62 protein-coding genes (2 of these 62 cut by a window edge) are annotated in these 56,477 nt (G+C 33.9%); 19 read left to right on the top strand and 43 right to left on the bottom strand.

The window, feature by feature from the left end; translation table 11 throughout:
- Positions 1 to 1,069, top strand: partial view of an aminotransferase class V-fold PLP-dependent enzyme gene (locus ABD745_RS20025; protein ID WP_344834374.1) — the 3' portion only. It extends 110 nt beyond the left edge of the window; 1,069 of the gene's 1,179 nt are visible here — the last part of the coding sequence; its start codon lies beyond the left edge, outside the window; it ends in the stop codon at positions 1,067 to 1,069.
- Between the two features lie 124 nt (positions 1,070 to 1,193).
- Here the strand turns inward: ABD745_RS20025 and ABD745_RS20020 are convergent, their stop codons facing one another.
- Positions 1,194 to 1,847, bottom strand: coding sequence for a metal-dependent transcriptional regulator (locus ABD745_RS20020; protein ID WP_344834371.1), 654 nt, complete (start codon positions 1,845 to 1,847; stop codon positions 1,194 to 1,196).
- Positions 1,848 to 1,932: 85 nt separating this feature from the next.
- On the opposite strand from ABD745_RS20020, the gene ABD745_RS20015 reads away from it, so the two are divergent.
- Positions 1,933 to 2,964: a threonine aldolase family protein gene (locus tag ABD745_RS20015; RefSeq protein WP_344834368.1), complete on the top strand. Its 1,032-nt coding sequence runs from the start codon at positions 1,933 to 1,935 to the stop codon at positions 2,962 to 2,964.
- Between the two features lie 79 nt (positions 2,965 to 3,043).
- Here ABD745_RS20015 and ABD745_RS20010 read toward each other — a convergent pair whose 3' ends face one another.
- The 11 genes from ABD745_RS20010 to ABD745_RS19960 all read right to left on the bottom strand — a co-directional run bounded on the left by ABD745_RS20010 (position 3,044) and on the right by ABD745_RS19960 (position 10,202).
- A complete protein-coding gene (locus ABD745_RS20010; protein WP_344834365.1) occupies positions 3,044 to 3,547 on the bottom strand; it encodes a hypothetical protein in 504 nt (167 codons plus the stop codon).
- A gap of 218 nt (positions 3,548 to 3,765) precedes the next feature.
- Positions 3,766 to 4,323: a DUF4256 domain-containing protein gene (locus ABD745_RS20005; RefSeq protein WP_344834362.1), complete on the bottom strand. Its 558-nt coding sequence runs from the start codon at positions 4,321 to 4,323 to the stop codon at positions 3,766 to 3,768.
- Between the two features lie 19 nt (positions 4,324 to 4,342).
- The gene (locus ABD745_RS20000) at positions 4,343 to 4,738 is read right to left on the bottom strand and encodes a DoxX family protein (RefSeq protein ID WP_344834359.1); all 396 of its coding nucleotides are present in this window, start codon (positions 4,736 to 4,738) and stop codon (positions 4,343 to 4,345) included.
- Positions 4,739 to 4,756: 18 nt separating this feature from the next.
- The gene (locus tag ABD745_RS19995; protein WP_344834356.1) at positions 4,757 to 5,335 is read right to left on the bottom strand and encodes a YdeI/OmpD-associated family protein; all 579 of its coding nucleotides are present in this window, start codon (positions 5,333 to 5,335) and stop codon (positions 4,757 to 4,759) included.
- Positions 5,336 to 5,385: 50 nt separating this feature from the next.
- Complete coding sequence (locus tag ABD745_RS19990) at positions 5,386 to 5,862, bottom strand: SRPBCC family protein (RefSeq protein WP_344834354.1); 477 nt, start codon at positions 5,860 to 5,862, stop codon at positions 5,386 to 5,388.
- A 6-nt stretch (positions 5,863 to 5,868) separates the two neighbouring features.
- The gene (locus tag ABD745_RS19985; protein ID WP_344834350.1) at positions 5,869 to 6,192 is read right to left on the bottom strand and encodes an ArsR/SmtB family transcription factor; all 324 of its coding nucleotides are present in this window, start codon (positions 6,190 to 6,192) and stop codon (positions 5,869 to 5,871) included.
- 430 nt (positions 6,193 to 6,622) lie between these two features.
- Complete coding sequence (locus ABD745_RS19980) at positions 6,623 to 6,829, bottom strand: bacteriocin-like protein (RefSeq protein ID WP_344834348.1); 207 nt, start codon at positions 6,827 to 6,829, stop codon at positions 6,623 to 6,625.
- A gap of 80 nt (positions 6,830 to 6,909) precedes the next feature.
- Positions 6,910 to 7,197 (bottom strand): bacteriocin-like protein, encoded by a 288-nt coding sequence (locus ABD745_RS19975; protein ID WP_344834346.1) that lies wholly within the window; start codon positions 7,195 to 7,197, stop codon positions 6,910 to 6,912.
- Positions 7,198 to 7,645: 448 nt separating this feature from the next.
- Positions 7,646 to 8,107 (bottom strand): PA2169 family four-helix-bundle protein, encoded by a 462-nt coding sequence (locus tag ABD745_RS19970; RefSeq protein WP_344834345.1) that lies wholly within the window; start codon positions 8,105 to 8,107, stop codon positions 7,646 to 7,648.
- A gap of 76 nt (positions 8,108 to 8,183) precedes the next feature.
- Positions 8,184 to 9,326 carry an FAD-dependent oxidoreductase gene (locus ABD745_RS19965; protein WP_344834342.1) on the bottom strand — a complete coding sequence of 381 codons (1,143 nt, stop codon included), beginning with the start codon at positions 9,324 to 9,326 and terminating at the stop codon, positions 8,184 to 8,186.
- Positions 9,327 to 9,371: 45 nt separating this feature from the next.
- On the bottom strand, positions 9,372 to 10,202 hold the full coding sequence (locus ABD745_RS19960) for a helix-turn-helix domain-containing protein (RefSeq protein ID WP_344834339.1): 831 nt from the start codon (positions 10,200 to 10,202) through the stop codon (positions 9,372 to 9,374).
- 113 nt (positions 10,203 to 10,315) lie between these two features.
- On the opposite strand from ABD745_RS19960, the gene ABD745_RS19955 reads away from it, so the two are divergent.
- Positions 10,316 to 11,125 (top strand): Cof-type HAD-IIB family hydrolase, encoded by an 810-nt coding sequence (locus ABD745_RS19955; RefSeq protein ID WP_344834337.1) that lies wholly within the window; start codon positions 10,316 to 10,318, stop codon positions 11,123 to 11,125.
- 127 nt (positions 11,126 to 11,252) lie between these two features.
- Positions 11,253 to 11,423 (top strand): lmo0937 family membrane protein, encoded by a 171-nt coding sequence (locus ABD745_RS19950; RefSeq protein WP_156062621.1) that lies wholly within the window; start codon positions 11,253 to 11,255, stop codon positions 11,421 to 11,423.
- Between the two features lie 138 nt (positions 11,424 to 11,561).
- On the opposite strand, the gene ABD745_RS19945 is transcribed toward ABD745_RS19950, so the two are convergent.
- The 6 genes from ABD745_RS19945 to ABD745_RS19920 form a co-directional block, all read right to left on the bottom strand.
- Positions 11,562 to 12,452, bottom strand: coding sequence for a helix-turn-helix domain-containing protein (locus ABD745_RS19945; protein ID WP_344834331.1), 891 nt, complete (start codon positions 12,450 to 12,452; stop codon positions 11,562 to 11,564).
- 86 nt (positions 12,453 to 12,538) lie between these two features.
- Positions 12,539 to 13,363, bottom strand: coding sequence for an oxidoreductase (locus ABD745_RS19940; RefSeq protein ID WP_047401966.1), 825 nt, complete (start codon positions 13,361 to 13,363; stop codon positions 12,539 to 12,541).
- A 191-nt stretch (positions 13,364 to 13,554) separates the two neighbouring features.
- Positions 13,555 to 14,112 (bottom strand): OmpH family outer membrane protein, encoded by a 558-nt coding sequence (locus tag ABD745_RS19935; protein WP_047401967.1) that lies wholly within the window; start codon positions 14,110 to 14,112, stop codon positions 13,555 to 13,557.
- Positions 14,113 to 14,280: 168 nt separating this feature from the next.
- On the bottom strand, positions 14,281 to 17,466 hold the full coding sequence (locus ABD745_RS19930) for a TonB-dependent receptor (RefSeq protein ID WP_344834326.1): 3,186 nt from the start codon (positions 17,464 to 17,466) through the stop codon (positions 14,281 to 14,283).
- A 295-nt stretch (positions 17,467 to 17,761) separates the two neighbouring features.
- Positions 17,762 to 18,229: an aldo/keto reductase gene (locus ABD745_RS19925; protein WP_344834324.1), complete on the bottom strand. Its 468-nt coding sequence runs from the start codon at positions 18,227 to 18,229 to the stop codon at positions 17,762 to 17,764.
- A complete protein-coding gene (locus ABD745_RS19920) occupies positions 18,211 to 18,750 on the bottom strand; it encodes an aldo/keto reductase (protein WP_344834321.1) in 540 nt (179 codons plus the stop codon). The genes ABD745_RS19925 and ABD745_RS19920 overlap by 19 nt, the downstream gene beginning before the upstream one ends.
- On the opposite strand from ABD745_RS19920, the gene ABD745_RS21640 reads away from it, so the two are divergent.
- The 3 genes from ABD745_RS21640 (at position 18,695) to ABD745_RS19910 (ending at position 22,330) form a co-directional block, all read left to right on the top strand.
- On the top strand, positions 18,695 to 18,913 hold the full coding sequence (locus ABD745_RS21640) for a phospholipid carrier-dependent glycosyltransferase (RefSeq protein ID WP_425549814.1): 219 nt from the start codon (positions 18,695 to 18,697) through the stop codon (positions 18,911 to 18,913). The genes ABD745_RS19920 and ABD745_RS21640 overlap by 56 nt on opposite strands.
- Positions 18,910 to 20,166, top strand: coding sequence for an NAD(P)/FAD-dependent oxidoreductase (locus ABD745_RS19915; protein WP_344834317.1), 1,257 nt, complete (start codon positions 18,910 to 18,912; stop codon positions 20,164 to 20,166). The genes ABD745_RS21640 and ABD745_RS19915 overlap by 4 nt, the downstream gene beginning before the upstream one ends.
- A 319-nt stretch (positions 20,167 to 20,485) precedes the next feature.
- The gene (locus tag ABD745_RS19910) at positions 20,486 to 22,330 is read left to right on the top strand and encodes a chloride channel protein (RefSeq protein WP_344834314.1); all 1,845 of its coding nucleotides are present in this window, start codon (positions 20,486 to 20,488) and stop codon (positions 22,328 to 22,330) included.
- A gap of 74 nt (positions 22,331 to 22,404) precedes the next feature.
- Here ABD745_RS19910 and ABD745_RS19905 read toward each other — a convergent pair whose 3' ends face one another.
- From ABD745_RS19905 to ABD745_RS19895, 3 genes are all read right to left on the bottom strand, one after another.
- Positions 22,405 to 23,349, bottom strand: coding sequence for an aldo/keto reductase (locus ABD745_RS19905; protein ID WP_344834312.1), 945 nt, complete (start codon positions 23,347 to 23,349; stop codon positions 22,405 to 22,407).
- A gap of 158 nt (positions 23,350 to 23,507) precedes the next feature.
- Positions 23,508 to 24,317, bottom strand: a complete 810-nt coding sequence (locus tag ABD745_RS19900) for an anti-sigma factor (RefSeq protein WP_344834310.1) — start codon at positions 24,315 to 24,317, stop codon at positions 23,508 to 23,510.
- A 1-nt stretch (position 24,318) separates the two neighbouring features.
- Positions 24,319 to 24,795 carry an RNA polymerase sigma factor gene (locus ABD745_RS19895; protein ID WP_344834308.1) on the bottom strand — a complete coding sequence of 159 codons (477 nt, stop codon included), beginning with the start codon at positions 24,793 to 24,795 and terminating at the stop codon, positions 24,319 to 24,321.
- 339 nt (positions 24,796 to 25,134) lie between these two features.
- Between ABD745_RS19895 and ABD745_RS19890 the strand changes: the two genes are divergently transcribed.
- The 3 genes from ABD745_RS19890 (at position 25,135) to ABD745_RS19880 (ending at position 27,354) form a co-directional block, all read left to right on the top strand.
- Complete coding sequence (locus ABD745_RS19890; RefSeq protein ID WP_344834306.1) at positions 25,135 to 25,704, top strand: fasciclin domain-containing protein; 570 nt, start codon at positions 25,135 to 25,137, stop codon at positions 25,702 to 25,704.
- A 98-nt stretch (positions 25,705 to 25,802) separates the two neighbouring features.
- The gene (locus tag ABD745_RS19885; protein ID WP_047401976.1) at positions 25,803 to 26,513 is read left to right on the top strand and encodes a ferritin-like domain-containing protein; all 711 of its coding nucleotides are present in this window, start codon (positions 25,803 to 25,805) and stop codon (positions 26,511 to 26,513) included.
- 25 nt (positions 26,514 to 26,538) lie between these two features.
- A complete protein-coding gene (locus ABD745_RS19880; protein WP_344834303.1) occupies positions 26,539 to 27,354 on the top strand; it encodes a ferritin-like domain-containing protein in 816 nt (271 codons plus the stop codon).
- Between the two features lie 123 nt (positions 27,355 to 27,477).
- On the opposite strand, the gene ABD745_RS19875 is transcribed toward ABD745_RS19880, so the two are convergent.
- Complete coding sequence (locus ABD745_RS19875; RefSeq protein ID WP_344834301.1) at positions 27,478 to 28,401, bottom strand: DUF3078 domain-containing protein; 924 nt, start codon at positions 28,399 to 28,401, stop codon at positions 27,478 to 27,480.
- A 377-nt stretch (positions 28,402 to 28,778) separates the two neighbouring features.
- Between ABD745_RS19875 and ABD745_RS19870 the strand changes: the two genes are divergently transcribed.
- A complete protein-coding gene (locus tag ABD745_RS19870; RefSeq protein WP_344834298.1) occupies positions 28,779 to 28,955 on the top strand; it encodes a hypothetical protein in 177 nt (58 codons plus the stop codon).
- Between the two features lie 143 nt (positions 28,956 to 29,098).
- Here ABD745_RS19870 and ABD745_RS19865 read toward each other — a convergent pair whose 3' ends face one another.
- The 7 genes from ABD745_RS19865 to ABD745_RS19835 form a co-directional block, all read right to left on the bottom strand.
- Complete coding sequence (locus ABD745_RS19865) at positions 29,099 to 29,806, bottom strand: YetF domain-containing protein (protein ID WP_344834294.1); 708 nt, start codon at positions 29,804 to 29,806, stop codon at positions 29,099 to 29,101.
- 113 nt (positions 29,807 to 29,919) lie between these two features.
- Positions 29,920 to 30,642 (bottom strand): SDR family oxidoreductase, encoded by a 723-nt coding sequence (locus ABD745_RS19860; protein ID WP_344834292.1) that lies wholly within the window; start codon positions 30,640 to 30,642, stop codon positions 29,920 to 29,922.
- Positions 30,643 to 30,684: 42 nt separating this feature from the next.
- Positions 30,685 to 31,440, bottom strand: coding sequence for an SDR family oxidoreductase (locus ABD745_RS19855; protein ID WP_344834290.1), 756 nt, complete (start codon positions 31,438 to 31,440; stop codon positions 30,685 to 30,687).
- A gap of 102 nt (positions 31,441 to 31,542) precedes the next feature.
- Entirely contained in the window at positions 31,543 to 32,283 is a 741-nt protein-coding gene (locus ABD745_RS19850) for an SDR family oxidoreductase (protein WP_344834287.1), read from the bottom strand.
- Positions 32,284 to 32,396: 113 nt separating this feature from the next.
- The gene (locus ABD745_RS19845; RefSeq protein ID WP_344834285.1) at positions 32,397 to 33,326 is read right to left on the bottom strand and encodes a helix-turn-helix domain-containing protein; all 930 of its coding nucleotides are present in this window, start codon (positions 33,324 to 33,326) and stop codon (positions 32,397 to 32,399) included.
- 95 nt (positions 33,327 to 33,421) lie between these two features.
- Entirely contained in the window at positions 33,422 to 33,997 is a 576-nt protein-coding gene (locus ABD745_RS19840) for an NAD(P)H-binding protein (RefSeq protein WP_344834283.1), read from the bottom strand.
- A gap of 9 nt (positions 33,998 to 34,006) precedes the next feature.
- Positions 34,007 to 34,990: an aldo/keto reductase gene (locus ABD745_RS19835; RefSeq protein WP_344834280.1), complete on the bottom strand. Its 984-nt coding sequence runs from the start codon at positions 34,988 to 34,990 to the stop codon at positions 34,007 to 34,009.
- 402 nt (positions 34,991 to 35,392) lie between these two features.
- On the opposite strand from ABD745_RS19835, the gene ABD745_RS19830 reads away from it, so the two are divergent.
- Positions 35,393 to 36,289, top strand: a complete 897-nt coding sequence (locus tag ABD745_RS19830) for a helix-turn-helix domain-containing protein (protein WP_344834278.1) — start codon at positions 35,393 to 35,395, stop codon at positions 36,287 to 36,289.
- 36 nt (positions 36,290 to 36,325) lie between these two features.
- Here the strand turns inward: ABD745_RS19830 and ABD745_RS19825 are convergent, their stop codons facing one another.
- The 6 genes from ABD745_RS19825 to ABD745_RS19800 form a co-directional block, all read right to left on the bottom strand.
- Positions 36,326 to 36,862 (bottom strand): GNAT family N-acetyltransferase, encoded by a 537-nt coding sequence (locus ABD745_RS19825; protein WP_344834276.1) that lies wholly within the window; start codon positions 36,860 to 36,862, stop codon positions 36,326 to 36,328.
- Between the two features lie 39 nt (positions 36,863 to 36,901).
- Positions 36,902 to 38,167, bottom strand: coding sequence for an adenosylmethionine--8-amino-7-oxononanoate transaminase (gene bioA / locus ABD745_RS19820; RefSeq protein WP_344834274.1), 1,266 nt, complete (start codon positions 38,165 to 38,167; stop codon positions 36,902 to 36,904).
- Between the two features lie 16 nt (positions 38,168 to 38,183).
- Positions 38,184 to 39,197: a biotin synthase BioB gene (gene bioB, locus ABD745_RS19815; RefSeq protein ID WP_344834271.1), complete on the bottom strand. Its 1,014-nt coding sequence runs from the start codon at positions 39,195 to 39,197 to the stop codon at positions 38,184 to 38,186.
- A complete protein-coding gene (gene bioD, locus ABD745_RS19810) occupies positions 39,197 to 39,844 on the bottom strand; it encodes a dethiobiotin synthase (protein ID WP_344834268.1) in 648 nt (215 codons plus the stop codon). Before bioD ends, bioB begins: the two co-directional genes overlap by 1 nt.
- Before the next feature lie 107 nt (positions 39,845 to 39,951).
- On the bottom strand, positions 39,952 to 41,061 hold the full coding sequence (locus ABD745_RS19805; protein WP_344834265.1) for an aminotransferase class I/II-fold pyridoxal phosphate-dependent enzyme: 1,110 nt from the start codon (positions 41,059 to 41,061) through the stop codon (positions 39,952 to 39,954).
- The gene (locus ABD745_RS19800; RefSeq protein ID WP_344834262.1) at positions 41,054 to 41,677 is read right to left on the bottom strand and encodes a hypothetical protein; all 624 of its coding nucleotides are present in this window, start codon (positions 41,675 to 41,677) and stop codon (positions 41,054 to 41,056) included. The genes ABD745_RS19805 and ABD745_RS19800 overlap by 8 nt, the downstream gene beginning before the upstream one ends.
- 66 nt (positions 41,678 to 41,743) lie before the next feature.
- Between ABD745_RS19800 and ABD745_RS19795 the strand changes: the two genes are divergently transcribed.
- The 5 genes from ABD745_RS19795 to pdeM are packed head-to-tail and all read left to right on the top strand — an operon-like array spanning position 41,744 to position 49,072.
- Positions 41,744 to 43,225, top strand: a complete 1,482-nt coding sequence (locus ABD745_RS19795) for an aminotransferase-like domain-containing protein (protein WP_344834259.1) — start codon at positions 41,744 to 41,746, stop codon at positions 43,223 to 43,225.
- 51 nt (positions 43,226 to 43,276) lie between these two features.
- On the top strand, positions 43,277 to 44,293 hold the full coding sequence (locus ABD745_RS19790; protein WP_344834257.1) for a ligase-associated DNA damage response exonuclease: 1,017 nt from the start codon (positions 43,277 to 43,279) through the stop codon (positions 44,291 to 44,293).
- 58 nt (positions 44,294 to 44,351) lie between these two features.
- Positions 44,352 to 45,932 (top strand): ATP-dependent DNA ligase, encoded by a 1,581-nt coding sequence (locus ABD745_RS19785; protein ID WP_344834255.1) that lies wholly within the window; start codon positions 44,352 to 44,354, stop codon positions 45,930 to 45,932.
- Between the two features lie 24 nt (positions 45,933 to 45,956).
- Positions 45,957 to 48,410 (top strand): ligase-associated DNA damage response DEXH box helicase, encoded by a 2,454-nt coding sequence (locus ABD745_RS19780; RefSeq protein ID WP_344834253.1) that lies wholly within the window; start codon positions 45,957 to 45,959, stop codon positions 48,408 to 48,410.
- Positions 48,411 to 48,427: 17 nt separating this feature from the next.
- Entirely contained in the window at positions 48,428 to 49,072 is a 645-nt protein-coding gene (pdeM, locus tag ABD745_RS19775; RefSeq protein WP_344834251.1) for a ligase-associated DNA damage response endonuclease PdeM, read from the top strand.
- Here pdeM and ABD745_RS19770 read toward each other — a convergent pair.
- From ABD745_RS19770 to ABD745_RS19750, 5 genes are all read right to left on the bottom strand, one after another.
- Complete coding sequence (locus ABD745_RS19770; RefSeq protein ID WP_344834248.1) at positions 49,069 to 49,590, bottom strand: GNAT family N-acetyltransferase; 522 nt, start codon at positions 49,588 to 49,590, stop codon at positions 49,069 to 49,071. The genes pdeM and ABD745_RS19770 overlap by 4 nt on opposite strands.
- A gap of 10 nt (positions 49,591 to 49,600) precedes the next feature.
- Positions 49,601 to 50,608 (bottom strand): S41 family peptidase, encoded by a 1,008-nt coding sequence (locus ABD745_RS19765; RefSeq protein WP_344834246.1) that lies wholly within the window; start codon positions 50,606 to 50,608, stop codon positions 49,601 to 49,603.
- A gap of 66 nt (positions 50,609 to 50,674) precedes the next feature.
- Positions 50,675 to 51,469 (bottom strand): helix-turn-helix domain-containing protein, encoded by a 795-nt coding sequence (locus ABD745_RS19760; RefSeq protein WP_344834243.1) that lies wholly within the window; start codon positions 51,467 to 51,469, stop codon positions 50,675 to 50,677.
- Between the two features lie 82 nt (positions 51,470 to 51,551).
- The gene (locus ABD745_RS19755; protein WP_344834240.1) at positions 51,552 to 52,139 is read right to left on the bottom strand and encodes a 5'-methylthioadenosine/S-adenosylhomocysteine nucleosidase family protein; all 588 of its coding nucleotides are present in this window, start codon (positions 52,137 to 52,139) and stop codon (positions 51,552 to 51,554) included.
- A 132-nt stretch (positions 52,140 to 52,271) separates the two neighbouring features.
- Positions 52,272 to 52,970 (bottom strand): DsbA family oxidoreductase, encoded by a 699-nt coding sequence (locus tag ABD745_RS19750; protein WP_344834237.1) that lies wholly within the window; start codon positions 52,968 to 52,970, stop codon positions 52,272 to 52,274.
- A gap of 158 nt (positions 52,971 to 53,128) precedes the next feature.
- On the opposite strand from ABD745_RS19750, the gene ABD745_RS19745 reads away from it, so the two are divergent.
- A complete protein-coding gene (locus tag ABD745_RS19745) occupies positions 53,129 to 53,860 on the top strand; it encodes an MBL fold metallo-hydrolase (RefSeq protein ID WP_344834233.1) in 732 nt (243 codons plus the stop codon).
- 15 nt (positions 53,861 to 53,875) lie between these two features.
- Here the strand turns inward: ABD745_RS19745 and ABD745_RS19740 are convergent, their stop codons facing one another.
- The 3 genes from ABD745_RS19740 to ABD745_RS19730 form a co-directional block, all read right to left on the bottom strand.
- Complete coding sequence (locus ABD745_RS19740; protein ID WP_185100063.1) at positions 53,876 to 54,217, bottom strand: LuxR C-terminal-related transcriptional regulator; 342 nt, start codon at positions 54,215 to 54,217, stop codon at positions 53,876 to 53,878.
- Between the two features lie 514 nt (positions 54,218 to 54,731).
- A complete protein-coding gene (locus ABD745_RS19735) occupies positions 54,732 to 55,358 on the bottom strand; it encodes a CatA-like O-acetyltransferase (RefSeq protein ID WP_344834229.1) in 627 nt (208 codons plus the stop codon).
- 65 nt (positions 55,359 to 55,423) lie between these two features.
- Positions 55,424 to 56,263, bottom strand: coding sequence for an AraC family transcriptional regulator (locus ABD745_RS19730; protein WP_344834227.1), 840 nt, complete (start codon positions 56,261 to 56,263; stop codon positions 55,424 to 55,426).
- Between the two features lie 143 nt (positions 56,264 to 56,406).
- On the opposite strand from ABD745_RS19730, the gene ABD745_RS19725 reads away from it, so the two are divergent.
- Positions 56,407 to 56,477, top strand: partial view of an aldo/keto reductase gene (locus ABD745_RS19725; protein WP_344834225.1) — the 5' portion only. The gene runs 913 nt beyond the window's last position; the window shows 71 of its 984 coding nt (coding positions 1-71); the start codon lies at positions 56,407 to 56,409; the stop codon falls past the right edge of the window.

Genomic DNA, 56,477 nt, shown 5'->3' with positions numbered 1-56,477 from the left:
TGATTATTTACATCAGGAAGAACAATTTGGAGGATATGAAGTTGCCAACAGAAATGCAGAATTATTAGAGCAATTTTATGACGAAACCGCAAAGTTAATTAACTGTAAACCATCCAATATTGCTTTTGCGACAAGTGCAACTGAGGCATTTGCAAAGGCTTTGTCAAGTATTATCTTCAAGGAAGGAGATGTAATTATTACAAGTGTTGATGATTATATTTCTAATCAGATTACATTTATTTCATTGCAGAAAAAATTAAATGTAAAAATCGTCAGGACGAAAAATCTTTCAGATAATGAACTGGATTTGGAAAATTTAGAAAGCTTAATTAAACAACATAGTCCAAAATTAGTTGCCGTAACCCATATTCCTACAAATTCCGGATTGATTCAAAATGTAGAAGGCGTTGGAAAAATTTGTAAGCAATACAACGTTTTGTATTTGGTTGATGCTTGTCAGTCAGTTGGTCAAATGGTAGTCGATGTCGAAAAAATCGGCTGTGATTTTCTGACAGCAACAGGAAGAAAATTTATGCGAGGACCAAGAGGAACAGGATTTTTATATGTTTCGGAGAGAGTTTTAGAACAGAATTATGCCCCTTTATTGTTAGATATGAGAGGAGCAAACTGGACGGAATATAATGATTATGAATTATTTAAAACAGCCAAAAGATTTGAGCATTGGGAAATTTCTTACGCTTCTTTGCTTGGTTTTACTGAAGCTTTAAAATATGCAAATGATATTGGTTTAGATAATATTGAAAATTATAACAGAAAATTATCAGAAAAATTAAGAGAAAATCTTAAAAATAACGGTTTCAACATTTGGGATTTAGGAAATAATCTGAGCAGTATTATTACTTTTTCAGGTCCTGACGGAGATCTTGAAAATATTCAAAAAGTTCTGAAAAAAAATAATGTATTTTTCTCTGCAACTTATAAAAATTCAGCTTTAATTGATTTTACGAATAAAAACATTAATGGAATTGTAAGATTATCACCACATTATTTTAATACGGTGGAAGAAATTGAAAAAGTTTCTGGAATTTTAAAAAATAGCTTACAATAATTCAAAAATTCAGATGCTTCGACAGGCTCAGCATGACATTCCTAATACTAACCGTCATTTTGTAGCGGTGTCACGCTGAGCCTGTCGAAGCATTTAAATAAACTTACTATTTAATGGTTAGAAATTATTTTTTAACCAATATTTTCTCAGTTGCTTTTCTACTCAAAACCTCCTGTTTTCCAGCTACTTCAACTGTTACAGATTTATCAAAATTTTCAATTTTTATGATCCTGATTTTGGTATTTAAAAGTAATTTTCTTTCCGTTAAATAATTCAGAAAAGCATCATCAGAAAGTGTTACAGAAGCAAAAATAACAGTTTCACCAACCTCACAATTGCTTAATCGCTGTAAATCCTGGGCAATAATGTTTCCTTCTTTATCAGGAATCGGTTCTCCGTGTGGATCGAATTTCGGATGATCAAGAATTTCATCCATTTTATCGAAGAAAATAGTAGAGTGGACGTGCTCCAGCTGCTCTGCGATTTCGTGTACATTTTCCCAGCCGAAATTCATTTTTTTAACTAAAAACATTTCGGTAAGCCTGTGTTTTCTTACAACTAATGCAGCTTCTTGTCTTCCTTTTTCTGTGACAATCAGAGGTTTATAGGTTTCGTAAATCACCCAGCTTTTATCTGCAAATTTCTTCATCATATTGTTAACGCTCGGCATTTTTACATTTAAAAATTTGCTCAATTCGTTAATCGTTACTTTTCCTTCATTGTCAACTAGATGAAACAAAGCCTTCAGATAATTTTCTTCTGTTAATGTTGTTCTCAAAATGTTAGATGATTTTCATTACAAATCTAACAAAATATTATTAATTATTTGTGCTTGTTAGGTGAACTTTTTTTAATTTTACTCTATGAAATTTTCATTTAAAAACGACTATTCAGAAGGTTGTCATCCCAATATTTTACAAGCACTTTTACAGCATAATCTTGATCAGCAGGCAGGTTATGGAGAAGATGAATATTCTTTACAGGCTAAAGAATTGATTAAGGAAAAGATTAAAAATCCCAATTCGGAAGTTTATCTTGTCTCAGGAGGAACACAGGCAAATCTTATCGTAATTTCTTCAATTTTAAGACCTTATCAATGTACGGTTTCTGCTTCAACAGGACATATCTTAAATAATGAAACCGGTGCCATCGAAGCAACAGGACACAAGATTTTAGGCATAGAAAAAGAAGACGGAAAACTTACACCTGAAGATATTGCTCCTGTTTTGGAAAGCCATAGAAATATTCCGCATCAGGTAATGCCGAAACTGGTTTATATCTCGAATTCTACGGAGTTGGGAACGATTTATACCTTAAAAGAATTAGAAGAACTTTCAAATTTTTGTAAAGAAAATAATCTCTACCTTTTCATGGATGGAGCAAGAATGGGACATGGTCTGACTTCTGAAATTAGTGATCTGACACTAGAAAAAGTTGCCGAACTGACGGATATTTTTTATCTCGGCGGAACTAAAAACGGAGCTTTGATTGGTGAAGCAATTGTCATTAATAATCAGGAACTTCAGCAGGATTTTGCTTTTAATATTAAACAAAAAGGTGCATTGTTGGCAAAAGGAAGATTGTTGGGAATCCAGTTTTTGGAACTGATGAAAAATGATCTGTATTTTGATTTGGCAAAACACGCCAATCAACAGGCAATGAAAATCAAAAATGCCATGAAAGAAAAGGGAGTACTGTTTCTTTCTGACACGTATACCAACCAGATTTTTCCGATTTTAAGCAATGATTTAATAGGAAAATTATCAGAAAAGTTTGAATTTTATGTCTGGAAGAAAATTAATGAAAATTTTTCCGCGATTCGTTTGATCACTTCATGGAATACAGGTGAAGAACCAGTAAATGATTTTATTGAAATTATTAAAAAAGAATTATAAATAAAAAGAAAACAGCCTGATTATAGGCTGTTTTTTATTTTGGAAAATAAATCTAAAATTAGTGATTTATTTAAATTTCTTATTTTAGAGCATTTGAAACCGTATTACAATCCGCTAGTTTCAGATTTCTTCCTCCTGCGTATTTAATTTTCTTTTCGTTAGCGTATTTTGTTCCGGTTTCAGTATCTCTGTCGCCGATTCCTTCATTTAAACCATCTTTTGTCTGAAGGAAATAAATATCATTTTTATTTCCTGAAACTCCTTCCGCTGAAAATTCATAAGTCAACTTAAGCGTATCTCCGGATTTGAAACCAGATAAATCGCCTTTATTACTGTCTTTTTCACTATTTTTTGTTGCCATTTTTCCGGTGATTGTTCCCAGATTATCGTCAATGCTTACGAAAACAGTGTCTTTTCCGGTGATTCCCATGTAGCAGAAAGATTTTGCACCAAGTGTATCAATTACTTTTTCCGTTGCAGCTGTCGTGTCAACCGGAGCTGTTTCAGTAACCGGAGCTTCTGTTTTTTTATTACAGTTCATTAAAAAAACAGATAATGAACTCAATAAGATTAATTTTTTCATATCCTTATTATATTTAAATCAAATTTCGATAGTGCTAAAATAACAATACTATTTCTATATGAGAATAAATTTAATGTAAATAAAGAATAATTTTTCAATTTTAAATAATTAATAAAAATTTTCTAATCGCTGAGAATCCGTTTAAAATTTTCTTACTGAATAATTTTGCGTGTAGCTTTAAAATAAAAGATCATGAAAATTCACAACTCATAACTTTTTTAAACTTTAAGGCAACCACGGAAACCTCTTGCCGCATAATAAGAATCTGCACCATTATGATAAAGGAAAACAGTATTGTATCGACGGTCACAGAAAACAGCACCTCCCAATTCTCTTATATTTGAAGGTGTCTTTATCCAACTCGAAGTTTTTAGATCAAATTTTCCTAATTGCTGAAGTTGATGATATTGTTCTTCAGTCAAAAGCTCGATGCCCATTTCTGCAGCTTTATCGATGACATTATTTTCCGGTTTGTTGGCTTTTCTGGATTCCCAGGCTTGATAATCGTAACAGAGACTTCTTCGTTTCGGACTTTCAGTAGAGCAGTCGAAGAAAATATATTCGTCCGTTTTTTTATCATAATCAACGACATCCGGTTCGCCTTCAGTTTCTTCCATTTCATTTAAAGACCAGATTTTTTCAGGATTTTTCTCTAATTTTGCCTGAATTTTATCCCAATCCAATCCTTTGTGACGTGTCATATTTTTCTCAAAACGGGTTTTCAAAACTTTTAAAAGCGCTTTGTTTTGTTCTAAAGTTAGTTTCTTTTTATTCATATCAAATTTGTTTAGGTGTTTAATGATTAACAGAAAATTTTCTATCAACAGGTCTAAAATACCAAGAAATAATTACTAAGACAAATAATAAAACTGCTGGAAGTATTTTGCTAAACGAGTCATTAACAATGATATGCGAAATGATAGCTCCGGACATAACAAAGAAAAATCCTGCATAAGCCCATTCTTTCAGTAGTGGAAATTTCGGAATTAATACAGCAATAACGCCTAAAATTTTCCAGATCCCGATGATTGTCATTAAATAAAGCGGATATCCCAAATTTGTAAAGTTGGCGACTTCATCTTTATGTCTTAAAAGTTGAACAACAGCTGTTGAAACCATTCCTAGAGACATCCAAAGAGTAAAAATCCAATAGATGATTGTATTTCTTTTCTGAGTTTTTTTTGTTTCCATTTTTATTGGTTTAAAATTTTAATCATTTATTCCTTTTCCTTTAAGAATTTCCGGAATGTATTTTTTAATTCTGGATTCTCTTGTTTTGGATTGTTTTGCAGAAGAAAAATAGAGTAGGTAAGCTCTTTGTCTGCCTTGTGTTAGAGCTTCAAAGGATTTTTTTAATTCTGAATTTTCGTCCAGTTTCTTTTGAAATTCTTCAGGTATTTCGAACTCTTTTGTTTTTTTCATTTCAACTTTTACACCTGACCTTTCGACTTCAACAGCTTCGTATATATAAGTTTTAATAACTTTTTCCAAATCAATGATCTGTTGTAAGCTTGTAAAACGAATTTGTCTCGCAGCCTGTACATTTTCGGTCTGTTGGATAAGAATATTATCAGTGTCATTCAACAAAGCTCCTTTAAAAAACAGGAGAGCACAATATTCTTTGAAACCGTGAATTAAGAAAATATTTTTCTCATGGTAGGTATAGCAAGGGCATCCCCATTTCAAATCTTCCTCAAGTCCTGTGTCTAAAGCAATTGCCCGTAATTTTTCAAATTCTTTCTGCCATTGTTTGGCTTTGTCAAAGAAGAAATCAACTTTTGGATTCATGATTGTAAGTGATTAATAATGAGTGGTTTTTGTAATTTTTGATCTAAACTCTAATTTCCGGCGTCTAGCTTTTGAATTATTTCTTGTAATCTGTTGTGAGCCATATTGATACCTTGTGCAAATGGTAATTTCAGCATCTGATCTCTGAAATCTACAGATTTATAAATCGTGTGAATGGTAATTTTGCTGGTTTTATCAGAAAGTTTTTCAAATTCTAAAAATTCAATCTGAACAGGAAAAGGTGTATTTTCCATCTGAAAAGTTCTTGTAATTTTCTGATTTGAAATAATTTCATGAATCGTTCCATTAGCTCTAAAAACTATATCGCCTTGAGAATTAGAGGTTTCAAACTGATAACTACCGTGTTGCTTATTTTCGAATTTTATAACTTTTGTTCCCATCCATTGCTCAAAAAGTTCAGCTTCTGTATAAGCTTTAAAAAGTAAATCAACGGGGAGCTCAAACTCTCTGGTAATGAAGATTTCCTGTTTTCCGTCTTCGGCTTGGATTTTTGTTTTCAGTTCCATATTTTTCTATTTTTTCGATTGGTAATTTTTCATAATATCTTCCAGTTTATTGAATCTGTCGTCCCACATTTTGCGGAAAGGTTCTATGAAATCAGCAATTTCTTTCATTTTATTTGCGTTAAGATGATAAATTATTTCACGACCGTTTTGCTCAGATTTCAATAATTCACATTCTGTAAGGATCTGAAGATGTTTTGAAACGGTAGGTCTTGCGGTATCAAAATTCGAAGCAATAGAACCTGCCGTCATCGACTGTGTCGCAACCAGCATCAATATTGATCTTCTGGTAGGATCGGCTATCGCTTGAAATACATCTCGTCTTAAATTCATTATGTAGTTATTTGACTATAAATTTAAATGAAGTTATTTGGCTACGCAAATTTTTATTGAAGAATTTTAGTTTTAAATCAAAAATGATACAGTTCGGTTGATAATTAAACCTACAACAATTCCGATTTGATTGGAATGTAAAAATTAAATTCACTGTGGATTTTATATGCGTGAATGGGCTTGAAAATAATTCTGATAGCCTTGGTTCTTAGCAAATATAAGAAGGTTTAATACGGGGTTATATCAAAATAAAATTTGATTAAAATTTAAATAAAAAAGGAGCATAATAAGATATTAACTCCCCCTACATTTCAAATAAATAAATCCTATAATTTATATTATGTTAAATTGAATATATATAAGAATTAATTCTTGACATAAAAAAAACCGCTCTTTTTTAGAACGGTCAATATTTTTGATGTAATTGATCTTAGCAAGAAGATTCACATGGAAGGAACTTAATTACAATTGTTCCATTTGATACGCATTCTATCCTGCAAAATACATTATTCAGTGTATTGGCAATAGGTTTTACAAGCGGGTCTAAAAAATCTAAAGCTCCGGCAATGTCATCAAGTAAGCCATTTCCTGAAATGGTTTTCATGTCTTTTCTATTTAATTTTTTTAAGTTTTTCATAATAAATTTTTTGTGATTATTCTTTAAATTTCATAAAAAAGCCGCTCATTTGAGCGGCTGTATTTTACTGTATTTTACTTTTAGCAAGTAGCTGATCCACAGTTTAATACGTGTATAGAAACAACACCATTTAGTACACACTGTACCTGGCATAATCCACCTGTTAAAACTGTAACAGTTCCACTTACTGTAGCTCCTACCGTAGCACCTACACCATTTACAGTGTTACCTACAACAGTACCAACACCGTTTAGGATACCTGTAGTAGCATTTACTGTACCGGTTACTACACCAAATACATTATCAAGAAGTCCAGCTCCTGAGATAGTTTTCAATTCGTTTCTGTTCAATTTTTTTAAGTTTTTCATGAGTAAAATATTTATATGATTAATACATCACTAAGATATGAAAAATTATAATATGCCAATATTATTTTGAAAAAATTATCAAAATATTTTTATGACTTAATATTTGATTAATATAATTGATATTTTTTGAATATCCCATTCCCTATAATATGTATTTGATTTTCTTACTATTAAAATTAATAATTCTAAAAAATAAAATGTTTTTAAATATTAATTTATTATTTCATAATTCCCATATTTTTGATAGTTTTTAAGATATTAAAATTCGATTTTAAGATTTTATAATATTTTTTTCATAATTATTGTTGCTGAAAACTCCTGTGAATAACATTATTGAAAAAAAAGCTGTAAAAAAAATGAAAGGATTTTAGAGACTGAAAATAAAAACAACTTCTCATTTAAGAAGTTGTTTTTGAAATTATTAATCGTGAATAAATTTTCTTTGCTATCAGTCTTTGTTTTTGTAATTGCTTATTCCTTGAAATTGATGGTAAGAATCTTTAATATGTTTTAATTGTTCAAAAACTATATCTAAACTTTTTTCACTCAGGTTTCCTTTATCAATGGCATTTTGGTAAGCATCAACAGCAGCATTTTCACCGAAAATTACATTTTCCAAAGTAGATTCTTCAATATTTCCGACGGTAAAGGAGTTTTTAATATCAATCCATGTTCTGTGAAGAGTTCCTGCAACCGATGCTGAATCGCTGGCTTCTCCTCCATTTTCTTTAATAAGATCAATCAGTTCGTTTTTCATGATCTTGGATTGCGTGATTATTCTGTCGTAATCTTTTTTAACATCAGGATATTTTTCCCAGATCTTTCCCTCTACTTTCGCAAATCCCTGAATACGGTCATTGGTAATATGAAGCAAATCATTTAAAACTGATACTTCTTCTTGATTTTCCATAATTAAACATTTTGTGGTGTATGAAAATTGTGCAAGAATTGTACCTTATATAGAGGGAAGATTTTGATGGTAATTGCTAATGATTCATAAATTTCAGAAAAGAAAAATCTGGATTGTGCATTTCTATTTCATTTTCACTGGATTCGGCTTGAGCTTCCTGTGCATAAACGAACATTTTTTCTTCGTAATCCTGAATAGCTTCTTCAATGGTTTTAAATTGTTTGCTCATTAAATTTTGTGATAAATGTAAAACATCGACCAATCCGATATTTACACCTTGTCCGGCAAAAGGCGGCATCAGATGCGCTGCATCACCGATTAATGTGATAGGTAAAGGACGACTGGATTTCCAGGGCTTGTTTATGGGAAGTTTTCTTGTCGGTAACCCTACAAAAAAAGTTGTCGCCTGAAACAGTTTTTGATATATTTCATCCCAATCTGAAAGTCTTTGAGAAAGAAAATCAACAACTTCTTTTGTATTTTGGAAATCAAGTCCAATTCCATTTTCCCATTCTACTGGCATTTTGAAAATCAGACCGTACGTTAAAGTATCATTATTATAAGGATTTGCCACCAATAAATTACCATGACAAGAGCTCATTAGTCTTTTCCCATCGCATAATTGATAAAATTCCGGACAATTGATTTCCGGTTGAGGAACATCTCCCTGCAGAATGAAAGTTCCGGTATCTTCAACTTCAGTATCTGTAACATATTTTCTTGCTTTTGACATTCCTCCATTTGCAACGATAACAAAATCAGCTTTTTTCTCAAAGTTATTTTCAAATTGTAAGAGCCATTTTCCGTTGTTGTCTTCAAGATTGATCAATTTCCTGTCCCAAATTACGGTACTGTTTTTCAGACTTTCAAGCAAAATTTTTCTTAAATCATTACGGTTAATTTCAGGATTATCAAATTGATTTTCGGGAGTTATTTCTTGTGTAGCCAATATGTTTCCTTTTTTATCGGCAAAATTTACACCCATCGGAACTGACACTTCGTAATATTTTTCCAACAATCCGGCTTCTTTTAAAACTTTCTGCCCGGAAATTTTATGAAGATCGAGTGTACCGCCCCAAATTCTTGCATCAGGATTTTTATCTCTTTCATAAACAGTAACTTCTACTCCGTTTTGCTGTAATAATCTTGCCATTGTCAAACCAACCGGTCCGGCTCCGATAATTGCTGCTTTTTTATTTTTCAATAAATTGTTGTGCATTTTTACGATATTAATTTGACAACAAAATTCTGAAATGTTTTATTCTTAAGATTGTAGAAATGCGACAAAATCAATGTCGGGAATTTGTTCTGTCTTTGCTTTTTTTGCAAATTTTGCAGGTGTTGTTCCGCTGTATTTTTTAAATTCTTTACTTAAATGAGCCTGATCTGTATAGCCAGACTCAATTGCCAATTCTGCGAGATTAAAATCCGGATGCAGCCATAAAGTATTTCGAACCCGTTCAAAGCGCATTAATCCGGAAACGTCTTTCACGGTATGACCGGAAGATTGTTTGAATTTTCGTTCCAACGTACGAACCGTTGAATGAGCTGCATTTGCAATCTGATTGACGGGAATGCTTCCGTTAGCTTTTCTCATGGCTTTTCCTGCTTTAAATAATAAGCTATCGGCTGAAATTTTACTGTGTATATTCAAAAAATACTGTTTTACTAAACCAATTGCTTCTTCAATTTTATTATTTTCAATACAATTACTTAATAAAGGTTGAAGTTCTGCAATCGGATGTTCAAAAGTATGTACACCATTATTATTAGATGATAATCCGAGCAAATCGAAAACTGCCCAGGGAAAACATCTTACGGCAATGATTTCGAAACTTTTTTTAGTGTAAAAATGAACAGGCTGATTGAGTAAACCGACAAGAAAAGGCGAAGGCAGTTTCTGCAAAACTCCATTGCGAGATATACTGCAACCATTTCCAAAATGGAAAATAATTTCTGCATAACCATCTGGAATCACTTCAAAACCGGTTTCTGTTTCTCCAAAATCAGATTTATTATACCAAAAACATTTTATAGAATCGCACAGTTTTTCCGGCGGTTCAAATTCTTGATGGATAATGTTTTTTGGTTTCATATTACAAGTTCAATTCAATCAAATTTAATAATTAAATAAAAGGTTAAACAATTAATCAGAAATATTATTGTTGTAATTTTGTTATATAAGTTAATATATTCAAACGATTTCTAATGATGAATACTTTAAATACTGAAATTTCTACAAAAATTAAAGCTGTATTTTTCGATGTTGACGGTACATTAATCAGTTTTAAAACCAATAAAATTCCCGAATCTACCCAAGAAGCCATTAAAAAACTTCGCGAAAAAGGAATCAAAGTAATTGTAGCAACAGGTCGGTCAATTAATTCTCTTGATCATATTAAGCATATGACTTTCGACGGATTTATCACATTTAACGGCGGTTATTGTGTTTCAGCAGATGGAAAATTGATGTTTAAACAAACCATTAATTCCGAAGATATTCAAAGATTGGTTGATTATTCACAGGATTTTCCTTTAAGTTTTTCTTTGATGTATGAAGATAAAGTTGAAATCAATGATGCCACTCCGGAGGTTGTCGGAATGTATTCACATGTAAATCTTCCGGTTCCGCCAATCCACGATAAAGAAAATATTGATATTGAAAATGTACTTCAGGCAAATATTTTTCTCGGTCCGGATGAAGAAAAATCTTTTATGGAAAATGTAATGCCCAATTCTATTTCTTCAAGATGGACTCCCCTTTTTGCAGATGTGAATCCCGGAGGAATAAGCAAGCAAAATGGCGTTGAGAATTTCTGTAAATATTTTGGAATTGATGTTTCTGCAACAATGTCTTTTGGTGATGGTGGAAATGATATTTCTATGTTAAAATTTACAAAAATCGGCGTAGCAATGGGTAATGCCAATGATAATGTAAAAGAAATTGCAGATTTTGTAACCGAAGAAGTTGATAATCATGGAATTGAATTGGCTTTAGCTCATTTCGGAATTCTTTAGTTTTAAGCCTTTAAACAATAAAATTATTAATCATAATTGAATTTGTGGTATCTGTTTTTAAGAGATAATATATAAAAAGGCACAGTATGTGCATATATTAAATCAAATCACTTAAAAATATTTAGTCATGAGAAGTATATTATGGTTAGTCGCAGTCATTTGTATTGTAGTATGGCTTTTAGGAATGTTGGGCATCGTACCGGGAATGAGTACGGGATATTTAGTTCACGTATTGCTTGTAATTGCAATCATTGTAGTACTTTATAATCTTATATCAGGTCGAAAACCCTTAGATTAGATTAATGTAAAAAACTGAAGATAGAAAGCTGGAAATGGGAAGACATAAATTCTTAATTTCCAGCTTTTTTTATTGATTGTTCAGACCAAAAAAATCTCCTGCACTTTCTTACAGGAGACTCAATAATAAAAATTAGATTTAATTCAAACTCGTTTTTCTGAATTCTAAAGGTTTCATTCCGGTTTGTTTTTTGAAAAGACGCGTGAAATATGAAGAGTTCTCAAATCCCAGTTCATAAGCAATTTCCGTTACTCCTTTTTCTCCGATTCTCAATAAATTTTTAGCTTCGGAAATTAAAAATATATGGATAAGCTCTATTGCTGTTTTGCCTGATTCCTGTTTCAGTAAATCACTTAAATAGCGAGGTGAAATTGCCAGTTGTTCGGCAATATAAGCTACATTAGGAAGTCCTGTTTTTTCAAGATTACCTTCTTGGGTGTATTTTTTTAATATATCATTGAATTTTGAAGTAGTTTTACCCGATATCTGAGCACGGTCAATAAATTGTCTTTTATAAAAACGCTGAGAATACTGCAAAATTGATGAAATATGACTTAAAATAATTTCACGGCTGTATTCATCAGGATTATTGAAATATTCGTTCTGAATTTTTTCATGAAGCTCAAAAATAATCTGCTCTTCTTTTGGAGAAAGATGAATGGCTTCCGTTACTTCATAATCAAAAAATCCGTGCTGCTCGATGGATTTGAATAATTCATGACCATTCAGATAATCAGGATCAATCATAAGCATAAAACCATTTTCTTCAAACTCAAGATCCTTCATTTCAATCACTTGTCTTGGCTTTGTGAAAAACATACAGCCATTGTCATGATCGTAAGGTGTTTTTCCGTACATGAAAATTCCCGATTTTATCTTTTTAAAGGCGATAATATAACTGTTCGTGGTAAATTTTTGATTTCCCAAAGTACAGGTAGAAAGACAGCCGACCATTCCAAAAAGTGGATTCTGAGGCGCATCCCAAAGATTTCCTGCATGAAGTTCGGTAATGGTTTTATAATGTTTCATGAGAATTTTTTTATTTGAAGTTTCAAAATTACCGGATAATATTTACTTTAAGCTCAAAATGTTATGATTAAAATCTATATTAAAAATTAATGACCGTGAGCTGCGATACTTACATCTTTCCATTCTTCAATTTCTTTCAACCGGTTGGTATAAACATCGTTAATTGAGTGGTAAGCAATTTTTCCGAATAATAATCTTAATGGTGGATTTTCACTGTCAACAACCTGTAAGATAGGTTCTACCGTTGCTTTCGGGTCTCCCCAAATATCAGAATTGTCTGTTCCTTCTGCAAAACCTTCACGCACAGGGTTGTAATCTGCGATATCGGATGTGGTCTGTACTGCTGAACTTCCCGCCCATTCCGTAGAGAATCCGTTGGGCTCGATTAATGTGAATTTTATTCCTAAATGTGCCACTTCTGTTGCGATGGTTTCACTTAGACCTTCCACTGCGAATTTTGATGCATTATATAAGCCTAACATCGGAAGTGTTGTTAAGCCCAGGAAGCTTGAAACCTGAATGATATGCCCGCTTTTTTGAGCTCTCATCACTGGAAGTACGGCTTGCGTTACCCACAACAATCCAAAGAAGTTGGTTTCCATCTGAGCTCTGGCCTGTTCTTCTGTCGTTTCTTCAACCGTTCCGAAAAGTCCATAACCCGCATTATTAATAAGAATATCAATGCTTCCGAAGTGATTTTTTATATTCTCAACTGCATTTTTTACATCGTCTTTTTTAGTAACATCCAATTGAACCGGAAGAATATTGTCACCATATTTCTCTACAAGATCATCCAATGCTGAAATATTTCTTGCGGAAGCCGCTACTTTATCACCTCTTTTTAAAAAGGCTTCTGCCCATAATTTTCCGAAACCTCTTGATGCACCTGTAATAAAAACTGTTTTTGCCATAATTTTATTTTTTGTTAAATTTTTATTGATTTTGATATGACAAATGTATTTCGATAAGTGCCTAAAAGTTTAATCCATTTTCGCGAAATTTTAGCACAGAATTACGTTATGGTATTTTAAAATTATTCCTGTGCAAAATGCAAAAAGTCCGGAAAACTATTCCGGACTTTCTATTTTATGTTGGTTTTGGGTTATTTTTTTGCTGTTGTAGCTCCCAATTTAGACTTTACAGCTGGAGTAATATCTTCTCCGCCATCCATATAAGCGATGTTGTTATTTCCTTGTGAAGTAGATACATCAAACACATAAGCCAAACCTTTTTCTTTTGCAACAGCAGAAATAGTAGTTGCTACTTTTTGCTGAATAGGTGTGAATAATTCAGATTGTTTTTTAGAAACGTCCTGAGCAGCTTTTGTTCTTGCAGCCTCGATGTCTTTCCCTAAAGTCTGCAATTCTGTCTGTGCAGCTGTTAATTCTTTAATTACGGCTTCTTTATTAGCTTCACTAATTGTTTTTTCCTTATCCTGAGCAGCTTTTAACTTAGTCTGGTAAGTTGTAATCAACTTTTCAATTTCAGTTTGCTTAGTTTTTGTAAAAGTATCTAAAGATGCTTCTGCAGTTTTCGCTTCCGGAAGATTATTGAAAACGTCGTCAGAATTTACATGACCTATTTTCTGCTGTGCATTTACTAGGTTTGAAGCAAGGAAAAGCCCTGCAACTAAAGAAAATGTTGTAATTAACTTTTTCATCTTAATTATTTATTTTAAAATTTTTATCTGTTTTTAAAGTCAGCAAATATAATAAATATAACTAAGTGCATAGTTATATAATCAACGAAAAAGAAGCCCGGAAAGAATATCCGGACCTCACCTTGAAAGAATCTAATAAATCTATTGTAGAAAATATTGAAATATGAATTAAAAATTATATCGAATTCCCAGCTGTGCCTGGAATCTTGAAGCGAACTGATCGATCGTATAAGGCAACCCAGGAGTTGTAAAATTGTAAGTAGGATCTCCTGCAGAAGGCTGTCCTGCTGCGATATTTCCAACTTTTGTTAAACCTACACTCGCCGTAGAATTGAATGTATTTGGTACGAAATATACTTTACCCCAGTCTTTGTTTAATAAATTAGTCAAATTGATGATGCTTAATGATATCTGAATTGTATTTTTCGATTTTTCACTTAACCTTATTTCATCCATAATTCTAAAATCCGCCTGAATGTTCCAAGGAGTGAAATCTCCGTTTCTTTCTGTAAACTTCCCTCTTCTGCTGTTCAAAGATTCATTACTGTTGACAAATTTTTCATAATCTGCAACCTGTTGAGCCGTACTTACCAAAATATTTCCTGAACCGTCTTTTATAGGAGCAATGTATTTTGTAGCTTCTGCGGCGTCTTTAAAGATATAGGCTAAACCTGCAGCTTGTCCTGTATTAGCAATCGTGCTGTTCACAAATCCCCAAGAGAAAGGATTTCCTGACTGAGCATTAAAGTAAACATTCGCAGACAACCTGTTGGACTGAGAAAGTGGTAAAGAATATCCTACATTCGCAACTACTCTGTTTTTGATGGCAAAGTTTGAAGTTGTCAATTGTGGATTGTTCGGTGTTAAAGACTGGTTCATTTGCCAGTTACTTTCCATTGAGTTTCTGATACCGTTTGTGATGTCTTTTGCATCACCATAAGTATATGCTACGAAGAAATTTAACCCAAAATTATATGATTTTTGAAGTTGCGCTGTCAAGTTGTATCTGTATCCTTCTTTTGTGTTGGAAAGCATGTAAGCATTCGAGAAGTTACTGTTGATATTTGTCGTGTAAATCGGCATCTCGTGATTGGTATCATAGCTGAAATACGTCACATTATCCGTTTTATTAACCTGTTGAAATTTTAAATCATATAAAACTTTTGTATAAATTCCTTCCAAGGTCAATTTATATCCTGAAACCGTATAATCAAATGCTAATGAACTTCTCCATACTCTCGGCATTTTGAAATTATTATCAATTAAATCTACCTGTACTTTTGAAGAGTTCTGCCAATTCTTGAAATTTCCGCTTACCAAAGGATCTCCGTTTGTGGCTAATTGAGCCGCTGTTGGAGCATTGTAATCATAACTTCCGAAACCAACACCGTCGTTATAATATGCATAACCCAACCATGCAAAAGGTATTCTTCCTACAAAAATCCCAGATCCTCCTCTCATGACAAGAGATCTGTCTTGGGTAAGATCTAAGTTGAATCCTAATCTTGGAGAGACTGTTGGTTTATTAAGATAATCGTTTGTAAGCTGGTTTAAAGGTGTGTAAGTATAAGTATTTCCATAATTCGAATCTGCAGGAGAATTGTTTACAGCAGGGCTTAAAAGTGGTTTGTTGGGTAGATCAGTGTAATCAACTCTCACTCCCGGAGTTAATCTTAATCGTCCCCAATTGATCTCGTCCTGGAAATAAGCAGATAACAAATTAACTTTATACTGAGCATAAGGATTATTAAATATATCCTCCCTGCTTTCCCCATTAAAAGGATAAGTTCCTCGGATTCTTGCCGGATTTGAATTATAAAAATCGTTTAAGCTTTTATAAGAAATTCTTCCATTGAGAGCGTTTACGAAGCCATAATCGATATTGTAAAGTTCATTGTGCGTTCCTAATAAAAATGTGTGATGACCGGCTTTGTATGTTAGGTTATCTGTAATTTCAAAAGTTTTCTGTTTCATGTTGAAAACAGTGGCTTCCCTGTCGTTTCCTAATAAAATTGTTCCCCCGTTGTATGCAATTTCAACTTGCGGAAACATTGCATTTTGAGATGTAGGATCTCTGTAATCATGGATCGAAGAATATCCTAAAATTAAATTGTTATTCCATTTATCATTAAAACGGCTTTTTAATTCTAAAGTTGTTGTGGAAGCATTGTTTTTCTGAACAAAATCCATCCCTGAAAAACGGAAATTGGCACCATCTCTTTCAAGGTTTGAAGCTTGTGAGAATACCGTATTGTTTTTAATGGATAAAGTATGTTTATCATTAATTTTCCAGTCTAATTTGTTGAAAAGTTTCGCGCTTTCCGAGAAATTATTGTACTGATTGAAACTTCCGGCATCGAAACCATATTTGCTTCTGACAAAATCTGAAATTTGCTGAGCGACAGAACTGCTTACCAATGATCCCTGATCTCCTGCATTATAGAAAACCGGATCTGTTCTTTTCGTATATTCAAGGTTGGTAAATAAGAAAAGTTTGTCTTTCACGACAGGCAATCCTACTCTTCCACCGTAAATAAAATCTTCGAAAGAACTTGGCATTTTAGAATTATCACCTACTCTGTTATTCCCTGTGATAGAAGCATTTCTACCGTACATATACAAAGATCCCTCAGTATTATTACTTCCGCTTCTTGTAACGGCATTGATGCTTCCACCTAAGAAATTTCCTAATTTTACATCATAAGGAGCGATATAAACCTGCACATCCTGAATAGCATCCAGACTGATGGAATTCGAACGCGTACTGCTTCCCGGCATTCCTGAAGTTCCCGTTTGCCCGCCTAAAGATGGGCTGAATCCAATCGCATCATTGTTGATAGAACCGTCGATCGTAACGTTATTATATCTGAAATTTGTTCCGTTAAAAGAATTGTTTGCACTTTGAGGAACCAATTTTGTAACATCCTGAATTCCTCTGTTGATATTCGGAAGTCCTGAAATCTGTGCCTGACTGATTCCTACCCCGAATTTTGCAGCGGTTGTTCTCTTGGAAGTCAGTTTTACTTCATCAATCATCTTTTCTTTGTTTCCGACTTCTACTGTAGGAAGGTCATTATTTCCTAAAGAAAGCTGTACGTTGCTGTTGGAATATACAACATTTGAATCGTCCATTACCTCAATAGTGTAAGGTCCGCCCGGTTGTAGATTGTCTAAACTGAATTGTCCGTTTTTGTTACTTTTCGTTTCAAAACTACTGTTTGTGGGAACGTGAATTACTTTGATGGTCATTTCGGAATTTGTTCCTCTTAATCTTCCGAAAATTTTAGAGCTGGTTTCTTGCGAGAAGGCAAGACTGAAAGATAATAATGCTATAGCACAGATTATTTTTTTCATTTTTTTATACTTCAAAATTGTATGACAAAATTATTCCGAAGTGTATTCTCAGTGCGTTAACATACAGATAATATTACATGACAAAATATTTAACATTTCCTTAAAAAAAAATTAAAAGGATTTATTTGGATATGTTGTTTCTCTACTTTTTAAAGGGTAATTTTTGTTAAAATATCACTGTTAATCAATATTAGCGGCTTTAATTTTTATTTAAGTTTTTATTAATCTTAAGTTTTAAAAACGAGATAACAAAAAGCCTCTCAACTTGAGAGGCCTGAAATAATATCTAATTAATTTAATTGGGGACTTGTGCTTTTTCATAAATTAAACCTTCTGATCTTAGTTCTTTCCAGAAATCTACAGAGATTTTTTCATTTAAAGCTTTAACATTATCCTCAACTTGTTCAGGCTTGCTTGCTCCGGGAATTATGGCTGCAAATTCATCGGCTGCCAAAACAAACTGAAGAGCTGCATGAAGGATATTTGTATTGTATTTCTTTGCAATTTCATTGATTCTGTTACGCTTTTCTGTCATCCCTTTTGGAATTACATCAACATAATTAAATCGATCTCTTCCCGCAATAAAACCAGAATTGTATCCAGCGCCTGAAACTAATTTTACGCCTGCTTTTTTCACGGCAGGAAGTAATCTGTCAACCGCATCTTCATGTTCCAAAATAGAATATTGCGTTGCCGAAAGACAAATATCCGGGTCGGCAGAATCTAAACAATCTAAAATCGGTTCTATTTTGTTAACTCCCATTCCCAAGCTTTGATTACGCCTTGATCTCTCAATTCTGATAAAACTCTAAAAGCTCCTTCTCTGGCTTGTTTCAAGAAATAAGGATAACGGTCTCCAACCTGATCTTCCGACAGATCATGAACATAAACAATATCAATATGGTTCAGGCGGGATCTTTCCAAACTGTCTTCAATTGATCTTTTGATGGCATCTGCGGTATAATTGTGTTCAAAATCATAATTAAGAGGAGCTTTCCACATTGTTGGCGGAACCTCATTTTCAGGAACTTCTACAAATAACCGACCGACTTTTGTAGAAAATATGAATTCGTCTCTGTTTTGACCATGAAGAAAATTTCCGAATCTTCTTTCACTTTTCGTCAATCCGTACCAGGGAGAGGTATCGTAATATCTGATTCCCAAATCCCAGGCTTTTTGTAAAACTTCGTAAGATTCTCCATCAGTCAATTTTTCAAAAGCAGTTCCGATGGCTACTCCGCCCAATCCTAATCTGTGTTTTTCTGTTAAAATGTCTGGTTTCATATTTTTATATTTAAGATGTTGGTTTTTTATAAAGTACAAACATCGTGCAGGGAATCATAGTTTATCTTACATTTATTTCAAACAGATAATTAACATTACTTTTCTTCCTTTGGCTCTATTCTTGAAGCAATTTTATGACCACTTCAATACCTATGAAATATGAAAAAGCACATCGTTATTGTCGGCGGAGGTTTTGCCGGAATCAACCTGGTGAAATCTTTGGTAAACGACAAAAGATTCAGGATTACGCTGGTTGATAAGAATAATTACCACTTTTTCCCGCCGCTTATTTATCAGGTTGCAACGTCTTTTATTGAGGCCTCAAATATCAGTTACCCTTTTAGAAGACTGTTTTCGAATTATAAAAATGTGAATTTCCATATGGGAAGTTTAGTAAAAGTTAATCCTGAAAATAATTCTGTAGAAACAGATACGGGAACTCTTCAATATGATTATTTGGTTCTGGCATTGGGAACTGAGTCTAATTTTTTCGGAATGGAAAACGTCCAACGATGTTCACTTCCGATGAAAAACATTGAAGAAGCACTTTATTTAAGGAATTATATGCTACTGAATCTCGAAGAAGCGGCACGAAATAAAGATATAAAAGAAGCCCAAAAATTACAGAATATCGTTATTGCCGGCGGCGGACCAACCGGAGTGGAACTTGCAGGAATGATTGCTGAAATGGGAACCTATATTGCCGAAAAAGAATATCGCGAAATTAAGCTCTCACTTTCAAATATTTATTTAATTGATGCCTTACCTACCTTGCTTTCTCCGATGAGTAAACTGGCTCAGGAAGCCGCTTATAATAAACTTAAAACATTGGGCGTAAAAATTATTCTGAATGTTGCCGTAAAAGATTATGTTGATGGAAAAGTAATTTTAGCCGATGGAAAAACCATTGAAACAGAAACTCTGATCTGGACTTCCGGAGTTATCGGTCGTGAAGTTCCCGGAATTCCGGAAGAAAGTGTGGGAAAAGGCAGAAGGCTACTGGTGGATTCATATAATAAGGTTCAGGGGACGAAAAATATTTATGCTTTAGGTGATATTGCTTTACAGCTTACCGAAGAAAAATACCCGAAAGGTCATCCACAATTGGCACAGGTTGCGATTCAGCATGCGAAGAATTTAGGTGAAAATTTTAAAAGAATTGAAGACGAAAAAGTTTTAATTCCTTTTAAATATAATGATAAAGGAAGTATGGCAATTATTTCGAAATTCAATGCAGTTGTGGATCTTCCTAAGTTTTCATTTAAAGGTTTTTTGGCTTGGCTGACGTGGCTTTTTATCCATATTATTCCTTTGGTTGGGTTTAGAAGTAAAGTTCGTCTGGCGTTTACCTGGCTGAGATTATTTATTACTAATAATCCTTCGATACGACTTATTTTAAGACCGAAAAGAGGATGAACATGTATAATTTAATTAGTATTACTCCGCCAATTAAAATAGTCATCTTTATTTTTTAACACTTGGTAGAAAACCATTTGCTGCTTTGTGAATTTGTTCTCATTCTTCATACTTTAATACAATGTGAGATATTACCGTTGTAAACTTATTACCTTAAATATTATCACTTACAATTTTATTCCAGTACACTACATTTCTGCTCTAGTACACCGGATTCAGAATGTACCTTATGAGCCATAATAATTTTTATCTTCCTGATATATTTCATAAATTTACGAAGCGGTAACAATTCGGTTATAGCATAAAAATCTCCAAAAAAGTGAAAATTCATAACAAAAAAAAGTTTCTTAGCTTTCTGAAGTTTAAAAGAGACTTTCAAAAATATGGACTTGAAAAAGCGAGAAGTTACGAACTCATTCTTCATTGGCTGAATAACAGGCTCAGCAGAAATCAGTTTCTTGTATTATCCGGAATTATCGTTGGCTGTTCGGCAGGTTTGGCGGGGGTTATCCTGAAAACTTTAGTTCATAATATTCATCATTTCATCACAACTAAAGTTCATTTTGAATATCAGATCTTATTTTATATTATCTTTCCTTTTTTAGGAATTGTGTTGACAACAAGTATTGTTTTGACTATATTTAAAGGACAGGACAGAAAAGGGATCGGAGCGATTTTATACGAAATTGCCCAAAACTCAAGCATTGTTTCTTCGGTTAAAATGTATTCCCAGATCGTTCAAAGTGCAGTGACTGTCGGACTTGGAGGTTCCGCAGGTCTGGAAAGTCCGATTGCGGTAACAGGTGCAGCTATTGGTTCCAATTTCGCCCAAACTTACCGCTTAAGCTATAAAGAACGAACGCTTTTGTTGGCTGCAGGAGCAACTGCCGGAATTGCATCTGCTTTTAATGCACCGATTGCGGGAATTATGTTTGCTTTTGAAATTTTGTTAACAGGTGTTGTTTTCACAGATTTTATTCCTTTGGTTGTTGCAGCGGTTTGCGGAAGTTTATTATCGAGAATTTTACTTCAGGAAGATGTGCTTTTCAGGTTTTATGCGAGGGATGCTTTTAATTATAAAAATATTCCGTATTATTTGCTTTTAGGAATTGTAACGGGTTTATACGCGAGATATTTTTTAGTGATTTCTCAGAAAGTTGAGCATTTTATTAAAGGTTTAAAAATGTCGCGCTTGCGAAAAGCGATGTTTGGCGGAGCGGTACTGTCATTACTCTGCGTTCTTTTCCCGCCTTTGTTTGGAGAAGGTTATGATACCGTAAAAGCTTTCACAAACGGAAATACTCACAATATTATAGAGAATAGCTTTTTCAGATATTTTGAAATTAAAAATTTTACGATTATTATTTTCTTAATTCTTGTTCTTCTGTTGAAAGCATTTGCAACATCTTTTACAATTTTCAGTGGAGGAAACGGAGGTAATTTTGCACCTTCACTTTTTGCGGGCGGAACGGTTGGATATTTATTTGCGATTGTTTGCCAGCAGATTGGCTTCACGGAAGTTCCGGTCACCAATTTGGTTTTAGTAGGAATGGCAGGTGCGATGAGCGGTGTAATGTATGCCCCGTTGACAGCCATTTTCCTGATCGCAGAATCAAGTTTTGGGTATGATCTTTTTATCCCTTTGATGATCGTTTCAATCATGTCTTATCTGATTGCAAAATGGTTCTCCCCTATTTCCCCGGAATTAAAATTTTTAGCCGATGAAGGAAAGATCTTCACCAATAAGCATGATAAAAATTTATTATCTTCATTAAAAACAGAAGATTTCATTGACAGATATTCTCAGGCTGTTAACGAAAATGCCCCTGTTACAGAATTGTTTGAATTGGTGAAGAACGGCGACAAGAATATTTTTGCTGTTCTTGACGGTCAGAAAACATTAAGAGGAATTCTGACATTGGATGATATTAGACCATATTTATTTACGACTGAAGAAGTTTCTGTTACAATTATTCAGATGATGAAAACGCCGCCTGCAATTGTTCATCCTGATAATCAACCCTTAGAAATTCTCCAGATTTTCGATGATACCGGAGTCTGGAATTTACCTGTTGTTGATGATAATAATAAATTCATCGGATTTATTTCAAAATCTACAATCTTAATGAGTTACAGGCAGTTATTAAAAGAATATTCGGAATAATTTTAATAAAAATAAAAAAGCCGTTCAATATAATATTTGAACGGCTTTTTATAGAAGAAAAAATTTAGTCTGAATTAATTGCTTGCTGTATTCAACAGTTCAACGTCTTCGTTGCTCAGCTGTAATTTTGGGGCTGCAAATAATGTTTCAAGCTGAGATTCGCTTGTTGCGCTTACAATCGGAGCTGTAATCAACGGATTCGCCAATAACCAGGCCAATGCAACAGTCGCCGGTTTTGAATCATATTTTTTACTGATCTGATCTAATGCTTTTAAAACTTCCAACCCTTTCGGATTCAAATATTTTCTCGCACCTTCTCCCCTTTGACTTTTCGACAAATCTGCTTCATCACGGTATTTTCCGGTTAAAAATCCTGCCGCCAAAGACCAATATGGAAATACACTTAAATCGAATTCTTCAACCAAAGGAGCATAGTTTTTCTCAAAACCATCTCTTTCCATTAGATTATAATGAGGCTGAAGCGCAACATATTTAGGGAAATTATTCTTTTCGGCAACTTCAAAAGATTCTTTCAACCTTTCAGGAGATAAATTGGAAGCAGCAATATAACGCACTTTTCCGGCTTTTACGATTTCATCATAAGCTGATAAAGTCTCTTCAACAGGTGTTTTATTATCATCAAAATGAGTATAATACAAATCGATATGATCTGTCTGAAGTCTTTGCAGAGATTCATCAACAGATTTTAAAATATGCTTTTTGCTGATATCGTAACCGTGTTCTTTTGTTTCTGATCCTACTTTTGTAGCGATTACCAGATCGTTTCTGTTTCCACGGCTTTTCATCCATTTTCCGATGATTTCCTCAGATTGACCGCCTTTTCCGTTCACCCACCAAGAATAGGTGTCAGCTGTGTCTATAAAATTGAAACCTCCTTCTGCAAATTTATCTAATATATCAAATGACTGTTTTTCATCCAGCGTCCATCCGAAGACGTTTCCTCCAAAATTGATCGGTGCAATTGACAGATCGGTATTTTTAATTTTTCTTTTTTCCATAGAGCTATTTTACGATTAAAGAATGATTTTTGACGGGATTAAAGGTAGGAAATTTAACTTCGCTTAATGGTTTAATCTTTCTATGAAATCCATTTCTTTTCTCAATGAAAAAGACCAGCTTTTTGGCTGGTCTTTATATTTTATAAGTTGAAATTTCGTTAAATTTCGCCCATTACATACATGTTTTCCATGGTAGGAGTCGGACTTCCGCCCTGCTTCTCAAGAGTGATCGCGAAAGCCTGAGCTTTTGGAATGTTTGCAAGAGCTATTTTACTGTCTTTTTCTTTGGTGTACATCCCTGCACTCACCGGTTTTCCGTCGGCGATTGCCCAAAGCTGATATTGCATTCCTTCCGGTGCTTTTGGAAGGTTTTCACCATTCAGATAGACTTGTTTTGTTTTTTTGTCCCAGAAAACCATAGCTTTAGAATCCAAGTGTTTCTCAACACCTTTCAGCATCACCATTTGCATATCAGGATTGGAAATCATTTCCATTTTCTGATTCATTTTTTGCATCGCCAAATCCTGAGATTGCTTCTCAGTCTGCATTTTTGCAATCTTTTCTTTTGTTTCAGACCGATCGTTCATCCAGAAAAGATTTCCCGCAACGCTTACTAAAAATAAGACTGAAGCTGCGATAGCATATACTTTCCAATTGCTGTTTCCCTGAATTTTAATTTCTTCCTGAGGTTTTGCTGCAGGAATATCCGTAGAAACGGCAGTCTTTATTTCTTCAACAGTCTCCTCCTGTTGAATTTTACTCCAAATCTTTGATTTTAAATCGATTGGAGGTGTCACAGCCTGAGCTGTAGCCAGATCTTCCAAAGTTTTTTGTGCTTCTTCGAAAGCAGCCTTTACTTCAGTATTGTTTTTCATCACACACTCCAAAATCCCTGCTTCATCGGGTGAAGCAAGACCTAGAATATAAGATTCTATAATTCCGGATGATATGTATTCTTTAGTGTTCAATTTATTGATAATCTTTAAGCAAATCTTTTAATTTTAACAGCGCATTTCGCATTTTGGTTTTTACCGTTCCAAGCGGTATTTTCAATTTTTCGGATATTTCGTTTTGGGTATATCCTTGATAGTACGCGAGATCGATAAGTTCCTGTTTGTCAACTTCCAGATTTTCCAGGACCTTGTTAAATCCGATATAATCAGATGAATTATTGGTCGTTGAAAGTTCTGCAGAATTATATACGAAATCGGGAATCGATTGGTTTTTTAATTGGTTTTGGAAACCCTTCGATTTTAAATAATCTATTGCTGTATTTCTTGCAATATTGATCATCCAGGTATAAAATCTTCCTTTTGATGAGTCGTACTGGTTGATAGAAGTCCAGATTTTGACGAAGACATCCTGAATAATTTCTTCAGTATATTCTTTAGACTGAACAATTCGCAGAACTACTCCATATAATGCACCGGAATAGTGATCATACAAATGATGAAAACCAGCTTCGTTTTTTTGCTGTAATAAAACGATTAATTGCTCTTCCGAATACTTTGTTTTAATAATGAATTATTTTTCTCTCCAAATATATGAATTAAAATTTATTATAAACAATATTTAATAATTCTTTTAAATCATCATCAATTTAGCATTTATATTAAGGAATTGTTAACGATAATAAAATTTTATATGTTAAAATTGAAAATTAATAGACTGTTTTTCAATTGATTGTGATTTTTATCAAAATTTTTAAATCTAAAACAAAACCACTCTCGTAAATGAGTTCAGAACACAATTCAAATACATATTTAACTTAAAAAATCAAAAAAAATGAACACAAAATCAAAAATTGCAGTTTTAGGAATGATAGCTTTATCATTTGCTTTCAGTGGAAACGTAGCTGCACAGATGACGAAAGAAAAAACAGTAATGGTAGGCGGCGCGCCGATGTATCCATCTAAAAATATTATCGAAAATGCAGTAAATTCTAAAGATCACAAAACTTTAGTAGCCGCTGTAAAAGCCGCAGGGTTGGTAGAAACTTTACAGGGAGCAGGCCCTTTCACAGTATTGGCTCCTACAGATGCAGCCTTCGCAAAACTTCCTAAAGGAACAGTTGAAAGCTTAGTAAAACCTGAAAACAAGGCTATGCTGACTAAAATTTTAACTTATCACGTTCTTGCCGGAAAATACAACGCAAAACAAATCTGGGCAGCTGTAAAAGCAGGAAACGGAAAAGCAATGATGAAAACAGTAGAAGGTGAAGAACTTACTTTCTGGACTAAAGGAAAAGATCTTTATGTAAGAGACGCAAAAGGAAATGATGCAAAAGTTACGATTGCTGATGTAAATCAGTCAAACGGAGTAATTCATGTGATTGATACGGTGTTGATGCCGTAATGGTTTTATAGTTTTTGAACAGCATAAGTTTTTTATGCTGTTTTTTTTCTCCTCTTATTTTCCCAAATAAAAATATAAACCTCAAACAAAATAATATTATGAAAAAAACTATTAATGTTTCTAACCAGGGAGCTACTCTGGATACAGGCAGAAGAAATTTTTTGAAACTGGGCGGTGTAGGATTGGCAATGGCCGGACTTACATTGATCGGTTGTGATGATGATAATTTCGATTTCGTAAACAATCCTAATGTTTTTGACCTTGGAATGGGTGATGTCGGAGTTTTGAACTATGCATATGCATTGGAACAGTTGGAAGCGGATTTTTATACTAAAGTTGTCAATAATTTTTACTCCGGAATTTCGACTATTGAAAAAGAGCTGTTTACAGACCTTTATCATCATGAGGTAATTCACAGAGATTTTTTCAAGGCAGCAATCAGCGGTGCAACTACCAATGTTTTACCGACCCTTGAATTTCAATATCCGAATGTGAATTTTAATGACAGAAACTCTGTCCTTGCGACAGCAAAAGCTTTGGAAGACACAGGAGTTGCAGCCTATAACGGTGCAGGAAAGTACATTACAAATCCGGCTTATCTGGTACTTGCAGGAAAAATTGTTTCTGTGGAAGCAAGACATGCTTCAGCGATCAGAAATTTAATTAATCCCGGAACAGCAGCATTTTCAGGAGATGATGTAATTGATGCGAACGGATTAGACCTTGCAAAAGAGCCTAAAGATATTGTAATGGCAGCCGGAGGATTTATAAAAACTCCTTTCACTTGGAAAGAACAAGGTATTGCTTAATCATTAATCTCAAAAAATTACCATTATGAACATTTTAAAGTTACTAGATAAGCTTTCTGACGATAAATTTTTTACAACAGAAACTTCAAGATTAGAAACTCTTACCAATATTTCAGCATTTGGAAAAAAAGCGGCGGTTGCAGCAATTCCATTAGGTTTGGGAGCATTGATGACAACTCCTGCAAAAGCAGAAACAGTAGATGCTGCGAAAGGAGGACCATTATTTAAAACGGTTTTAACTGATGCTTTACAGCTTGCATTGGTTCTGGAATATTTGGAAAACGAATATTATGCAACGGGCTTAGGATCAGGAACACTAATACCAACGGCAGACAGACCTGTTTTTATGCAGATAGCAAAACATGAATCTGCCCACGTTAATTTCTTAAAAAGTACATTGACTTCTTTAGGAGTAACTCCGGGAGCGAAACCAAATTTCGACTTTACCGCAGGAGGAAGTTTTGCACCTTTTAGCGATTACAATCAATTTTTAATTCTTGCTCAGGCTTTTGAAGATACCGGAGTAAGAGCTTACAAAGGACAGGCAGGAAATGTAATGTCTAATAAAGCGGTTTTACAGGCGGCTTTACAAATTCACTCTGTGGAAGCGAGACATGCATCTCAGGTAAGAAGAATGAGAGCCAACAAAGGCTGGATAGAATTGGCAAATGGCGGAAATATGCCTGCTGCAACCAATCCTGTTTATGCCGGAGAAGATAATATAAATCAGGCAGGTTTTAATACCAGTACTGCGTTTGGAGCTGCGGCTGGTTCTGCAGCTTACGACGAAATTTTAAGTGGAAGTGATGCACAGGCAATTGCATCTTTGTTTATTGTCTGAGTTCCTTATTATAGCTGTTGATCCCTTTCCGATTTTTCAGAAAGGGATTTTTATATAAATTCTAATATAAATTTTTTTTAACTGAATGCGAAACGGATCAGCTTATTCACCATTTACTTCTTCTTATTTTTTTAACCAGGACTGATTGTCTTTATTTTCAGAACGTTTTTTTCCGTTTTGAAGATTGTAAGCAAATCCAACACCTAAAGTCTGTTTCAACTGTGTTTTCCTGATTTGGTTGTGATCGTACAATAAATCTAAAGTGATATTGGTGGAAATAAACTTATTAATTTTCATATTCAGAATTCCGCTGTAGGCAAGAACTAGTCTTTCAGGATGGTCGAGATAATTGGAGAAAACAGAACCTGTATTTGTTAATGTAATATTATCCATAATTTTCAGTTTATAAATCGCTGTTCCCAGAAAACCGAACTGGAAAAGTGAAGAATCTCCGTCATTTTTCAAGCCGTAAGTTCCCGCATACTGAAGATCATCATCCAATACGAAAGTCCATCTGGCGTTGGCAGGACGTAAAGTAACAGTAAGGTTATCATTTGGACGATAAGTAACTCCTGCTCCAACGTTTACATAACCCGGTGCCATAAAATTTGAAATTTTCGCGGCTTCCGGATTATTCCCATCTTCATAACCAGCTGCAAATTGTGTCTGGATACTTGCTCCCATAGAAATGTACCAGTTCTTCGCAAATTCTCTACCGTAATTCGTAGAAAGGTTGATCACATCCTGAGTTTTTCTGGTTCCTACTCCTTTCGTGTTATTTTGTCCGTATCCCAAGATGATGACGTTTTCCCACAAGTCTTTTCCTTTTTCGTATGTAAGATTGTAATTTACTCCGGCAAGCCAACCTACATTGTTGGCTCCACCACCCACCCAGTTTGAAAAGGCAGCCTGATTAAGCATTAAGGTATTCTGCCCTTGAATACTCCATGCTTTTACGGTATCAGCGACCGGAGCGTCTGTTTTTGTGTCTTGTGAAAACGCAAAAATTCCCATAGAAAGGGAAATAGATAACAAAAGTTTTTTCATAAATAATAAATGTTTGGTGCAAAAATATAAATAAAGTTTTTGTTAAAAAATATTAAATAAACTTAAATCAAATTAAAATTAAGTTTTTTTATTATTAAAAACATAATTTTTAATTGAAATTTATATTAAACTGAAAATGATAAACTAAAAAAGATATTTTTCTGAAGGAGATATACAGTAAACCCTTCAAAAAGAAGGGTTTTGTACATTTTAAAATATGAAATGTGAATTATTGTGTTATTTTCAAATTTACTGGGCTTTGCATAATTTTTTTATGATCAGAATCATATAATTTGTTATAAATTTTAATTATATTTAATTAAGTGATATTCAGGATTAAATGAAGTCTTTAAGGAATAATTATGGTTTAATATTTGATGATTTTACTAATTATGGAAGCAAAAAAATATTTGTCTCAAATTCTGAGATTAAAAAGTGGAAGCCAGGAAACTTCCAAGGGAATTAAAAATACCGCAACAGTCTTTGCAGTAGGTATTTTGGCATTATTTGCATTTGGAGTTTTCACCACTTCACAAAGACTAAATGCAGGATAAGGTTATTAAAATATAATAGATTTTATAAATATCTGCTGTGCTATGCTCTGCATAATAAATATTTTTACTATATTTGTGAATCGAAATAATTTTTTTTCATCATTTGTGTTTTTTTAGGCTCCTCCTTAGGAGCCTTTTTGTTTTTAAGTAATACGTTTTTTATTGCTGGAGCAGATCCACTCGTCTTTCTTACATTTTTTACAGCTTCCTGCTTCTCCGGTTTGTTTTTCTTCAGTATATCCGCAAAATGTACATGAATAATGATCTCTTTGTTTAATCATTTTCAATGGTTGATCTAAGGAATCAGGCATGATGGGAAGTCCGTATTTTACCTTTTCATCTTCGAAGAAAAACACGCTTATCTCGCCGGAACTCTCTTCAATTGCTTTTTCGATCTGTCCCAATTGTGAAATACCTCTTAACCTTAATTCGGCAAAGAATTCGTCACTTCCAAGATTCTCTTTTTTAAAATTATCAATAGAAAATTCTCCGTTTTCGATCAGGCAGATAGGCTTTCCTTCAATTAACTGTTCAAATTTCTTATTTTTTGCGATTAAATAAGTAACAATCGTATATAACAGAATAATAACGATAAAAACCATGATTGATGAAACAATTCCGACATCTTTATTAAACATCGGATCTCCTGCTGCAGAACCGAGACCTATAATCACAACAAGCTCGAAAATAGAAAGTTGTTTCACTCCCCTTTTTCCCAGAACTCTGAGTCCGATAATGATCGTTAAAAACATGATGGCAGTACGCAAAATGATCTCCAGAATAAACGACCATTCTTCATGTCCCATCAATAATTCTTTCCAGTCTAATTGTAAGAGAAATATGGACAACATAGAAAATTATTTATTTTCAAATGTCCAAAAAATACGCCAAGAAAAGTGAAAGCTTTTAACCTAGTTTAAAGAACTGCAGCATTTTGCCAATAGAAATCTTATCTAAAAAAGATTTAAACTAAAACCGAACCGCCATCAATTGTAATAATCTGTCCTGTTGCAAAAGCCTGTTTCATCAGAAAAACGAATGTCTGTGCAATTTCTTCTGCCTTTCCTACTCTTTTTACCAATAAAGAATCTCCAATGTTTTTGTAAAATTCATTTCTCTGCTCTTCCGGAATTCCGTTCCAAAGATTAGTCTTGATAACTCCCGCAGAAACTGCATTTACTCTAATCGGAGCCAATTCTACCGCCATTGCTCTGCACAAACCATCCATCGCACCACAAATACTCGAAGCCAATGCCCAACCTGCCCCCGGTCTTTGATTTGCAGTTCCGCTCATTAAGTTAATAGAACCGCCTTCATTAATGTTTGGAGTTGCATATTTTATGGATGCTAAAGCTCCCCAATAACGAAGTGTAAAGAAATTTCTTGCCTGTTGTAGATCTGTTTCTGAAAGATTGGTTAAATTTAAATTTTCACCCGCAGTGTAAACCAAATGATCAAATTTACCAATATTTTCAAAGAAATGTTTGATATTTTCTTCTTTGCTTAAATCGATAGCATAACCCTGAGTTCCTTCCGGAAAATCTTGTAAAGCTTCATCAATTCTTTGTTGATTGCTTGAAACTATGACAACACTCGCTCCTTCCTCTGACGCAGCTTTTGCTGTTGCCAATCCTAATCCTGAACTTGCTCCAAGTACGATTACTTTTTTGTTTTTTAGTGTGTTCATTTTTTTAATTTGATATTAAATTTTATTATTAAAAACTATTGATTATTGTGTTGCTCCACCGTTGATTAATAAATGCTGTCCATTCACGAAAGACGAAAGATCACTGGCGAAAAATTCTGCAACATTCGCAACATCTTCCACTTCTGCTAATCTTCCCATCGGACAGCTGTCGAGAAGTGATTTTCTTAATTCAGGATAGCTGTTTTCTTCTGCGAAAATCCCGGAATGATCTACCGCAAAAGGAATAATAGAATTTACCGTAACTCCACGATGTCCGATTTCCTTAGAAAGTACATCTACCATATATCTCGGCGTTGTTTTACTCCCACCATAAACTGCCATTCCCGGAACCGGAAAAGATGTCGTACTGGATGCGATGTAAATGATCCTTCCATTGTCTTCCACGTTTTTTGCAGCCTGTTGCATCGTGAAATAAGCTCCTTTTGTATTAATGCTGAACAAACGGTCGAATTGCTCTTCTGTAAACTCTGTCACGGGTGTTTCTACCATTTCGATGCCTGCATTGGCAATGACGATATCTATTTTCCCGAAAGCATTTTTTGCTTCATTAAAGAGTCTTTTAATATCTGCCACTTTGCTCACATCTGCCTGAACTGCAATCACACCAACATTCATCGCTTTGATATTTGAAACCACCTCATCTGCGGAAGTTTTATCTCTTGAATAATTGATCACAATATTTGCTCCCAATGCTGCATAACGCTCTGCAATCGCTTTTCCTAAACCTCTGGCTGAACCTGTAATTAAGGCTGTTTTGCCGTGTAAATTGTTTTTCATTTTTGTAAATAATTAATAATGGGTAATAAGTAATTTCTGAATGATGAGTAAATAAGTAAAGGTTCCAATAATTGCCCATTACTTATTACTCATTGCTCATATTTAAGCCATTCCTCCGTTTACACCGATATTTTGGGCATTGATCCATTTTGCTTCGTTGCTTGCTAAGAAAACAACTACGTTTGCGATATCATCGGTTTCTGCAATTCTTCCGAAAGGATTTAATGATGCTAATCTGTCGATGCTTTCCTGAGATTTTCCTTCTAGAAATAATGCTGTAGCAGTCGGACCGGGAGAAACTGAGTTTACATTAATTCCTCTGTGCCCGATTTCTTTTGAAAAAACTCTTGTCAATTGCTCTACCGCAGATTTTGTTGCCACATAAGTTCCGTAACTGGGAAGCATTAATCTGTTGACAGAAGTTGAAAAATTAATGATACTACCATTATCTACTAATTTTGTCGAAGCTTCTCTAAGTGTGTTGAAAACTCCTTTCACATTGATATTAAAATGACGGTCAAAATCCTCATCCGTAGTTTCCTGAATAGTTTTTGTGATCATAATTCCGGCATTGTTTACCAAAACATCAATTCTTCCAAAATGTGCGATCGACTGGTCGAAAAGATTTTTCACATCTTCAGGTTTACTTACATCAGCCTGAACTGCGATAGCTTCTCCGCCATTTGTTTTGATGGTTTCTACTACGTTGTCGGCATCTGTTTTACTTCCTGCGAAGTTGACGATTACTTTTGCTCCGGCTTCTGCTAATTTTTTAGCAACTTCAGCCCCGATCCCTTTTGAAGCGCCTGTTACAAGGACTACTTTGTCTGATAAATTGTTCATGTTTTTGATTGTTTAATTTTACATGACAAAGGTAGGACGAGTGCAGACCGGGTTTATTGCAAATTCTAAAGCATTAGTTGCAAATTTTAAATATAACTTGAAAAATGTAAAGATTATTTACTTTCGATTCCTTCTTTTCTGTATTGGGCAGGTGTTGTTCCTGTATGTTTTTTAAAATAATTGCTGAAATGTGCCGCTTCTGAAAATCCCAGTTTAAAGGTAATTTCTTTAATGGAAATTGAGGAATTCTGTAATAACGCTTTTGCCTCAGAAATAGTTTTCTCGGCGATCCATATTGTAATGGGCTTTCCGGTTTTTGATTTGATGACGGTGCTTAAATAATTGGGATGAAGGTTTTGTGCATTGGCATAATCCTGAACCCTGAAAACAGTTTCCACTTTATCTGAACTTAGATCACGATAATGCTTTTCCAGAAGCTGTTTAAAAGATTTTACGATCTGCGAACTTCTGTTTCCTTCGTAGATCGGGTTGTAATCCTGCCAGAAATACTCTTTAATCTTATAAAACAAAACGGCGAGAAGATGTCCGATGATTTTGTATTTGTAAGTGTAAGTTCCTGTATATTCTGCATGAACCTGAAGATAAATTTTTTCTAAAATTTCATAAAATTCATCCGTTACAATTTTAGGTTTTACAGTTTCTGTTAAAAGAAAAGGAAATGTTTCAAAAACTTCTTTGCCAATATGTTTTTTAAGAAAGGTTTCATCAAAAGTGACTAAGTAAATTTCTTCAATTCTTTCCCAACAAAATGTCCTGTAATTGCTTGGGTTTGTAAAATAGACCGAATGTGCCTTCACTTCAAAAGAATAATCATCAATGGTATAATTCCCTGCTCCATCTTTAATAAAAAGTAAAGAGAAAAAATTCGGACGATAAGGTTTCGACTGATATGGAAGTTCAAAACCAACTTCTTTTAAATTAAATATCGAAAAGCCTTCTGCCGTATCGATAAGATTAACAGGAAGATTCAGATGTTGATATAGTTCAAATAAAGAATTGGATTCGAAATTGGCGTTTTCCATAGATTAAAAATACATTTTTTTGATAAAATGTGAATGATAAATTCTAATTCATAATTGATTTATAGGTCAAAATTCACCATTCACAAAATATCAAATTAAGCCGGTTTACTTATTCCCAGATTTTCATTAATATATAAATTCGGATAATTGATCAGCTTTGAGACAAAATCTGCAATACTTCTTCTGGAAATCGCAGAACCTGTTTCCGGAGAGCCTTTCAATGTTACAGCGTAGTCAATTTCGTCATTGTTGGTAAACCAATCCGGTCGTAGAATTGTATAATGTAATCCCGAATCTTCAATCACATCAGCCAATTTTCTGTAAGGTTCTAAAACCGGACGCAAAGGTTTTCCGTAAATTCCAATCGAACTGATGGCAATTACTCTTTCGACATGCTCTTCTTTCATTGCTCTAACGATATTTTTAGACATTTTTTCAAGATCTCCGTCGAGATTGATGTAGACAATGTCCTGATTTTTTACGGCTTTTTTAATATCATTAAAATTTAAAGCATCGCCTTCTATCATTCTGCAATTATCTGAAAGATATTTCGGAAGCCTGTTTTTATTTCTCATAAACAACGTTATTTCGGTATTTTCCAAAGGTTTCACTGCTTCGATAACATATTGGGCAAGACTTCCTGTAGCCCCGATTATTAGTACTTTTTTCATGTATTGTAGTTATTTTCCTACCCTGTCTTGAAAGAGTTTAGGGTATCTTTCGCCTGTAATCGTAATTTTTGAGGCGGATTCTTCTATTTTTTGTAAATCTTCTATTGTTAATTCAATATGTACAGCTTCGATATTTTCTTCTAAACGGTGGATCTTCGTAGTTCCCGGAATCGGTGAAATCCAAGGTTTCTGAGCTAATAACCAAGCTAAAGCGATCTGTGCCGGAGTTGCGTTTTTCTCTGCAGCGATCTGCTGTAAAAGCTCTGACATTACAAGATTTGCTTTTCTATTCTCTTCCGTAAATCTTGGAAGGATATTTCTAAAATCAGTTTGATCAAACTGAGTGTTTTCATTAATTGTTCCTGTCAAAAATCCTTTTCCAAGCGGACTGAACGGGACAAAACCAATTCCTAATTCTTCCAAAGTCGGCAGAATTTCTTTTTCCGGTTCTCTCCACCAAAGAGAATATTCGCTTTGTAAAGCGGTCAAAGGTTGTACTGCATGAGCTTTTCTAATAGATTCCACACCCGCTTCAGACATTCCGAAATGTTTTACTTTTCCTTGTTGAATAAGGTCTTTTACTGTTCCTGCAACATCTTCAATCGGCACATTCGGGTCGGTTCTGTGTTGATATAAAAGATCGATAATGTCTGTTTTTAATCTTTTTAAAGAAGCTTCCACCACCTCAACAATATGCTCCGGTCTGCTGTCAACACCTTCCGTTGGAATTGCATTTTTAAACCCGAATTTTGTAGCAATCACCACTTTATCTCTGAACGGAGCCAAAGCTTCTCCTAATAATTCTTCGTTGTGGAAAGGTCCGTAAGCTTCTGCGGAATCAAAAAATGTGATTCCTGAATCGAAGGCTTTTTGTAATAATTTGATGGCTTCGTTTTTTTCAGTTGCAGGACCATATCCGAAACTTAATCCCATACAGCCTAATCCCAATGTTGAAACTTCTAATCCACTGTTTCCTAAAACTCTTGTTTTCATAAATTTAATTTTTGTAAAATGTTAATTAATAAATGTCAATTGTGAATTTTCCTTTGCTAGTAATTTTGCTGGAATATTACAAAGGCGCAAAGCTTTTTTAATAATTATGCTGTTTTTAAGGCACAATAAAATCAAAGATTTCAATAATTAAACTTTCAATTTTATCGCAGATAAAATCCTTGTGCCTTAAAAATATAGTTTTAAATATAACCTTTGCGTCTTTGTGCTATTCCAACAATTACACATTCATAATTCACTTTCTTCTTTGCAAAGTTGGCAAGTTTAAAGGATCACTTTTGTATACGGATTACTGTATTTATTACCAAAATTACTGTTTGAGGTTCTGTAATGATTTTCAAGACGTTGTATTGCCTACATTTGTATCAGGAAAATGATTGAATCATGGAAAAGATTATAAAAATCAATACAGTAGATTTCTACAATAAACTTCGTGGTGTAGAGACTTTGAATCCTTTGGTGAGCGTGCTTGATTTGTCTAAAGCTAAATCTCTGCCAGAAGAAACTTTCAATTTCGGACTGTATGCAATTTATTTAAAAGAATTAAAATGCGGAGAATTGAGGTATGGCAGAAGTACCTACGATTATCAGGAAGGAACGCTGGTTTGTGTTGCTCCGGGACAGATTATGCAGGTTCATGCAAGAACGGAAACTGTTGCGCCAAAAGGTTGGGCATTGGTTTTTCATCCGGATCTTATCAAAGGAACGTTGCTAGGAAAACATATTCAGGAGTATAATTTCTTTTCTTATGATTCTAATGAAGCGCTGCATCTTTCTGAAAAAGAAAAACATATCGTGATGGATTGTTTCCTGAAAATTCAGGATGAATTGGAGCAGAATATAGATAAGCACAGCAAAACATTGATCGCTTCTAATATTGAATTATTTCTAAATTATTGCACCCGTTTCTACGACCGACAATTTATCACGAGAGATAATGCCAATAAAGGAATTTTAGAGCGATTTGAAAATATTTTAAATAATTATTTTTCATCCGACAAACCTCAGAAAATCGGACTTCCGTCTGTTGCATGGTGTGCCGAAGAAATGAATCTTTCTGCCAATTATTTCGGAGATTTAATAAAAAAAGAGACAGGAATTTCTTCACAGGAATATATTCAGTCGAAGGTGATCGATATTGCGAAAGAAATGATTTTCGATGTTGATAAATCGATTAGCGAGATCGCTTATGATCTTGGTTTTAAATATCCACAACATTTTACAAGACTTTTTAAACAAAGAGTGGGAATCTCCCCGAATGTTTATAGATATCAAAACTAAAACATAAAAACCGCTTTAAATAAGGCGGTTTTTATATTATTTTTTAATCCAGTCTTCCTGAAGTAATGCATAAATTACATCATCGACCCAATTATTTTTCCAGAATAAGCTTTTCACAAAATGACCTTCTTTTCTGAAACCGATTCGTTCCATTAAATTAAGTGAATCAATATTATCGGGATCAACAGAAGTCATGATTCTATGCTTTTTCAAATCATTAAAAAGAAAATTGATAACTCCTTTTAAAGCCTCAGAAGCATAGCCTTTTCTTTGAAAGTTTTTGTTTAAAGTAATTCCCAGTTCCACCTGCAAATTTTCATTTCCGAAAAAATGAATTCCAACATCTCCGATGACGGCTTTCGTTTCTTTATCCGTAATTAAAATCTGATACCAGCTTTCCGGTTGATTGAATTCTTTACTATTCCTCTGGATAAAACCTTCAACATCTTCCAACGTTTTTGGAATCCAGCTTTGGAATTTATTGGCTTCCGAGTCTGAACGGTAATCGAAAATTGCCTGCTTATCATCAACTGTGATATCTCTTAATAATAATCTTTCTGTAAAAAGTTGCATGGTTTTAATTTAAAAACAGACAAAATTAGGATTTTAATGTTAAAGCTCATCCAAAACCTCTAAAATCTGAGTATAAATAAAAAACAATTCCTCCGAAGTAATGCAATACGGCAGAACGAGATACATCACATTTCCCAAAGGCCGCATGATAATTCCTCTTTTTAAAAATTCGTTGTATAAAATTTTCCCGATTTCGTTAAAATAAGAAGCTTGTTCATCATTTTTAATTTCCCAGGCTAGAATTGTTCCTGTCTGTCGTACATTTTCAACTTTTGAATGTTGTGTTAAAACTTCCGAAAACTGAGAATGCTGTTCAGAAATTCGCTGAATATTTTGTTGGGTTTCTTCACCTAATAATAATTCCATACTTGCCAAAGCAGCCGTACACGCCAACGGATTTGCTGTAAAAGAATGTCCGTGAAACAACGTTTTATATTTATCATCAGACAAAAAAGCATTGAAAATATCGTTCGAACAGGTTGTAATTCCCATTGGCATCGTTCCGCCTGTCAAACCTTTTGAAAAGCACATAATATCGGGCTTTTCCGAAAGGTAATTGGCTGCAAAAAGCTTTCCTGTCCGCCCAAAACCTGTAAAAACTTCATCCTGAACCATTAAAATTTTCTGTTCGCGACAGAATTTCATTAATTCATCCAAATTCTGAGCTTCATACATTAACATTCCCGCTGCACCCTGAACTAACGGTTCGTAAATAAAACATGCAATTTCATTCGCGTGATTTTTAATCTGATTTTTCAAATTTTCCAGATTTCCAGAAGTCGGAATATCGATAAAAATAACTTCAAACAGCATTTCCCCAAAGGGTTTTGTCCAGACACTTCTTCCACTCACAGACATCGCCCCGAAAGTATCGCCGTGATAAGCATTTTTAAAAGCTAAAATCTTTGTTTTTTCTTTTCCCTGATTGTAAGCGTGTTGAATACACATTTTCAAAGCAACTTCCACCGCTGTCGAACCATTGTCAGAATAAAAAACTTTTTCTTGATTTTTAGGTAAAAGCTTTAATAAATTCTCTGAAAGCTGTATCGCCGGTTCATGCGTAAAACCTGCAAAAATAACCTGTTCCAACGTATTCAACTGCTCAGAAACACGCTGTGCAATATAAGGGTGTGCATGACCGTGAAGCGTTACCCACCACGAAGAAACGGCATCAATATATTTATTTCCCTGATCATCAAAAAGATAAACTCCTTTACCTTTGAAAATTGGAATAGCGTCGTCGGCGGTTTTCATTTGGGTGTACGGATGCCAGTTGACAAGTCTGTCACGTTCTTGTAGATTCATAATTTTAGAAATTGGGCTAAGCGTTAGTTTTCCAGGTTTCAAACTGATCCATCACTTTTTCTGCTTGTCTTTTCATCGGTTTTAATCCTAAAGTCTGCAGCATTTGCATATCTTCGGAAACTCCCGGATTTGGCGTTACCAATAAGGTTTCTCTTTCTCCCGTAAAGATCGAATTCGCACCTGCCATAAAGCACCAGCCTTGCTCAAATTCTGTCATTTCAATTCTTCCGGCACTCAGACGAACCATTGATGAAGGCATTACAATTCTTGCGGTGGCAATCATTCTCACCATTTCCCAGGTATCCGTTTTTTCATTATTTTCAAGCGGAGTTCCTGCTACTCTTGCCAATGCATTGATGGGAACAGACTCCGGATGTTTTGGCATGGTTGCTAACGTTAAAAGCATAGAAATTCTGTCTCTGTGCGTTTCTCCAAGACCGATAATTCCCCCTGAACAAACCGTAATTCCTGCTTTTCTGACATTGTTTATGGTGTTAATTCTGTTATCAAAAGTTCTTGTAGAAATGATCTCTTCATAATACTGCTCCGATGTATCAAGATTATGATTATAAGCGTACAAACCTGCTTCCTGAAGGCGAATTGCCTGTTCTTCTGTCAACATTCCAAGGGTACAACAAACTTCCAGTCCAAGATCATTCACGCCTTTTACCATGTCGATTACACGATCAAAATCACGGTTGTTACGGACTTCTCTCCAGGCTGCAGCCATACAGAAACGGGACGAACCGCTGTCTTTTGCTTTTTGGGCATGTTCAATAACTTGTTCCGTTGGAAGCAAAGCCTGCACTTTGATATTGGTGTGATAACGCGCTGCCTGCCCGCAATACGAACAATCTTCCGGGCAACCTCCCGTTTTTATCGATAATAATGTTGACATCTGAACTTCTTCAGGATTGTGCCACTCGCGGTGAACGGTTGCAGCTTTGTAAATAAGCTCAAGTAACGGTAAATTGTAAATCTCTTCTATTTCTTCTTTTGTCCAGTTATTTCTTAATTTTGTTTTATCCATTATCCTATTTTTGTTAATTGTTTTATAGTACTTTCTATGTTTTCTTTTGTTATATTTTCGATGTCGGGAATCCTAATAATCTCGGTTTCCGGTTGAATATTTTTACAAATGACTCTTTCTGTTTCAGATGGAAAATTTCCGTTAAGAATTAAAAATTTTAGATTAATTTTTCTTTGGTTTAAAGCCATAATCGACAATAAACTGTGATTGATGCAGCCTAAATAATTTCTCACGACAAGAACAACAGGAATATTTAAATTTTCAATTAAATCAAACATAAATTCGCTGTCAGACAACGGAACCATTAATCCGCCCGCTCCTTCTATAATTAAATTATTTTGAGTTTCAGGAAGTGTAAAATCATTGATGTTAATTAAAATTCCTTCTTCCGCAGCCGATTGGTGAGGTGATGCCGCTAGTTGTAAACGATACGTTTCAGGATGACAAACAACATGCTCTCCTAGCCAATCCTTAATTTTCATGCTATCTGAAAAATGTAAATCCCCTGACTGAATCGGTTTCCAATAATCAGCATTAAAATATTTCGTTAAAATTGCCGAACAAACGGTTTTTCCTACTTCCGTTCCGATTCCGGTTACAAAAAGTTGTATTTGTTGCGAATTTTGTATTTTAAATTTTGTATTCATAATTTTTATTCACTCACTTTGTCATTCCGTAGGAATCTAAACTTAGTTTTGGATCAATATAATTGTCTAGATTCCTACGGAATGACAAAATAGATGGATATTTTACTTCAAATAAATTCCTTAATAATTTTAGCTAACTGTATAATTTCCTCTTCTGTATTAAAGCTGTGCAGGCAAATTCTCAATCTTTCCGATCCTTCTTTTACAGTCGGACTGAAAACCGCATAGGTTAAAAATCCTTCATACAATAAAGTTTCTTTCACCATTTTCAAACGATCATTATCTGGGATTACAATCGCCTGAATCGGACTCTTTTCATAAGACGGAGTTCTTAAATTCTGTTGGCGAAAAACTCTAATGTTTTTTTTGAGTTTTATTGATAATTCAGAATTTGCTTTTAAAAATTCATAGCCTGTTTTTATACTCATCCATTGAACATCCTGAGCTGAGGTTGTGTAGATGAATGGCGATGCAAAATTGATGAGATAAGATTTGATTGTATCGTTGGTTAAAATGGCTGCACCATTTGTTCCTAAAGCTTTCCCATAAGTTACAACTGTAGCCATAATTTTATCTTGTAATTGATGTTTTTCAACCAAACCATATCCGAAAACCCCAAAAGCATGAGCTTCGTCAATCATTAAATGAGCATTGTACTTTTCAGCAATTTCTACAATCTCTTGAATCGGCGCAAAATCCCCATCCATCGAGTATAGGCTTTCGATTGCGATGTAACAATTTCCGGTTTGCCTTTTTAAAATTTGTTCTAAATCTTGATAATCATTATGCTTAAATTTCAACTTTCTCGCATGGGACATTTTACAGGCATCATGCACAGAACGATGAATTTTTTCATCAACGATAATCGTATCATGACGAGTTGGAAGTGTTGAAAATAAAGCTAAATTGGCATTGTAACCAGAAGAAAAAAGCAAGGCAGAAGAATAGTTGTGCTCTTTTGCAATATAATTTTCGGTTTCAATAATGGTCGAACTGTTTCCACTTATCAACCTAGAACCGGTACTCCCAGAAAGAAATTGAGGATTTTCTATGATTTGATTGACTAATAAATTTTGCAGTTCCTTATTTCTCGCCAATCCCAAATAGTCATTAGAATAAAAATCTATTCCTTCTGATTTTGGCTGTAAAATTCTCAAAGTTCCGTCTTCTTTTCTTTTTTCTAAAGCTTCCAGAAAATGATTAAAATTGTTAAGCATAATTAAACTTTGCAACTTCCTCAATGATCGCATTGATCCATTGTTCATGAAGTTCATGTTCGATTTTTAAAATATTTTCAGCGTGTGGCTTCCAATTTTCAGAAAATTCATCCAATTGATTAATCATTTCCTCCAAATGCCCTTCTTCTTCCAGAATAATTGATTTTACCATGATTTTTGACGAAGTTTTTGTCAGAATATCCTGATAAACCGGATACAATTCATCAGCACGAACTTCAATCGCATACGTCACAAAAAGATAAGCTGCATATTTTAATTCCTCTTTTGTTAAATTGAAATTATTCTGAAGGTATTTGCAAGCTTTAACATCCAAAGAATGGAGATATTGTCGTGTCGCAATAGATGCTAAAAGTTCTTTCCCATCATAGGTTTTGCAAAATTCAGAATCTAATTTTCCAATTTGTTTTTTAAGATAATAAGCGTGGCGATGCTCTTCTGCAGCGTGTTTTAGTTGGATTAAACTTACTTTTGTCGGATGTTCACAGGCAGAAATTTTTCTTGCTCCGGCGTTTTCCATGAAAGAAAGTGTGTTGAGCCATTTGGCGTGGGTTTCATTATCCTGTACAATTCTTTCAAGCAGATTGTAAAATTCCATATGTTTTTATTTTATGGCCAAATGTAGTATATTGCCGGATGGTTGAATGGTGCCAGTTTTAATATTATGGATAGTCCGGTTGAAATTCCTTATCAAAGTTTTATAAAAACCGATAGAGGTTCTGATGTTTCTTTGTATATGCAGATCGCAAATCAGTTGATTAATGCGATTCAACGAGGTTATCTTCCGTTCGGAACAAAACTTCCGGGAACGAGAGCTTTGAGCCAGATTTTGGAAGTCCACAGAAATACGATTGTTGCGGTTTATGACGAATTATTTGCACAAGGTTGGGTGGAAAGCCTTCCCAATAAAGGAACTTTTGTCATTGGAAAGGATCAGGATCAACCGTTAAAAATTAAAAATTTCGAAAAAAATAATCTCGAAAACTATCCCAAAACAGTAGGATTTTCTTTTAAAACGTCCAATATTTTAGACAATCCTTTCGAGCATTCAAACTGTGAATATATTTTCAATGACGGCATTCCCGATATTCGTTTGACTCAAATTGATCAGCATTCCAGAATTTACAGCTCTATTTTAAAAAGAAAAGCCCATAAAATCGGGCAATACAATCAGGATGGGAGTGAATTTTTTAAGAAAAACCTTTCTCAATATTTAAATTTATCAAGAGGATTGCCGATTTCAAAGAATAATCTTCTAATCACAAGAAGTACGGAAATGAGCATTTATATTGTTTCTGAAATTCTATTGTCACAAGGAGATACAGTTTTGGTGGGTGAATTAAGCTATTTTTCAGTCAATATGATTTTTCAGAAAGCAGTCGTTAAAATTCAGCCCATTCCTATTGATAACGAGGGGATTAACGTCGAAGAAGTAAGAAAAATCTGTGAAAAACAAAAGATCAGGATGTTGTACCTGACGCCACATCATCATTATCCCACAACCGTTACTTTGAGTGCCCAGCGAAGATTGGAATTATTAAATCTCGCGAACGAGTTCGGATTTATTATCCTTGAAGACGATTACGATTATGATTTTCATTATGATAAAAGTCCGATTCTTCCTCTCGCGAGTGCTGATACGAACGGAATGGTTGTGTACATCGGTTCTTTCGGAAAATCTCTCGCACCAGGTTTTCGTACCGGATTTATCGTGGCACCTGAAAATTTAATGACCGAAATGCGGAAATACCTCGGGATCATTGATCGACAGGGCGATGTATTGATGGAACACGTGCTGGGCGAAATGATCGCAGAAGGCGAAATCAATCGTTATCTAAAAAAATCTTTGAAGATTTATAAAGAACGGAGAGATCATTTTTCCTTGCTTTTGAAAGAATATTTGAATGAATGTATTGATTTTCAGAAACCTTCCGGTGGACTGGCGATTTGGACAGAATGGAAAATTCCGGTTAATTTGATGCAACTCAGCCGTGAATGCGCAAAAAATAATTTATTCATTCCAAAAACACTACTCTATCAAAATAAAAACCTTAGCGCGATGAGATTGGGCTATGGAAATCTTAATTTTAATGAAATGGAAAAAAGTATAGAAATTTTTTCTAAAACGGTAAGATTGCTTACCTGATTACTTTTTTGGTTAGATTTTTGAATTGTAAAATATAAACCAATCACACCATTGAAACTAATCACATTCACAAATAAAGGAATTTACTGTCCCCAGGGAAAATTTTACATTGATCCTTGGCGACCTGTTGATTTGGCGGTCATTACGCATGGTCACGCCGATCACGCGCGTTGGGGAATGAAAAAATACCTTTGTCATCATTTTACAAAACCTATTTTAAAGAAAAGAATTGCTGAAGATATCGAATGTCAGACGTTGCAATATGGTGAAGTTTTAATTATTAATGGAGTTAAACTTTCACTTCACCCTGCAGGTCACATTATTGGTTCTGCGCAAATCCGTTTGGAATATAAAGGATATGTGAGCGTAATTTCCGGTGATTACAAAGTTCAGGATGATGGTTTAAGTACCCCTTTTGAAGTAGTAAAATGCAATGAATTTGTTACTGAAAGTACCTTCGGTCTTCCTATTTATAATTGGCTTGAAGTTGAAGACTTAAATAAAAAACTTCAAAATTGGGTTTTACGAAATAAAGAGAATCAGAAAACATCAGTATTTATCGGTTATTCTTTGGGGAAAGCTCAAAGAATTATGAAAGCGGTGGAAGGCTTAGGAAAAATCAATGTTCACTACTCTATCGGTAAACTCAATAAAGCGTTTGAAGAAGCTGGAATTATTCTTCCCGATTACGAAATTCCGGATTTTAGAGAAAGTGTAAAACATGTTCAAGGCGAAATTGTAATCGTTCCACCTGCTTTGTTAGACAGTAACGTAATTAAGAAAATACCGGACGCTGCAACAGCGATTTGTTCAGGCTGGATGCAGGTTCGCGGTGCCCGAAGATGGCGAAGTGCAGATGCAGGATTTCCTATGAGTGATCACGCAGACTGGAAAGGTTTATTACAAGCCATAAAAGCTACAGAAGCGGAAATTGTTCATGTAACGCATGGACAAACCGAAGTTTTTTCTAAATATTTAAATGAAATCGGAATAAAATCCGATGTAGTGGAAACTCTATATGGTGATGATGAGGAAGAAACTGAGAAAGAAACTATCGAAAATCCCTAATAGCAATCTCCAAACCTTCAAGGTTTCAAAAACCTTGAAGGTTTAATAAAAATAGACTATGAAACATTTCGCAGACCTTATCAACGTTTTAGAAAGCACCAATAAAACCAATGCCAAAATTGATGCGATCATCGATTATTTGGAACGCGCTCCGGATGAGGATAAAGTGTGGTTTATCGCTTTGTTTACAGGCAAAAGACCGAAGCGGAATGTCAATACAAACTATATGAAAGAATGGGCTTTGGAAATTACAAAATTACCGTTTTGGCTGTTTCAGGAGAGCTATTCTTCGGTGGGAGATTTAGGTGAAACACTTTCGCTGATTCTGCCTCCTCCCACGGAAAAAATTGACCGTACACTTTCTCAATGGATGAATGATATTATTAGTTTAAAAAATAAATCGGATATTGAAAAAAAAGAATTTGTTTTAAATTCCTGGAATGGTTTAGATTATACGGAACGTTTGATTTTCAATAAATTACTAGGTGGAAGTTTCCGGATTGGAGTTTCGGATAAAACTTTAATTAATGCCCTAACAAAATTTTCAGATCAGGAATCAAGTACGTTAACACATAGTTTAATGGGAAAATGGCTACCTGATGAAATTTCATTTAAAGAACTGATTTCGGCGGAAAAAATTAACCCAGATAACTCCAAACCTTATCCTTTCTGTTTAGCTTATCCTTTGGAAAAAGAACCGGAAGAATTGGGAACTCCTGATGAATGGCAAATCGAATATAAATGGGACGGAATTCGTGGACAAATCATCAAAAGAAATGACGAAGTTTTTATCTGGTCAAGAGGAGAAGAATTGATTACTGAGCAATTTCCTGAAATTACAGAGGTTGTAAAAACGATGAAAGGAAACTTTGTTTTAGATGGAGAAATACTTGCGGTAAAGGATGATAAAGTTTTAAATTTTAATGAATTACAAAAAAGATTAAACAGGAAAACTTTAACTAAAAAAATGCTCTCTGAAATTCCGATTGAAGTTTTCACTTATGATTTATTGGAATTGGAAGGAACTGATTTACGGGAAAAACCAATCTCCGCTAGAAGGGCAATGCTGGAAGAATTATTATTAAATGAAGCTCCTGAAAATATAAAAATTTCTCAAGTCATTGACTTTGAAAAATGGGAAAATTTAAACCAAATCAGAGAAAATTCCAGAGAAATTAACAGTGAAGGTTTGATGCTAAAACAAAAGAGTTCGCCCTATCATTCCGGACGAAAAAAAGGCGATTGGTGGAAATGGAAAATTAATCCATTGACTATTGATGCAGTCTTAATTTACGCTCAAAAAGGTAGCGGGCGACGAAGTGCTTATTATACTGACTACACTTTTGCCGTGAAAAATGAAGATAAATTAGTTACAATTGCAAAAGCATATTCCGGGTTGACAGATAAAGAAATTATGGAAGTCAGTAAGTTCGTTAATAAAAATGCAATTGAAAAATTCGGTCCTGTCCGAACTGTAAGAGCTGAGCTTGTTTTTGAGATTGCTTTTGAAGGAATTGGTTTCAGCAATCGCCATAAAAGCGGGGTAGCATTACGTTTTCCGAGAATTGTAAGATGGCGGAAAGATAAAACTGTCAATGAAATTGATGATTTGGAAGAGATTAAAAAACTGATACAATAATTATAATTTAATTAAAAATATAATTTGTCAACATTTGAAAATACCAACGGATTTAACGTCATTCAGCAATGGATGGCGGATAAAGGTATTTCACCATTCAAATTTCAGGTCGATACCTGGAAAAAATTCGGCAACGGTTACAGCGGAATGGTTGTTGCGCCGACAGGTTTTGGGAAGACTTATTCTGTTTTTTTAGCCTTAATTTCAGATTTTTTAAACCATCCCGAGAAATACAAAAACGGTCTGAAAATGATCTGGATCACTCCCCTTCGTTCGCTTTCTAAAGATATCGCAAAAGCAATGCAGGAAGCGATTGACGAGATAGGATTAGATTGGGCAGTTGGCGTCAGAAACGGAGATACAGATCCGAAAGTTCGACAGCAACAGGTCAAAAATATGCCTGAAATTTTAGTTGCAACACCCGAAAGCTTACACTTGCTTCTCGGGCAAAAAAATCATCCGAGGTTCTTTCAAAACCTGCAAAGTATTGTCATTGATGAGTGGCATGAATTGTTGGGTTCAAAACGTGGAGTTATTGTTGAATTGGGTGTTTCTCAACTTAGAAAACATGTTCCGAAACTGAAAATTTGGGGAATTACGGCAACCATCGGAAATCTTGATGAAGCAATGGAAGTTTTAATTCCTTATGATATTAAAAAGACAAAAGTTACCGCCAAAGAGCATAAAAAGATTGATATTATTCCTGTTTTTCCGGATGAAGTAGAAATTTTGCCATGGGCAGGACATCTTGGACATAAATTGGCTGATAAAGTCGTTCCGATTATTTTAGACTCAAAATCAACGATCGTTTTTACAAATACCCGCAGTCAGAGCGAAATGTGGTATCAGTTATTGCTTGATGCTTATCCTGATTTTGCCGGACAAATTGCGATTCATCACAGTTCGATCGACGCTCATTTGAGAATCTGGATCGAAGAAAATTTGAGTAACGGAAAATTAAAAGCAGTTGTTTCCACTTCATCTTTAGATTTAGGTATTGACTTTAAACCTGTTGATACCGTGATACAAATAGGTTCCGCAAAAGGTGTTGCAAGATTTCTCCAACGAGCCGGACGCAGCGGTCACTCCCCTTTTGAAACATCAAAAATTTATTGTGTTCCTACTCATTCTTTAGAATTGATTGAAGTTGCTGCATTAAAAGAGGCTGTTAAGCAAAATGTCATCGAACCTCGTGAACCGCAGGTTTTGTGTTTTGATGTTTTGGTTCAGTTTTTAATGACTTTAGCGATCGGTGACGGATTTTATCCTGAAGAAACCTATGAAAGGATTAAACAAATTTATACTTTTCAGGAAATCACTGATGATGAATGGAAAAGTATTCTTGACTTTTTGACAATTGGAGGAAGTGCTTTAAAAAGTTATGAAGAATACCACAAAGTTGTCGTGATGGACGATGGTTTGTTTAAAGTGACTTCAAGAAGAATCGCGATGCTCCATCGTATGAATATGGGAGCGATCGTAAGCGATGCGATGTTGAAAGTGAAATTTATTTCGGGCGGATATATCGGAATGGTTGAGGAATATTTTATCTCAAAATTAAAAAAAGAAGAAAAATTTATACTTGCCGGAAGAGTTTTGGAAGTGGCGATGGTAAAAGATATGACGGTATATGTCCGATTGTCAAAAGGAAAAGCTTTGGCGCCAAGTTATTTGGGCGGAAGGCTGCCGTTAAGCTCAAATTTAGGACATTTCTTAAGAGAAAAATTATCTGGAGCTTTAAATCCAAAAGCTTCTGAGAAAGAACTGAAATTTTTACATCCATTATTAATAAATCAGGAAGAACGTTCACATATCCCGAAAGAGGATGAATTTTTGGTTGAATTGATTAAAAACCGTGAAGGCTATCATTTGTTTATGTATCCTTTTGAGGGGCGTTTGGTGCATGAAGTAATGGCTGCCTTGATTGCATACCGAGTTTCAAAACTGGCTCCAATCTCTTTTTCAATGGCGATGAATGATTACGGTTTTGAATTATTCAGTGATAAAGAAATTCCGTTAAATGAAGAAAATTTAAATAAAATTTTAACCCGAGAAAATTTGATGGTTGATGTAATTTCAAGTATTAATTCTGCGGAAATGGCAAGGCGAAAATTTAGAGATATTGCCGTAATTTCAGGAATGGTGATTCAAAATTTTCCGGGACAACAGCGATCAAATAAAGCATTGCAAAGCTCTGCCGGACTGATTTTCAAAGTATTGGAAGATCACGATCCTAATCATTTTTTGGTAAGACAGGCTTATACGGAAGTTTTCAATATGCAGTTGCAGGAACAACGGCTTGTAGAAGCTTTTAAAAGAATTGAAAAATCAAAAATTATCCTGAAATTTGCCAATACTTTTACACCTTTGAGCTTCCCGATTAAGGTTGACAGTTTGCGACAGACTCTTACGAGTGAAAGTCTTGACATGAGAATTCAAAAACTGATCAAGCAATCCGGAAGAAATATAAAAGATTAAAATACCAGAATTTACAAGTGAATATTGTTACAAAAAATATATCTATTCAGAACGAAATTTTTACGATAACCAATCAGCGTGCTTTATTTTGGAAAAAAGAAAAATCGTTGATTTTGTCAGATTTACACATCGGAAAAACCGCTCATTTTCGGAAAAACGGAATTGCTCTTGCCAATCAGATTATGAAGAACGATTTGGAGCGTTTATCGATTTTAATAGAATATTTTCAACCAGAGAAATTCATCGTTGTAGGAGATCTGCTTCATGCCGGAGATAATTCTGATGTCGATGAATTTTGCGCGTGGAGAAATCAATATCCCGATTTACAATTTTATTTAATTGAAGGAAATCATGATAGAATTTCCCAAAAATTAGAATCAAAATTATGTTTAAATTTTAAATCAAAATCTTTAGAAACGGATGATTTTATTTTTATCCATGATTTTGAAAAAGATCAGGACAAATTTCAGATCACCGGACATATTCATCCAGGCTTTGTTATTAATTCTTCTGTGAAAAATATTAAACTGCCTTGTTTTGTGGTGACTGAAAACCAATTACTGCTTCCTGCTTTCAGTGAATTTACGGGATTGGACACGAAAAATCTTCCTAAAAAAGGAAGATTCTATGTTTTTACGGATGCTGAAATTTATGAGATTTAATCTAAAACTTTTCTCATCATCAAATCAGTCTGTTCTTCGTTTCCAAGTTTGAAAATATGTTTGTCAAATTCTACGAAACCATTCTTTTTGTAAAAATTAACTGCTCTCACATTTTCTTCCCAAACGCCCAGCCAAAGATATTTTTTCTTTTCCTGTAAAGCAATTTCCAAAGCTTTGTCATATAAAATCTGACCAACTTTTTTCCCGTGATATTCGCTTTTCACATAAATCCTTTCAATTTCTATGGAATTTTCATCCTGAAGTTCGGTTTGTGATTTCCCGGAATTAACTTTCAGGTAGCCAATCGGATTTTCATCTTCCCAGGCAATAAAAAACTGAGAATCAGGAGTATTTAATTCTTTTATTAATTTTTCTGATGCAAAACTTTCATCCAGATATTTTTGCATTTCATCCTCCGAATTATGTTTTGCAAAAGTCTCGTAAAAGGTTTCTCTTCCTACATTTTGTATGGTTTCCAGATCTTCAGTTGAAGCCTTTTTGATTGTTATTGATGTCATTTTTTTTAATTTACTGTTCTAATTTAATAATAAGATTTTTTATTTCAGCTTCTGAAAGATCTGTTTTTGTTTTTGTATTTACAATTGATTTTAAAGCTAATAGATAAGCCGTTTTCAAAGCAGTTTCTACATTCACATTTTCGTCCGGAATCACTCCTGTATGTTCCCAATTTTTACCTGAAATTGTTGAAGTTATTTTACCATCAGGAATTAGCAACATATATTTATTTTGGATAAAAAAAGGATCAACCGGATTGGCAGCACCACCAGTTTTTTCTCCGATTACTGTCGCCAATTTCCGTTCCTGTAAAAAATAGGCCAAAGCTTCACCTGCAGAAAAAGTGTTACTGCTTGTGAGAAAATAAATACTCTTATTAAGATATTTTTTACCTGAAACTTCTGATTGGGTATTATTTTTAACCGTTTTCCCTGAATTTCGGAAATAGGTTGTATATAATTCGGTTTTCTTATCGAAAAAATAACTGCAAAATAATAAAAGCATTCCGTTGTCTCCGCCTCCATTTTCACGTAAGTCGATGATTAAGGAATTTGTATTGGCGACAAAATTCATCGCAGCTTCTAATGCTTTTTCACTGGATTTTGGTTCTGCAAAACCTTTGTAATTAAGATATCCGATATTTCCGGCAAGCCTTTCTGCTTTTTCAAATCCGAAATTTTCCAGGCTGTTATGAAAATTGTTTAATTTCTCATTTTCTTTCTCATTTATTTTTTTTTCAGGAGTATAATTTTCGAGATATTTTACGAAAAAATGTTTGTCTTTTGTAACGTTTCTTAATTTTTGCGTTAAATTTTCTGCAAAATCTTTTTCATTTAATGAATTAAAATTTTCGGATGCTCCTTCATTCTGAAATAAAGAATCTACACTTTTAAAAACTTTTTCATCAATATAATTTTGCTTGATTTTTTCTGAAATTTCCGCGAGAACTGTTGATTTGTCGCTTTGTCCAAACATTGATGAACACAATACTATTGAAATCAGAAGAGATGTTTTTTTCATTGAAACAGCATTTATTTTAAGCAAAATTATTCCAATACCGACTGTAAAAATTGTAAAAATGGAAACTCAGATAAAAAACCAGATATTTTTCTGTTCTGTATTTACATTTTCGAAAAACTTTCTGGGCTGAATCTTAGTCAGGTCTTTAAAATCTTTAATGAAATGTGACTGATCATAAAAAAGATTTTCATAGGAAAGTTCGGTTAAATTTTTCACGCTTTTATTCTGAATCACCGAATTTCTGAAACGCTGAATTTTCCTGAACTCTGAAGCCGGTTTTCCCAGATATTTTGTGCAGATTTTATTTAAATATTGTCTTGTTATTTGATTTTTCTGAGCAATTTCTTCAATACTAAATTCAGATTCGAAAGCATTGACGATTGCTTCTATTTTACTTAATTTTTTTTCATTGAATTTTGAAATCCAGTAATTTTCAAGCTTTTCAATTTGTGTTTTTCTTTCAGTTTCATTCAGAATAATTTTCATTAAATCCTTAAAATCAGAGGAAATAATTTCATCATGCAAAAATTTACATTCATTTGACTCGAAAAAATGATAGATTCCTAACGGTCTAAAGTAAACAGTAACTTCATTAATGAGCTGTTTATAATAAATTTCAACAGGAGAATTACAGCGTGAAACAAAATCAATAAAAATATTTTCTTCCGAAGACTGACTAATTTCTACCATGTTTTGATCCTGAAAAAACGTAACATTCTGACATGCGGAAATAATAAAATAGTTATCAGGAAATGTAAGATAATTCAGACTTTCATTAGATTCATCCTTCGTCATAAAATAATATCCTTCAATATATTTTTTAAGAACAGGATGATTAGGTTTATAGAAATTAACTTTCATTTTAAAATAAATTTTTCTTAAAAAACGCTTGAAAAAGAGAAAAGTAGTCACAAAAATAAAATCCGAAGAAATTCTTCAGATTTTAAATTGATGAAAATAAAATTTTGTCAAAAGCTTCGGAAGCCAAATGAACCTGAACCGTCCAATCATCTGCTGCTTCGCTTCCTGCATCATCTGAAATGTATTTTAAACATAAGAACGGAATATTTTCTTTCATTGCAATCAAAGCTAAAGGATAAGCTTCCATATCGACAATGTTGTAGACCGTTTCAGAATGATTCATTTCAAAACTGTCACCGCTTCCGCAAATGCCTTCAGGAAGACCATTTTTCTTTAAACCATACTCTAAAACAGGCGGAACTCCGGAAAGTGGAGTTTCGTACAATTGAAATCCCAAACCTCTCACATCCATATCTCTCTGGATGAATTTTGTACAGCAAACTACATCTCCTTTATGAAAATTTTTACTACCTGCAGAACCTAGATTTACGATTAATTTTGGTTTTGTCCGATGAATTTCTTTGGTTAATTCCATTGCGGCATTTACTTTTCCTATACCTGTAATTAGTTTGTTTTTATTATTAAAAACCTTTCCCGCTTCCGAATCCAAAGCAAAAACGAAAAGGGTTTCTTCAATAGAAAATTGATGTTCGTCGTTTATTTTAATCATGAGAAAAACTGAATATTAAATTCTCTTCAAAAATAGAGAATTGTGCGTAATAATTGAAGTTTAAAAACGATTAAAACGAAAAGTAAAAAATCCTCAAATTTTGAGGATCTCATTTATTTTATAAAGTTTAGATTAAATGCTGCAACCATCTGTATCACAGGAATTTTCGCCGTTTGAAAGGTTCTTTAAAGGAGAAACGGTTTCATCATAGGTTTGTTGAAGGGCATTTGCAAAAAGTTCAACAGGCTGCGCTCCGGAAACGGCATATTTTCCATTCAGAATGAAAAAAGGAACTCCGGTAACCCCGTTATTTCGGGCTTCAAGAATATCCTGATTTACTTCATTATCAAACTCTTCCGAAGTCAAAACATTTTTGGCCTCCTCTTTATCAATGCCTAAAGAATCAGCAAGAGAAATCAAAGTCTCAAGATCTCCAACGTTCTTTCCATCAATGAAATGAGCAACAAAAAGCGCTTCTTCCATTTCGTTTGCTTTGTTATATTTTTTAGCTAGATGCAACAGTTTATGGGCAGAAAAAGTGTTGGTAATTAATGCTTTTTCGAAATTAAAATCAATTCCTGCACCTTTTCCCATTTGTGAAACCTGTCCGATCATCTGTTGAGCCTGAGTTTCAGGAAGTCCTTTCTTTTCCCTTAAATATTCAAAAGTATTTTTTGCTTCTTTCGGATCTAAAGTCGGGTCAAGCTGAAAACTTTTCCACTCTACTTCTATTTCATCTTTGAAAGGCAGTTTTTCCAAAGCCTGTTCAAAATTATTCTTTCCTATATAACAAAACGGACACATCACATCCGACCAGATTTCTATTTTCATTTTAATTTATTTTAAACTTTACTGAAGTTTTTCTGAGTTTGTAATGCAAAAGTACTTATTTAAGATGAAGCATTAATTAAGATTTTATCGGTTTTAACGATGATTTGAATCGAAAAAAAACGTTTTACAGATTTAAAAATAATAAAGAACTTTGCAGTATGAAAATTATACCATTAAAAGAAGGAATTTTTTCTACAAACAAGACCAAAGACTTTACTTTATTAACAAAAGAAAATTTTGATACCGTTAAAGGAATTAAAATGTCTGTCACTCCTTTTTTAATTGTTACAGAAAAGGATATTATTCTTTTGGACGCAGGGATCGGATGGAAAAATGAGAACGGGAAAACGATGATTTCTGAAATTCTTGAAAAGGAAAATATTCACCCTAATCAAATAACTAAAGTATTGCTTTCACATCTTCACAAAGATCATATAGAAACCACAATAACACGTACCGAAAACGGTTTTGAAGCTACTTTTCCGAATGCGGAAATTTATATTCAAAAGCGTGAGCTGGGTTTTGCAATGGAAAATCAGGGAAATTATTCTTTCGATTTTGACACACTGGAAAAACTGATCGAACTGGATAATATTGTCTGGATGGATGATGATAAAGGAAATATTACCGATGAGATTTTATATGAAGTAGTTGGCGGACACACTCCTTTTATGCAGGTTTTCTGGATTAAAGAAAATAATGAAACTGTTTTTTACGGAGCCGATGATCTTCCGCAGGAACAGTATTTAAAATATCATTTAGCTTATAAAAGTGATTTTGATGGCAGAAAAGCTATGGAATTAAGGATAAAATGGCAAAAGGAAGCCATTGAAAACCATTGGAAAGTATTGCTGTACCACGATCTCGACAAAGCTGTTTTAGAATTATAAACGTAAAAAAATGGTTTAAATATCATTAAACCATTTATAAATATCGACATCCGAAGCAATATTCAGTTTTTTTCTAAGCCTGTTCTTTCTATTCTGAATAGCTTTGGGAGTTACAAACGTGTATGTTGCAATTTCTTTTGTAGTTAAATTAAGTTTTAAATAAATACAAAAAATCAGTTCAGAATTTTTAAGATTCGGCTGGATTGCAGACAATTTGCTAAAAAAATCCGGATCAACTAATCTGAATTTGTTCAACAGACGAGGAGAATTTTCTTTTGCTAATGTTAAAATTTCGTCTTGTACAAAAATCTTTTGATTTAAATCTTCTAAATTGAATTCAGTTTTTTCGTTTCTCATAGTTTTTTTCTCATCTCTACTAATTTCTGTTGCCCTCTGATAAGCTCCAGTATTATATCTCTCTTCACACTTTACTTCAATTGGAGGGTTTTTATAAACGCTGTTTTTTTGAAGCTTACTTTTATGTAATATTTTATCATTTTGAAAACATCTAACTAATTACTTTTTTATTGTTTTTGGATTTAAGATTAAAAAATTCCCACAAAAACAGGTGATAATTATTTTAGGTAAAGACAAAGAAAGAAAAAATGATTAAAATTTTCCTGAATTGGAATACCACATACATACCACGTTAATTCTTTGGGAATGATTTTTTTATTTTAAATCTAAACTTTTAGATATTTCCGTTATTAGAGGTCAAAACTAGATTTTTTTTGCTTATTTTTTTATGATCGTAATCAATAGAATCAAGAAAAATGAATTATTTCTGAATAAAAAAATTATTTGATATTTAGATATACCAAAAAACCACAGCTATGGTTGATCTTTTATAAATGGAAAGTTTGTAGTAAATTTATTTGTCAAGCTGTTTCTGAAATTCTTCAACATATCTTGCTAAATGAATGCCGTCTGCCAAACCGTGATGGGCTTCAATAGAAACCGGAAGGTATTTTTTACCTTCACGAATACTAAATTTCCCGAATGTGATTTTCGGAATACATTCTTTAGGATCAAAATTTGTCGGATGTAGCAAAGCGCTAAATGAATTCCAGGGAATCGTCGTATGTCTTATATGGTTGATCGGCAAAACGTCATTGCTTATTCCCAACCCTGTTGAATTCTGCACCGATTTTATTTCTTTTTGCAATTCTTCATTAAAAGTTTCAAAATTTTCGGAATAATGGAAAAATGAAAAACCAAATGTTCCATCAGGTCTTGCAATTGTACCTCCAACGTGTACTTCATCATACAAAATCACTTTTCCATCAACAATTCTGAGCTTTAATTCGTCAACTTTATTGATGGCAACCATTGATTTATATAGATAAACAGCATAGAAAGATTTACCCTCTTCTTTAGCTTTATCATAAGCTTTTGTACAGTCTACTTCTGTTGTAAACCCGAAAAACGGACTTTTCATCTTTGAAAAAAATTCAAAATGCTCCTTTCTGTTCCAGTTTTCAATATCTATTACCTTCATTTATTTATTTTTTACAAATTTCCGTAAGATTTACTGATTTTAAAAATTGCAGCAAAGAAATTTAATCATAAAGCGTGTTGAAATTTATAATCAGAAGGATTGATTTTCATCTGTTTTTTGAAATAATTAGTCAAATGACTTTCATCCGTAAAACCAAATTCAAAAGCGATTTGCTTCATTGTCATTTGTCCGGACTGAATTCTTCTTTCAATCAATTTTAACTTATAATCGGTAATATATTTTCGATAAGAAACATCGAAATTCCGCTTAAAATAAGAACTGAAATAAGTTTTTGAAATATTAAAATGTTCCGAAACAGTCTGTATTCTGATTTTTTCGGGACTATAAATATTTTGGTGAATATAAGTAATCAAATCGTCCTTTTTTGGACTGCCGTTGTCTATTCTGAGATTCATTTTCACCGAAGCTTCACGAATCAACCCAAAAATCGACAAAATCTGGAAAAATACAATAGGCGAATCTGAAATTTTATGAAACTGATCGTAATCAAAAATATTTTCGACAGTCTTTCTGAGGATTGTTTTGCAGGGCTCATCAAAGATCAGTTTTTCTTCTTTAAGTTGAGAATTCCGCATGATATCTGTAGGTGAAGCGGTAATCAGATTATCAGGAACAAGATGTTTATTGTTTTCAAAATACCCATCATTGAATTTAATAAAACAGAATTTGGTTGATTTTTTGATGTCGAAAAAATGTTCATCATCAGGAGAAATCAGAAATAAATCTCCTGATTTATACGGAATAATAATTTTATTGATGAGATGATTTCCCAAACCTTTGAAAATATAAACCAACTCATAATAAGTATGGCTATGTCTTGGAAAAGGATATACCACTGCTTCAAAAGTATCAACTTCTAAAAGTTCAAACTGTTTTCGTTTCATGTAATAAAATTACAATTTGTTAAATGATTTCTACAACCTTAAAATGGATTTTTTTGACAAAATTTGTAGAAGTCTTAAGAATTTCATTAAAATAATTTTAAGATTAAATTATTCTCATTCTTAAAAAATATCATTAAAAAAATATGGAATACAGAAAATTAGGAAACAGCGAACTGGAAATTTCAGCAATTACCTTTGGAGCTTGGGCTGCAGG

It is taken from the genome of Chryseobacterium ginsenosidimutans, from assembly GCF_039536845.1.
GTDB lineage: Bacteria > Bacteroidota > Bacteroidia > Flavobacteriales > Weeksellaceae > Chryseobacterium > Chryseobacterium ginsenosidimutans_B.
This window is presented reverse-complemented; position numbering and strand designations above follow the sequence as displayed.

What these genes read in the sequence shown, in the direction of transcription:
- ABD745_RS19990 (WP_344834354.1), bottom strand. Translation starts at nt 5,862, where the DNA reads ATGGAACTGAAAACAAAAATCCAAGCCGAAGACGGAAAACAGGAAATC.
- ABD745_RS19825 (WP_344834276.1), bottom strand. Translation starts at nt 36,862, where the DNA reads ATGCAACTTTTTACAGAAAGATTATTATTAAGAGATATCACAGTTGAT.
- ABD745_RS19745 (WP_344834233.1), top strand. Translation starts at nt 53,129, where the DNA reads ATGAAAATTATACCATTAAAAGAAGGAATTTTTTCTACAAACAAGACC.
- ABD745_RS19955 (WP_344834337.1), top strand. Translation starts at nt 10,316, where the DNA reads ATGATGAATACTTTAAATACTGAAATTTCTACAAAAATTAAAGCTGTA.
- ABD745_RS19980 (WP_344834348.1), bottom strand. Translation starts at nt 6,829, where the DNA reads ATGAAAAACTTAAAAAAATTAAATAGAAAAGACATGAAAACCATTTCA.
- ABD745_RS21640 (WP_425549814.1), top strand. Translation starts at nt 18,695, where the DNA reads ATGGCTACTCCGCCCAATCCTAATCTGTGTTTTTCTGTTAAAATGTCT.
- ABD745_RS19860 (WP_344834292.1), bottom strand. Translation starts at nt 30,642, where the DNA reads ATGAACACACTAAAAAACAAAAAAGTAATCGTACTTGGAGCAAGTTCA.
- ABD745_RS19760 (WP_344834243.1), bottom strand. Translation starts at nt 51,469, where the DNA reads ATGAAAGTTAATTTCTATAAACCTAATCATCCTGTTCTTAAAAAATAT.
- ABD745_RS19945 (WP_344834331.1), bottom strand. Translation starts at nt 12,452, where the DNA reads ATGAAACATTATAAAACCATTACCGAACTTCATGCAGGAAATCTTTGG.
- ABD745_RS19765 (WP_344834246.1), bottom strand. Translation starts at nt 50,608, where the DNA reads ATGAAAAAAACATCTCTTCTGATTTCAATAGTATTGTGTTCATCAATG.
- ABD745_RS20005 (WP_344834362.1), bottom strand. Translation starts at nt 4,323, where the DNA reads ATGAATAAAAAGAAACTAACTTTAGAACAAAACAAAGCGCTTTTAAAA.
- ABD745_RS19875 (WP_344834301.1), bottom strand. Translation starts at nt 28,401, where the DNA reads ATGAAAAAACTTTTGTTATCTATTTCCCTTTCTATGGGAATTTTTGCG.
- bioA (WP_344834274.1), bottom strand. Translation starts at nt 38,167, where the DNA reads ATGAATCTACAAGAACGTGACAGACTTGTCAACTGGCATCCGTACACC.
- ABD745_RS19735 (WP_344834229.1), bottom strand. Translation starts at nt 55,358, where the DNA reads ATGAAGGTAATAGATATTGAAAACTGGAACAGAAAGGAGCATTTTGAA.
- ABD745_RS19730 (WP_344834227.1), bottom strand. Translation starts at nt 56,263, where the DNA reads ATGAAACGAAAACAGTTTGAACTTTTAGAAGTTGATACTTTTGAAGCA.
- ABD745_RS19950 (WP_156062621.1), top strand. Translation starts at nt 11,253, where the DNA reads ATGAGAAGTATATTATGGTTAGTCGCAGTCATTTGTATTGTAGTATGG.
- ABD745_RS19940 (WP_047401966.1), bottom strand. Translation starts at nt 13,363, where the DNA reads ATGGCAAAAACAGTTTTTATTACAGGTGCATCAAGAGGTTTCGGAAAA.
- ABD745_RS19925 (WP_344834324.1), bottom strand. Translation starts at nt 18,229, where the DNA reads ATGGGAGTTAACAAAATAGAACCGATTTTAGATTGTTTAGATTCTGCC.
- ABD745_RS19795 (WP_344834259.1), top strand. Translation starts at nt 41,744, where the DNA reads ATGGATAGTCCGGTTGAAATTCCTTATCAAAGTTTTATAAAAACCGAT.
- ABD745_RS19960 (WP_344834339.1), bottom strand. Translation starts at nt 10,202, where the DNA reads ATGAAACCAAAAAACATTATCCATCAAGAATTTGAACCGCCGGAAAAA.
- ABD745_RS19985 (WP_344834350.1), bottom strand. Translation starts at nt 6,192, where the DNA reads ATGAATTTAAGACGAGATGTATTTCAAGCGATAGCCGATCCTACCAGA.
- ABD745_RS19885 (WP_047401976.1), top strand. Translation starts at nt 25,803, where the DNA reads ATGAAAAAAACTATTAATGTTTCTAACCAGGGAGCTACTCTGGATACA.
- ABD745_RS20015 (WP_344834368.1), top strand. Translation starts at nt 1,933, where the DNA reads ATGAAATTTTCATTTAAAAACGACTATTCAGAAGGTTGTCATCCCAAT.
- ABD745_RS19880 (WP_344834303.1), top strand. Translation starts at nt 26,539, where the DNA reads ATGAACATTTTAAAGTTACTAGATAAGCTTTCTGACGATAAATTTTTT.
- ABD745_RS20000 (WP_344834359.1), bottom strand. Translation starts at nt 4,738, where the DNA reads ATGGAAACAAAAAAAACTCAGAAAAGAAATACAATCATCTATTGGATT.
- bioD (WP_344834268.1), bottom strand. Translation starts at nt 39,844, where the DNA reads ATGAATACAAAATTTAAAATACAAAATTCGCAACAAATACAACTTTTT.
- ABD745_RS19840 (WP_344834283.1), bottom strand. Translation starts at nt 33,997, where the DNA reads ATGAAAAAAGTACTAATAATCGGGGCTACAGGAAGTCTTGCCCAATAT.
- ABD745_RS20010 (WP_344834365.1), bottom strand. Translation starts at nt 3,547, where the DNA reads ATGAAAAAATTAATCTTATTGAGTTCATTATCTGTTTTTTTAATGAAC.
- ABD745_RS19920 (WP_344834321.1), bottom strand. Translation starts at nt 18,750, where the DNA reads ATGAAACCAGACATTTTAACAGAAAAACACAGATTAGGATTGGGCGGA.
- ABD745_RS19890 (WP_344834306.1), top strand. Translation starts at nt 25,135, where the DNA reads ATGAACACAAAATCAAAAATTGCAGTTTTAGGAATGATAGCTTTATCA.
- ABD745_RS19785 (WP_344834255.1), top strand. Translation starts at nt 44,352, where the DNA reads ATGAAACATTTCGCAGACCTTATCAACGTTTTAGAAAGCACCAATAAA.
- ABD745_RS19830 (WP_344834278.1), top strand. Translation starts at nt 35,393, where the DNA reads ATGGAAAAGATTATAAAAATCAATACAGTAGATTTCTACAATAAACTT.
- ABD745_RS19905 (WP_344834312.1), bottom strand. Translation starts at nt 23,349, where the DNA reads ATGGAAAAAAGAAAAATTAAAAATACCGATCTGTCAATTGCACCGATC.
- ABD745_RS19850 (WP_344834287.1), bottom strand. Translation starts at nt 32,283, where the DNA reads ATGAACAATTTATCAGACAAAGTAGTCCTTGTAACAGGCGCTTCAAAA.
- ABD745_RS19855 (WP_344834290.1), bottom strand. Translation starts at nt 31,440, where the DNA reads ATGAAAAACAATTTACACGGCAAAACAGCCTTAATTACAGGTTCAGCC.
- ABD745_RS19870 (WP_344834298.1), top strand. Translation starts at nt 28,779, where the DNA reads ATGATTTTACTAATTATGGAAGCAAAAAAATATTTGTCTCAAATTCTG.
- ABD745_RS19755 (WP_344834240.1), bottom strand. Translation starts at nt 52,139, where the DNA reads ATGATTAAAATAAACGACGAACATCAATTTTCTATTGAAGAAACCCTT.
- ABD745_RS19935 (WP_047401967.1), bottom strand. Translation starts at nt 14,112, where the DNA reads ATGAAAAAGTTAATTACAACATTTTCTTTAGTTGCAGGGCTTTTCCTT.
- ABD745_RS19770 (WP_344834248.1), bottom strand. Translation starts at nt 49,590, where the DNA reads ATGACATCAATAACAATCAAAAAGGCTTCAACTGAAGATCTGGAAACC.
- ABD745_RS19915 (WP_344834317.1), top strand. Translation starts at nt 18,910, where the DNA reads ATGAAAAAGCACATCGTTATTGTCGGCGGAGGTTTTGCCGGAATCAAC.
- ABD745_RS19965 (WP_344834342.1), bottom strand. Translation starts at nt 9,326, where the DNA reads ATGCACAACAATTTATTGAAAAATAAAAAAGCAGCAATTATCGGAGCC.
- ABD745_RS19975 (WP_344834346.1), bottom strand. Translation starts at nt 7,197, where the DNA reads ATGAAAAACTTAAAAAAATTGAACAGAAACGAATTGAAAACTATCTCA.
- ABD745_RS19970 (WP_344834345.1), bottom strand. Translation starts at nt 8,107, where the DNA reads ATGGAAAATCAAGAAGAAGTATCAGTTTTAAATGATTTGCTTCATATT.
- ABD745_RS19930 (WP_344834326.1), bottom strand. Translation starts at nt 17,466, where the DNA reads ATGAAAAAAATAATCTGTGCTATAGCATTATTATCTTTCAGTCTTGCC.
- ABD745_RS19845 (WP_344834285.1), bottom strand. Translation starts at nt 33,326, where the DNA reads ATGGAAAACGCCAATTTCGAATCCAATTCTTTATTTGAACTATATCAA.
- ABD745_RS19995 (WP_344834356.1), bottom strand. Translation starts at nt 5,335, where the DNA reads ATGAATCCAAAAGTTGATTTCTTCTTTGACAAAGCCAAACAATGGCAG.
- ABD745_RS19805 (WP_344834265.1), bottom strand. Translation starts at nt 41,061, where the DNA reads ATGCTTAACAATTTTAATCATTTTCTGGAAGCTTTAGAAAAAAGAAAA.
- ABD745_RS19835 (WP_344834280.1), bottom strand. Translation starts at nt 34,990, where the DNA reads ATGAAAACAAGAGTTTTAGGAAACAGTGGATTAGAAGTTTCAACATTG.
- ABD745_RS19865 (WP_344834294.1), bottom strand. Translation starts at nt 29,806, where the DNA reads ATGTTGTCCATATTTCTCTTACAATTAGACTGGAAAGAATTATTGATG.
- ABD745_RS19750 (WP_344834237.1), bottom strand. Translation starts at nt 52,970, where the DNA reads ATGAAAATAGAAATCTGGTCGGATGTGATGTGTCCGTTTTGTTATATA.
- ABD745_RS19800 (WP_344834262.1), bottom strand. Translation starts at nt 41,677, where the DNA reads ATGGAATTTTACAATCTGCTTGAAAGAATTGTACAGGATAATGAAACC.
- ABD745_RS19740 (WP_185100063.1), bottom strand. Translation starts at nt 54,217, where the DNA reads ATGAGAAACGAAAAAACTGAATTCAATTTAGAAGATTTAAATCAAAAG.
- bioB (WP_344834271.1), bottom strand. Translation starts at nt 39,197, where the DNA reads ATGGATAAAACAAAATTAAGAAATAACTGGACAAAAGAAGAAATAGAA.